This window comes from Arcicella sp. BE140, assembly GCF_031456255.1.
Taxonomy (GTDB): Bacteria; Bacteroidota; Bacteroidia; order Cytophagales; family Spirosomataceae; genus Arcicella; species Arcicella aquatica.
This window is the reverse complement of record NZ_JAVDUE010000011.1, coordinates 57,672-115,342: the sequence shown is the minus strand read 5'-3', so window position 1 is coordinate 115,342 and position 57,671 is coordinate 57,672. Positions and strand designations below refer to the sequence as shown.

46 protein-coding genes and 1 riboswitch (2 of these 47 cut by a window edge) are annotated in these 57,671 nt (G+C 34.9%); of the genes, 29 read left to right on the top strand and 17 right to left on the bottom strand.

Features of this window, described 5'->3' with window-relative positions; all coding sequences use genetic code 11:
• The 7 genes from J2Y60_RS16070 to J2Y60_RS16040 all read left to right on the top strand — a co-directional run.
• On the top strand, positions 1-13 hold the final stretch of the coding sequence (locus tag J2Y60_RS16070; protein WP_309919965.1) for a transketolase C-terminal domain-containing protein. 953 nt of this gene lie to the left of the window's left edge; 13 of the gene's 966 nt are visible here — the last part of the coding sequence; its start codon lies off the left edge, out of view; it ends in the stop codon at positions 11-13.
• 258 nt (positions 14-271) lie between these two features.
• Entirely contained in the window at positions 272-1,897 is a 1,626-nt protein-coding gene (locus tag J2Y60_RS16065; protein WP_309919963.1) for a DUF5060 domain-containing protein, read from the top strand.
• On the top strand, positions 1,894-2,823 hold the full coding sequence (locus J2Y60_RS16060; protein WP_309919961.1) for a D-ribose ABC transporter substrate-binding protein: 930 nt from the start codon (positions 1,894-1,896) through the stop codon (positions 2,821-2,823). The genes J2Y60_RS16065 and J2Y60_RS16060 overlap by 4 nt, the downstream gene beginning before the upstream one ends.
• A gap of 65 nt (positions 2,824-2,888) precedes the next feature.
• Positions 2,889-3,512 carry a DUF2291 domain-containing protein gene (locus J2Y60_RS16055; protein WP_309919959.1) on the top strand — a complete coding sequence of 208 codons (624 nt, stop codon included), beginning with the start codon at positions 2,889-2,891 and terminating at the stop codon, positions 3,510-3,512.
• Between the two features lie 6 nt (positions 3,513-3,518).
• The gene (locus tag J2Y60_RS16050) at positions 3,519-5,018 is read left to right on the top strand and encodes a sugar ABC transporter ATP-binding protein (protein WP_309919957.1); all 1,500 of its coding nucleotides are present in this window, start codon (positions 3,519-3,521) and stop codon (positions 5,016-5,018) included.
• 68 nt (positions 5,019-5,086) lie between these two features.
• Complete coding sequence (locus J2Y60_RS16045) at positions 5,087-6,061, top strand: ABC transporter permease subunit (protein ID WP_309919955.1); 975 nt, start codon at positions 5,087-5,089, stop codon at positions 6,059-6,061.
• A 5-nt stretch (positions 6,062-6,066) separates the two neighbouring features.
• On the top strand, positions 6,067-7,542 hold the full coding sequence (locus J2Y60_RS16040) for a glycerol kinase GlpK (RefSeq protein ID WP_309919954.1): 1,476 nt from the start codon (positions 6,067-6,069) through the stop codon (positions 7,540-7,542).
• A gap of 194 nt (positions 7,543-7,736) precedes the next feature.
• Here J2Y60_RS16040 and J2Y60_RS16035 read toward each other — a convergent pair whose 3' ends face one another.
• Positions 7,737-8,144 carry an HNH endonuclease signature motif containing protein gene (locus J2Y60_RS16035; protein ID WP_309919952.1) on the bottom strand — a complete coding sequence of 136 codons (408 nt, stop codon included), beginning with the start codon at positions 8,142-8,144 and terminating at the stop codon, positions 7,737-7,739.
• Positions 8,141-8,380: a hypothetical protein gene (locus J2Y60_RS16030; RefSeq protein WP_309919950.1), complete on the bottom strand. Its 240-nt coding sequence runs from the start codon at positions 8,378-8,380 to the stop codon at positions 8,141-8,143. The genes J2Y60_RS16035 and J2Y60_RS16030 overlap by 4 nt, the downstream gene beginning before the upstream one ends.
• A gap of 46 nt (positions 8,381-8,426) precedes the next feature.
• On the opposite strand from J2Y60_RS16030, the gene J2Y60_RS16025 reads away from it, so the two are divergent.
• The 6 genes from J2Y60_RS16025 to J2Y60_RS16000 all read left to right on the top strand — a co-directional run bounded on the left by J2Y60_RS16025 (position 8,427) and on the right by J2Y60_RS16000 (position 15,050).
• A complete protein-coding gene (locus tag J2Y60_RS16025) occupies positions 8,427-10,355 on the top strand; it encodes a beta-L-arabinofuranosidase domain-containing protein (protein ID WP_309919948.1) in 1,929 nt (642 codons plus the stop codon).
• 296 nt (positions 10,356-10,651) lie between these two features.
• Positions 10,652-10,882, top strand: coding sequence for a hypothetical protein (locus J2Y60_RS16020; protein ID WP_309919946.1), 231 nt, complete (start codon positions 10,652-10,654; stop codon positions 10,880-10,882).
• Positions 10,883-10,902: 20 nt separating this feature from the next.
• Positions 10,903-11,112, top strand: a complete 210-nt coding sequence (locus J2Y60_RS16015; protein WP_309919944.1) for a hypothetical protein — start codon at positions 10,903-10,905, stop codon at positions 11,110-11,112.
• An 87-nt stretch (positions 11,113-11,199) separates the two neighbouring features.
• Positions 11,200-11,727 (top strand): PA2169 family four-helix-bundle protein, encoded by a 528-nt coding sequence (locus J2Y60_RS16010; protein WP_309919942.1) that lies wholly within the window; start codon positions 11,200-11,202, stop codon positions 11,725-11,727.
• A gap of 104 nt (positions 11,728-11,831) precedes the next feature.
• Positions 11,832-12,548, top strand: a complete 717-nt coding sequence (locus J2Y60_RS16005) for an OmpA family protein (protein ID WP_309919940.1) — start codon at positions 11,832-11,834, stop codon at positions 12,546-12,548.
• A gap of 534 nt (positions 12,549-13,082) precedes the next feature.
• Positions 13,083-15,050 carry a tetratricopeptide repeat-containing sensor histidine kinase gene (locus tag J2Y60_RS16000; RefSeq protein WP_309919938.1) on the top strand — a complete coding sequence of 656 codons (1,968 nt, stop codon included), beginning with the start codon at positions 13,083-13,085 and terminating at the stop codon, positions 15,048-15,050.
• 61 nt (positions 15,051-15,111) lie between these two features.
• Here the strand turns inward: J2Y60_RS16000 and J2Y60_RS15995 are convergent, their stop codons facing one another.
• Both J2Y60_RS15995 and J2Y60_RS15990 read right to left on the bottom strand, forming a co-directional pair.
• The gene (locus J2Y60_RS15995) at positions 15,112-16,287 is read right to left on the bottom strand and encodes a class I SAM-dependent rRNA methyltransferase (RefSeq protein ID WP_309919936.1); all 1,176 of its coding nucleotides are present in this window, start codon (positions 16,285-16,287) and stop codon (positions 15,112-15,114) included.
• Positions 16,288-16,347: 60 nt separating this feature from the next.
• Positions 16,348-17,373: a zinc dependent phospholipase C family protein gene (locus tag J2Y60_RS15990; RefSeq protein ID WP_309919934.1), complete on the bottom strand. Its 1,026-nt coding sequence runs from the start codon at positions 17,371-17,373 to the stop codon at positions 16,348-16,350.
• Positions 17,374-17,516: 143 nt separating this feature from the next.
• Between J2Y60_RS15990 and rpsT the strand changes: the two genes are divergently transcribed.
• Both rpsT and radC read left to right on the top strand, forming a co-directional pair.
• Positions 17,517-17,771, top strand: coding sequence for a 30S ribosomal protein S20 (rpsT, locus tag J2Y60_RS15985; protein ID WP_309919933.1), 255 nt, complete (start codon positions 17,517-17,519; stop codon positions 17,769-17,771).
• Between the two features lie 202 nt (positions 17,772-17,973).
• Positions 17,974-18,675, top strand: a complete 702-nt coding sequence (gene radC, locus J2Y60_RS15980) for a RadC family protein (protein ID WP_309919931.1) — start codon at positions 17,974-17,976, stop codon at positions 18,673-18,675.
• A 6-nt stretch (positions 18,676-18,681) separates the two neighbouring features.
• Here the strand turns inward: radC and J2Y60_RS15975 are convergent, their stop codons facing one another.
• Positions 18,682-20,238, bottom strand: coding sequence for a DUF5723 family protein (locus J2Y60_RS15975; protein WP_309919929.1), 1,557 nt, complete (start codon positions 20,236-20,238; stop codon positions 18,682-18,684).
• Positions 20,239-20,595: 357 nt separating this feature from the next.
• Between J2Y60_RS15975 and pfkA the strand changes: the two genes are divergently transcribed.
• Positions 20,596-21,570, top strand: coding sequence for a 6-phosphofructokinase (gene pfkA / locus J2Y60_RS15970; protein ID WP_309919927.1), 975 nt, complete (start codon positions 20,596-20,598; stop codon positions 21,568-21,570).
• An 82-nt stretch (positions 21,571-21,652) separates the two neighbouring features.
• On the opposite strand, the gene J2Y60_RS15965 is transcribed toward pfkA, so the two are convergent.
• Positions 21,653-26,017 (bottom strand): M12 family metallo-peptidase, encoded by a 4,365-nt coding sequence (locus J2Y60_RS15965; protein ID WP_309919925.1) that lies wholly within the window; start codon positions 26,015-26,017, stop codon positions 21,653-21,655.
• 219 nt (positions 26,018-26,236) lie between these two features.
• Between J2Y60_RS15965 and bla the strand changes: the two genes are divergently transcribed.
• The gene (gene bla / locus J2Y60_RS15960) at positions 26,237-26,992 is read left to right on the top strand and encodes a subclass B1 metallo-beta-lactamase (protein ID WP_309919923.1); all 756 of its coding nucleotides are present in this window, start codon (positions 26,237-26,239) and stop codon (positions 26,990-26,992) included.
• On the opposite strand, the gene J2Y60_RS15955 is transcribed toward bla, so the two are convergent.
• Complete coding sequence (locus tag J2Y60_RS15955) at positions 26,989-27,771, bottom strand: YdcF family protein (protein WP_309919921.1); 783 nt, start codon at positions 27,769-27,771, stop codon at positions 26,989-26,991. The genes bla and J2Y60_RS15955 overlap by 4 nt on opposite strands.
• Positions 27,772-27,981: 210 nt before the next feature.
• Here J2Y60_RS15955 and J2Y60_RS15950 point away from each other — a divergent pair, with 210 nt between their 5' ends.
• The gene (locus J2Y60_RS15950) at positions 27,982-29,433 is read left to right on the top strand and encodes a DUF4369 domain-containing protein (protein ID WP_309919920.1); all 1,452 of its coding nucleotides are present in this window, start codon (positions 27,982-27,984) and stop codon (positions 29,431-29,433) included.
• 260 nt (positions 29,434-29,693) lie between these two features.
• On the opposite strand, the gene J2Y60_RS15945 is transcribed toward J2Y60_RS15950, so the two are convergent.
• The 3 genes from J2Y60_RS15945 to J2Y60_RS15935 all read right to left on the bottom strand — a co-directional run bounded on the left by J2Y60_RS15945 (position 29,694) and on the right by J2Y60_RS15935 (position 32,994).
• Positions 29,694-30,887 carry a hypothetical protein gene (locus tag J2Y60_RS15945; RefSeq protein ID WP_309919918.1) on the bottom strand — a complete coding sequence of 398 codons (1,194 nt, stop codon included), beginning with the start codon at positions 30,885-30,887 and terminating at the stop codon, positions 29,694-29,696.
• 116 nt (positions 30,888-31,003) lie between these two features.
• Complete coding sequence (locus J2Y60_RS15940; protein ID WP_309919916.1) at positions 31,004-31,855, bottom strand: pirin family protein; 852 nt, start codon at positions 31,853-31,855, stop codon at positions 31,004-31,006.
• Between the two features lie 266 nt (positions 31,856-32,121).
• Positions 32,122-32,994, bottom strand: coding sequence for an AraC family transcriptional regulator (locus J2Y60_RS15935; protein ID WP_309919914.1), 873 nt, complete (start codon positions 32,992-32,994; stop codon positions 32,122-32,124).
• 297 nt (positions 32,995-33,291) lie between these two features.
• Positions 33,292-33,389, top strand: a riboswitch (TPP riboswitch).
• Positions 33,390-33,637: 248 nt separating this feature from the next.
• On the opposite strand from J2Y60_RS15935, the gene thiS reads away from it, so the two are divergent.
• The 8 genes from thiS (at position 33,638) to moeB (ending at position 41,231) form a co-directional block, all read left to right on the top strand.
• Positions 33,638-33,841: a sulfur carrier protein ThiS gene (thiS, locus tag J2Y60_RS15930; protein ID WP_309919911.1), complete on the top strand. Its 204-nt coding sequence runs from the start codon at positions 33,638-33,640 to the stop codon at positions 33,839-33,841.
• A 38-nt stretch (positions 33,842-33,879) separates the two neighbouring features.
• Positions 33,880-35,736 carry a phosphomethylpyrimidine synthase ThiC gene (thiC, locus tag J2Y60_RS15925; protein WP_309919909.1) on the top strand — a complete coding sequence of 619 codons (1,857 nt, stop codon included), beginning with the start codon at positions 33,880-33,882 and terminating at the stop codon, positions 35,734-35,736.
• A 230-nt stretch (positions 35,737-35,966) separates the two neighbouring features.
• Positions 35,967-36,557: a thiamine phosphate synthase gene (locus J2Y60_RS15920; RefSeq protein ID WP_309919907.1), complete on the top strand. Its 591-nt coding sequence runs from the start codon at positions 35,967-35,969 to the stop codon at positions 36,555-36,557.
• A complete protein-coding gene (locus J2Y60_RS15915; protein WP_309919905.1) occupies positions 36,558-37,313 on the top strand; it encodes a hydroxymethylpyrimidine/phosphomethylpyrimidine kinase in 756 nt (251 codons plus the stop codon).
• Positions 37,310-37,963 carry a thiamine phosphate synthase gene (locus J2Y60_RS15910; RefSeq protein WP_309919903.1) on the top strand — a complete coding sequence of 218 codons (654 nt, stop codon included), beginning with the start codon at positions 37,310-37,312 and terminating at the stop codon, positions 37,961-37,963. Before J2Y60_RS15915 ends, J2Y60_RS15910 begins: the two co-directional genes overlap by 4 nt.
• Positions 37,944-38,705 carry a thiazole synthase gene (locus J2Y60_RS15905; RefSeq protein WP_309919901.1) on the top strand — a complete coding sequence of 254 codons (762 nt, stop codon included), beginning with the start codon at positions 37,944-37,946 and terminating at the stop codon, positions 38,703-38,705. The genes J2Y60_RS15910 and J2Y60_RS15905 overlap by 20 nt, the downstream gene beginning before the upstream one ends.
• A gap of 163 nt (positions 38,706-38,868) precedes the next feature.
• Positions 38,869-39,990 carry a 2-iminoacetate synthase ThiH gene (gene thiH / locus J2Y60_RS15900; RefSeq protein WP_309919899.1) on the top strand — a complete coding sequence of 374 codons (1,122 nt, stop codon included), beginning with the start codon at positions 38,869-38,871 and terminating at the stop codon, positions 39,988-39,990.
• 188 nt (positions 39,991-40,178) lie between these two features.
• Complete coding sequence (moeB, locus tag J2Y60_RS15895) at positions 40,179-41,231, top strand: molybdopterin-synthase adenylyltransferase MoeB (protein ID WP_309919896.1); 1,053 nt, start codon at positions 40,179-40,181, stop codon at positions 41,229-41,231.
• Positions 41,232-41,523: 292 nt separating this feature from the next.
• Here moeB and J2Y60_RS15890 read toward each other — a convergent pair whose 3' ends face one another.
• From J2Y60_RS15890 to J2Y60_RS15875, 4 genes are all read right to left on the bottom strand, one after another.
• A complete protein-coding gene (locus J2Y60_RS15890) occupies positions 41,524-42,714 on the bottom strand; it encodes an AGE family epimerase/isomerase (protein ID WP_309919893.1) in 1,191 nt (396 codons plus the stop codon).
• 258 nt (positions 42,715-42,972) lie between these two features.
• On the bottom strand, positions 42,973-44,172 hold the full coding sequence (locus J2Y60_RS15885; RefSeq protein WP_309919891.1) for a glycosidase: 1,200 nt from the start codon (positions 44,170-44,172) through the stop codon (positions 42,973-42,975).
• Between the two features lie 32 nt (positions 44,173-44,204).
• The gene (locus tag J2Y60_RS15880; RefSeq protein ID WP_309919889.1) at positions 44,205-46,031 is read right to left on the bottom strand and encodes a sodium:solute symporter family protein; all 1,827 of its coding nucleotides are present in this window, start codon (positions 46,029-46,031) and stop codon (positions 44,205-44,207) included.
• 358 nt (positions 46,032-46,389) lie between these two features.
• Positions 46,390-48,342, bottom strand: a complete 1,953-nt coding sequence (locus J2Y60_RS15875) for a sialate O-acetylesterase (protein ID WP_309919886.1) — start codon at positions 48,340-48,342, stop codon at positions 46,390-46,392.
• Positions 48,343-49,219: 877 nt separating this feature from the next.
• Between J2Y60_RS15875 and J2Y60_RS15870 the strand changes: the two genes are divergently transcribed.
• Positions 49,220-50,011 carry an alpha/beta hydrolase gene (locus J2Y60_RS15870; protein ID WP_309919884.1) on the top strand — a complete coding sequence of 264 codons (792 nt, stop codon included), beginning with the start codon at positions 49,220-49,222 and terminating at the stop codon, positions 50,009-50,011.
• Positions 50,012-50,016: 5 nt separating this feature from the next.
• Positions 50,017-52,473 (top strand): response regulator, encoded by a 2,457-nt coding sequence (locus tag J2Y60_RS15865; RefSeq protein WP_309919881.1) that lies wholly within the window; start codon positions 50,017-50,019, stop codon positions 52,471-52,473.
• Between the two features lie 67 nt (positions 52,474-52,540).
• Here J2Y60_RS15865 and J2Y60_RS15860 read toward each other — a convergent pair whose 3' ends face one another.
• On the bottom strand, positions 52,541-52,924 hold the full coding sequence (locus J2Y60_RS15860; RefSeq protein ID WP_309919878.1) for a VOC family protein: 384 nt from the start codon (positions 52,922-52,924) through the stop codon (positions 52,541-52,543).
• 104 nt (positions 52,925-53,028) lie between these two features.
• Positions 53,029-53,481, bottom strand: coding sequence for a DUF3291 domain-containing protein (locus tag J2Y60_RS15855; protein ID WP_309919875.1), 453 nt, complete (start codon positions 53,479-53,481; stop codon positions 53,029-53,031).
• Between the two features lie 618 nt (positions 53,482-54,099).
• Between J2Y60_RS15855 and J2Y60_RS15850 the strand changes: the two genes are divergently transcribed.
• Positions 54,100-55,761 (top strand): D-arabinono-1,4-lactone oxidase, encoded by a 1,662-nt coding sequence (locus tag J2Y60_RS15850; RefSeq protein ID WP_309919872.1) that lies wholly within the window; start codon positions 54,100-54,102, stop codon positions 55,759-55,761.
• 359 nt (positions 55,762-56,120) lie between these two features.
• Here J2Y60_RS15850 and J2Y60_RS15845 read toward each other — a convergent pair whose 3' ends face one another.
• On the bottom strand, positions 56,121-57,671 hold the 3' end of the coding sequence (locus J2Y60_RS15845) for a M1 family aminopeptidase (RefSeq protein WP_309919869.1). Its footprint extends 2,082 nt past the window's final position; 1,551 of the gene's 3,633 nt are visible here — the last part of the coding sequence; its start codon lies off the right edge, out of view; the stop codon is at positions 56,121-56,123.

The following is a 57,671-nucleotide window of genomic DNA, read 5'->3' as shown; positions in this document are numbered from 1 at the left end:
AGCAAGTAATTAATTTTTTATTCATTAAAAGCATGTTTATATTATCAAACGATTTGCCAATCAAAATTAAAATTAAACTAGCGTAAGCATTTTACGAAATTCCGCTGTTTGAGCGAAGCGAGTCGGTTCGCCGATGCGATTCGGAATTTCTTGACTTTCTTTTGTTACTTTTCTTGCGTCAAGGCAAGAAAAGTAAGACGTAGCGAAAGGAAAGTTCTCTTTTGATACAGACCCAATAAATTTTAAAACATTCGCTTATACTATTCAAACAATGAAAATGCTTATTAAACATCTTTTTGTTTACGGTTTATTGTTCATTATTCATCATACTGTTCATGCTCAATCAACGGTTGAACAATGGGGAAGATTTGAATTAACTTTAAAGCATAAGTCGAATGGAAATGCTTTCACAGATGTAAACCTCAAAGCAACATTTATTACTAAAGATACTGCATATACAGTGGCAGGTTTTTATGATGGTAATGATACTTTTATTGTTCGTTTTATGCCATCTAAAACTGGAGTTTGGAAGTATGTTACCCAAAGTAATATTGCGGCGCTAAATAATAAAAAAGGGCAATTTGAATGCATCAAGGCTACCGGAGATAATCATGGAATAGTACAAGTGGCTGATGTTTATCATTTCAAATATGCTGATGGCAAAAGATATTACCCACTAGGAACAACATCTTACGCTTGGACACATATGTCGAATGAAGTGCAAGAAATGACACTTAGAACCCTGAAAAATACAGGGTTTAATAAAATTAGAATGGGGGTTTTTCCTAAAAATTATGATTTAGTCAAAGAAGAACCAACGCTTTATCCTTATGTAATTAAAGAAATAAAAAAGGATTCTACAGGCAAGGAAATAAAGGTATGGGATTATTCAACGTTTAATCCCGCATTCTTTCAACATTTGGAAAAAAGGATTGATAATCTACGTGACTTAGGCATACAGGCTGATTTAATTATTTTTCACCCATATGATAAAGGTCGGTGGGGATTTGATGAAATGCCTATGGAGGCGAATCTACAATATATTCAATATTTAACTGCCCGCTTGTCATCTTTTCAAAATATATGGTGGTCGTTAGCGAATGAATATGACTATGTGAAAAGTAAAACAGATGCAGATTGGCTTACGCTTACTAAAGCAGTTATAAAAAATGACCCATATCGACATTTATGTACTATTCATGGCAGCACAGCCAAATATTTCGACTATTGGCGACCAGAATTTACCCATGTGTCAGTACAAGACGAAGCTCCTGTGATGAACTGGGGAGCAGCATCTATTGCTAGAAATATATACAACAAGCCCGTTATTTATGATGAAGTAGGTTATGAAGGAAATCTGAAACACCGTTGGGGGCGTTATAGCGGAGAAGAAATGACTCACCTAATTTGGATGGGAGTAATCGGAGGAACCTATGTTACGCATGGCGAATCATATATGTTTAAAGACCTGAGAGATACCATTTTTTGGGCAAAAGGGGGTGAATTGAAAGGTACAAGCTGGAAAAGAGTAGGTTTTCTGAGAAAGATTTTAGAAGAAACAGATGGAGTGCTTGAGCCATCGGATATGAGCAGAGATGCTAAGACCACTACTACTGGAAAAGGCATTTACATTGTTTATCTAGGTAATGAAATAAATAATAAATGGTTGTTTAATCTGCCCCACAAGAATGCCAATTTTGAAAAGCGTCCTGTAAAGGGGAATCGTTATAAAGTAGAAATTATTGATACTTGGGACATGACCATCAAAGTAGTTCCAACAACTTTTGAGCTTTCAGAGGTGAATGATTACCGTTTCTATGACAAAGACATGAAACAGGTAAGAATTCCCTTAAAGCCATATTTAGCATTACGGATTACAGAAATTCCTAAACTATGAAAAATTATATATTTATATTATTGTTGTTTCTACTGGGTTGTCAGGAGAAAAATCCTTCGAATGGTCCTAAGAAAATGGCGATTGTGGTCTCGACACTCAATAATCCTTGGTTTGTCTTTCTGGCTGAAAACGCCGCTGCAAAAGCCAAAGAATTGGGTTATGAAACAAAAATATTTGATTCTCAGAACAATACTGCCCTAGAATCAGACCACTTTGAAAATGCCATTGTATCGGGTTATCAAGCGATTTTGTTTAATCCTACTGATGCCGATGGAAGTGTAGTGAATGTTCAAAAAGCCAAAGATGCTGGTATTCCTGTATTTTGTATGGACAGAGAAGTGAATTCTCCAGATGCGGCTACTTCACAAATTTTATCAGATAGTTTTTCTGGAAGTGTAGCCATTGCTAAATTTTTCGTTCAACAATTGCATAAAAAAGGCAATTATGTAGAACTGCTTGGTTTGGTAGGCGATAACAATACGTGGGCTCGTTCAAAGGGCTTTCATAGCTTAGTTGATAATTACCCCGAACTTAAAATGGTCGCTCAGCAAAGTGCCGATTTCGACCGTAACAAAGCGATGGAAGTGATGGAGTCTATTTTGCAAGCACAACCAAATATTGATGCGGTGTTTTGTGGAAACGATGCGATGGCCATGGGGGCATATCAGGCATTAGCAGGCGCAGGCAAGGCCAATAAAGTAAAAGTGTTTGGTTTTGATGGGGCAGACGATGTCGTTGCGGCCATAAAAGACGGAAAAGTGGCAGCCACAGGAATGCAATTCCCGAAAGTGATGGCACAAATGGCAGCCGTTTACGCAGATGAATATTTAAAGGGGAAAAGAGATTTTCCAGCTAAAATCCCAGTGGCAGTAGAATTAGTGACCAAAGATAATATCAGTCATTATACTGCTTTTGGTAAAAAGTAATTGAATTTTCAGAATAGTGAATATTATCAGCTATTCAGCCTCAGTAATCATTTAACCTTATCACTATGCGAATCGTCAAAATTGTTGTCGCTATCATTGCATTACTTTTTATTGGTTACCATTCTATCGAAATCAAAAAACTAGATGAGGTAAAAAGAGCCTCCGCTGAAAAATTTGATGCCTCAAGTTTTGCCCGTAATTTTTTACAAAAAACGCTTCCTCCAAGTTTTATTAAAGCACCCGATGTTGGTACGTTGTTAGAAGCCCTAAAAACAGCACCTAAAGAAGCATTTCAAAAGATGTCTAATGCGGTAGCCATCGGAAATATCAGGTATTTTTTAGTGAAAGGGCAAGGGCAAATCACAAAGATTCAGGATGATGAAGTACAGGTATTATTAACCAACAATAATCAACCTGTTAGCATAACACTTGCTACTGAATTTATTTATGGAAATGCCATTCGTGATGCAGCGGGCGTATTTGATATTAAGCCTTTTACGAATACTACAGACATCAATAATATTTCATCAGAGATTAATAAAATCATTAGAACCGAGCGAGTACCAGCTTTTAGAAAGCAAATCAAGGTAGGAGACGCTATTCAGTTTATAGGAGCTTTAGAAATAAATCAAGAATATATTAATCTTCAGCATCTTGAGATTTTGCCAATAGAATTTAACAAAATATAGAGTTCAATGACATTATCGGCCAAAAATATCACAAAAAGGTTCTCGGGTGTTACTGCACTTGATGCTGTTTGTATTGATTTGCAAGCAGGGAAAGTAAATGCTATCATCGGTGAAAACGGAGCAGGGAAGTCAACATTAATGAAGATTTTGAGCGGTGTTTATACAGAATACGAAGGCACGATTTATCTGCAAAATAAACCCGTAAAGTTTACCAATACCAAAGAAGCCGAAAATGCAGGCATTGCTATCATTCATCAGGAATTGAATATGATTCCTTACCTGAGTGTGGTAGAGAATATCTTTTTGGGCAGAGAAGTAATTAATGCTTTCGGACTGTTGGACAAAGCTTTTATGCTTAAAAAAACACAAGCCTTATTGCAAAAGCTCTGTCTGAATATCGACCCCAATACGCCTATCAGGAATCTTAAGGTTGGGCAACAACAGCTTATAGAGATAGCCAAAGCATTGTTGGTAGATGCCAAAGTAATTATCATGGACGAGCCCACGTCGGCCATTACGGGAGCAGAGGTTGATGTTTTGTTTAGAATAATAGATTCTTTAAAAGCAGAAGGTAAAGCCATTGCTTATATCTCACACAAACTGGACGAACTCTTTAAAATAGCTGATACTTACACTGTTTTGCGGGATGGGAAAAGTATTGAGTCGGGCGAAATGAGTGCCGTAACCCGCGACAATATCGTTTCAAAAATGGTAGGACGCGAATTGGTCATGATTCCCAAGAAAAAGCAAGATAGCAATAAAACAGAATTATTAAGGGTAAATCATTTAGGAATAAAACATGAGTCGTTTAAGAAAAATGATTTATTGAATGATATTTCTTTTGTATTGCATAAAGGTGAAATCTTGGGCATTTTCGGATTGATGGGAGCAGGTAGAACAGAATTGTTTGAAGCCATTTTTGGCTTAGCTCCCCGCAAAGTATCTGGCGAAGTATTGATGGAAGGCCAGCGACTCCATATTCACTCACCATCCGATGCCGTAAAAGCAGGTTTGGCATTAGTGAGCGAAGATAGAAAGAAAGATGGTATCGTTCCAGAGTTGAGCGTTAAACAAAATATTTGTATTACAACCCTGCCTGATTTATTAAGCAATGGGGTATTAGATAACAAGAAAGAAAATAATCTAGCAGATAAGTACATTCAAGAGCTTAGAATAAAAACATCATCTTCTGACCAGCTTATTAAAAACTTAAGCGGAGGCAATCAGCAAAAGGCTATCCTCGCCAAATGGTTAGCTACTAAACCAAAGGTGTTGTTGTTAGATGAACCCACGCGCGGAATAGACGTAAATGCCAAAGCAGAAATTTATAAGCTTATCAATCAACTAGCAGAATCGGGTTTGGGCATTATCATGATTTCATCTGAATTACCAGAAATTTTTGCGGTAAGCGACCGAGTGATTGTGCTAAGTGATGGAAAGGTAACAGGCGACTATGCCATTAATGATGCATCTGAAGAGATTTTATTAAAAGCAGCCATTGCCTAAGTAATAGTTGTGAATTGTGAGTGATGAATTGCGAATTGTCATTGCTTAATATACAAAAAGCCATAAACATGAATTTGATTATACAAAAAGAAAAATTGTACAAATTGCAATCGCTCATTGCCCTATTTGTACTATGTATTATTATCAGTATTTTATCAGATAAATTCCTGACGGTTGCTAATGGATGGAATGTATTAAGACAAATTTCTGTAAATATTTGTATTTCTGTCGGTATGACTTTGGTAGTACTTACGGCAGGGATAGACTTATCGGTTGGGTCTATTTTAGCATTATGTGGTGCCATTACAGCAGGTTTATTGAAAAATGGCATCGAGATTCCTTCTCAGAATATATTGATAAGTTTTACTTTATTAGGGGCTATTATTGTAGGCTTGTTTTTTGGGGGAGTCTTAGGTTTTTTTAACGGATGGGTTATTACCAAATTCAAAGTCCCTCCATTCGTGGCTACCTTAGCCATGCTTACGATGGCTCGTGGGCTTACCATGCTCTGGACGAAAGGTTTTCCTATCAGTAATTTAGGAGCAAAGTTCGATTATATTGGTACAGGATGGTTTTTAGGCGTACCTGTCCCTGTTTGGATAAGTATTTTTGTGATTATTGTAGCCTTGATTGTTACGACAAAAACACCCCTCGGGCGATATATTTACGCCATTGGAGGAAACGAAAATGCTGCCAGATTATCAGGCATTAAAATATATAAAATTAAGTTGATTGTTTATACCCTTGCTGGAGGTTTGGCTGCATTAGGAGGCTTGATGGTAACAGCCCGCCTAGATTCTGCCCAACCCAATGCAGGAACAGGATATGAATTGGATGCCATTGCGGCAGTAGTAATCGGTGGTACTTCTTTATCTGGGGGACGTGGCTCTATTTTAGGGACAGTCCTTGGGGCAATCATCATTGGGGTGCTCAATAACGGATTAGTATTGCTCAATGTATCGCCTTTCTGGCAACAAGTAGTAAAAGGAATGGTGATATTGTTAGCAGTAATCATCGACCGTGCAAATGCTAAAAACGACTAACCGCTATGCAATATATACTCGCTATTGACCAAGGTACTAGTAGTACCAAAGCATTGATTTTCGATGAAAAGGCTAATGTAGTAGCTAGGGCTTCTGAAGTGCTACAAACCCAATATTTAGCAGATGGTTTTGTAGAACAAGACCCTGAAGGAATTTTTGAGAATGCCATGACTGCCGTTAAAAATTGTTTAGCTCAGTTTGTCGCTAATGGCGGAGACTTAAAAGATATAAAAACATGTGGTATCAGTAATCAAAGAGAAACCTTTGTGTTGTGGGATGAAAATGGCAAACCATTGCATAATGCGGTCGTTTGGCAATGCAAACGTTCTGTACAGGTATGTGATAGATTGAGCCAAGAAGGTTTAGGTAATACCATTAAAGAAAAAACAGGGTTATTAATCGACCCCTATTTTTCGGGAACTAAGCTGATTTGGTTATACGAAAATAATCCTGGAATAAAGCAAGCGATAGACGAAGGCAAAGCCTTTTTCGGAACAGTAGATACATGGTTATTGTATAAACTTACAGACGGGAAAGTTTATGCCACAGACTATACTAATGCTTCTAGAACATTATTTTTTAACCTGCATACCCTCCAATGGGATAAAGAGTTATTGTCAATTTTCAACCTTTCAACAATCAATTTGCCCGTAGTTAAAGCATCTTCTTCAAATTTCGGTACAAGCACTTTTGGTGGAATTTTTGAGGAAGCCATCAACATTTCTGGTATGATTGGTGATAGTCATGCAGCCGCTTTTGGAGAAGGGTGTTTTGAAGCAGGAACCGCTAAAGCTACTTTAGGGACTGGCTGTTCTATTCTGATGAACATCGGAGATAAACCACAGCCTTCGCAAAATGGCATGATTACGACTATCTGCTGGAGTACCGAAGGAAGAATAGACTATGCCCTTGAAGGAGCCATTGTAAGTTGTGGTGCAACCGTAGAATGGGTTAAAAATGAGTTAGGATTGTTTTCTGAAAGTAAACAAACACAAGCAATGGCTACGGCTGTTGAGGATAATGGAGGTGTTTATATCATCCCTGCCTTTAGTGGTTTAGGTGCACCCTATTGGGACATGAAGCGAAAGGCATCCATTCATGGATTAACATTTGGTAGTAACAAGAATCATATCGTTCGGGCGACGTTGGAATCTATTCCTTTTCAGATAAAAGATGTGATATTAGCCATGGAGGAGGATTCTCACATACATTTAAAAGAATTGATGGTAAATGGTGGAATGACTTCTAATGGTTTCGTATTAAGTGCAATAGCTGATTTACTTGGTATTCCCGTAGTCAACAAAGGAATGCCCGATGTATCTGCTTTAGGAGCAGCTTTAATGGCAGGTTTAGGCATCCAAATTTTTGAATCAGTAGCATCTTTAAAAGCATTATTTCAAAAGCCACAGTCAGTCCTCCCTCAGGAACAAAATCAAATTAAAATTCATAAAGCCTTTAAGGCTTGGAAAGATATTATTTAGGAAAATTCCTATTCCTTTCACTTACTCTTCATATATACCTTTATTTTCTTAAATTAAAAATAAGAAAATAGGGTATGTATTTTATTTTTCCTCTCTTTCTTCAAACTGACACACTATTTAATCTTTTTGTGATTAATCGATTAAGTATGAAAGTTACTGCATGAACTTTTATAACAATGCTTGGTAAAGAAGTACTAAATATACAGTTGTAATGCTATCAATTGTTTTCTAAAGATTAATCTTTCTAATTCATTGAACTTGAAAATACGCTCTGTTACTTTACCAATTTCAGTTTTACCAATGATTGCGCCATCAATAATATCAAAATTATCTTTCCAAGAATCTTTTCTTGGATTGAAAAATCTAACTAAAATATCGTGTTTTATAATACTAGCAATGTCACTTCCTTTCGCATGATTGCAATCTGGACAACAATAAGCTAAGTTATTGAGGTAAGAATTACCTCCATGTTTTATACTAATAATATGGTCGATATGAAAAGAGAAAAAAGAAACTTGTTCAGGTTGGAGGCAATATTCACAATGAAAATTTGCACGCAGAGCAACTTGATTTTTAATATGTGTAGAAATGGTTTTTCTCATACTGATAAAAGCTTTAAAGCACGAGCCTTGGCAAGTCCGATAATTCGATTTAACACAAGATAGTGGTCAAGTTCCTCTTTTTCAGCATGGCTTAATCCTGACTCTATTTGTTTATCTAATAAAAAATCAAGACGCTTTTGATTGTTTGGAGTAGGTTGAAAGGCTATCACCTTACTTGGATCCATGCTGGCGATAAAATCGGCAACATCATCATAAATCGTTTGAGATGATTTCATAACAGTAAAGACATTTTTTATCAAATATAATTTATTGATTTCTAAAATGAAGAAACACACACACTTTTTTATCATGCTGCTTTCATTCTTTCAAGGGAGCATTTTTGCACAATCGCACTATCCCGGTCAGCATACTGACAAATTTACCTTACAAGATAAACTAAAACCCGCAGTATATAGCTTTGATTTATCTGATGTACGACTACTGGATGGACGATTCAAAGAAAATATGCTACGTGAACAAAGTTGGCTTTTATCGATAGATGTCAAAAGATTATTACATAGTTTTCGTAATAATGCAGGTATTTATGATGCCAATGAAGGGGGATATTTTGAAGTGAAAAAATATGGAGGTTGGGAATCGTTAGATTGTGATTTACGAGGACATTCTACGGGACATTTGCTTTCTGGGCTTTCATTGATGTATGCGCAGACTGGTGACGAACGCTTTAAAGTTAAAGCAGAAAGCATCGTTGCTGGATTGGCAGTTGTGCAAAAAGTATTAAATCAAGACGGTTATTTAAGTGCTTTTCCACAAGAATTGATTAATAGAAATATCACAGGACAAAAAGTGTGGGCTCCTTGGTACACTTTGCATAAGATAATTGCTGGACTAATCGACCAATATCTATATTGCAATAATCTGCAAGCATTAGAAGTTGCCCAAAAGATGGGAGCTTGGGCATATCAAAAACTTCAACCTGTAACCCAAGCACAACGTGCCTTGATGCTTCGCAATGAGTTTGGAGGAATTAATGAATCTTTTTACAATTTATACGCGATCACTGGGAAAACTGAATACAAATGGCTAGCTACATTTTTCTATCATAACGAAATGCTAGACTCTTTGAAAGAAGGCAAAGATATTTTAGAAAAGAAGCACGCCAATACCTACATACCTAAATTATTGGGAATGACGCGTGAATATGAGTTAGAAGGCCAAGGACAAGGAGATGCTGTTGCTAGTTTCTTTTGGAATACTGTTATCAATCACCATTCATTTGCAACGGGAAGTAATAGTGATAAAGAAAAATTTTTCAAAGCAGACGCACTTTCAGAACACTTGACGGGCTATACTGGCGAAACGTGCAATGTTTATAATATGCTTAAACTGACTCGCCATTTGTTTTCGCACACTGCTGATGTGAAATATGCGGACTATTACGAGAAAGCTCTTTTCAACCATATCCTTGGTCAACAAGACCCACAAACAGGAATGGTAGCCTACTTTTTACCCATGTTAGCTGGAGCACACAAAGTATATAGTACTCCGGAAAATTCCTTTTGGTGTTGCGTAGGCAGTGGATTCGAAAACCATGCAAAGTATGGTGAAGCCATATATTATCATAGTGCAGACGCTCTGTATGTGAATTTATTCATAGCTTCAACCCTTAATTGGAAGGAAAAGGGGTTTAGCATTAAACAAGAAACCGTTTTCCCTGAGTCTGGTAAAACAGTGTTTACGATTGAATCTGCTCCAAATCAGTTACTTACTTTAAATGTTCGTTATCCATCATGGGCAAGGAATGTGAGTGTTACGGTGAATGGCAAGCCTTTGAAAATCAAACAATCTTCGGGAAGCTATCTCTCAATTGCTAGAGTCTGGAAAGCCAATGATCGGGTAGAAATTATATTTCCTATGACCTTGACTACACAAGCTACCAGTGATAACCCTAATAAAGTAGCAATATTATATGGGCCAATCGTATTGGCAGGAGAAATGGGTACGGCGCAAATGGAATCTCCTGCTCCTTATTCTAATCCATCACTGTATAACGATTATTACACTTTCAATTATAAAGTACCTTCGGGCTTAGTACAAGCATTGAGTTTAGATAAAAGTAACCTGAACAACACCATTAAACCTCTCATTGGGAAACCCCTGACCTTCAAAACATTAAATGAAGGTATTACACTTCGCCCTTTGTACGATATTCACCGAGAACGATATGTAGTGTATTGGAATGTGAAGTAGAAAGTACCATTTCACTAGCCACACAATATTAAAACAATTAAGCAACCTGTGGAAGAAATATAAGGATACTAACATAAGCATAGTTGACTAATGAATGCTAAAGCACTAAAAGTAAGTACTATTTTGTACTTGTTTTTAATGTTTTAGCATTTTTTTGTGATGCTTGCTACCTCTTTTACTATTTTTTACACACATTTTGTAGAGTTATTTGCTCAAATGACCTCCTGAATGTTAGTTTTCTGCTACTGGTACAAATGTTTTAACCTCTTTAATGTAACCTATAAAATAATAAGAACATGGAAAAAGCTGATAGAGTAGATAAGGAAATGCGTTCTGATATTAAAGAACAAAAAAAAACGAAAGCAGGTAATATGTTTATCTATACTGTTTTAATTGGGATTGTCTTAATCTTGATTTCTATAGCAGGAGGATATTGGTCCACTTCTGATAACGAAGGCCAGCATAACATGGGTAAAGTGACCTCTAAAGACACATTGATATTAAATAAATCAGACACTGTTAAATAATTTATAAATAAAATAAAGCCATGGGAACTACAAAAATCGAAACTACAAAGAAAAAAGTTAAAAAAGAGGCTGCTGAACACAAAGCCGAAACCTTAGAAAAAAAAGGAGCTGTAGCAAAAGCAGAAGCTAAAGAAACTATCGATGATATTAAACTTGGTGCTTTGAATTTAGCTGAAAAAGTAGCTGATAAGTTTGACGAAGTGAAAGCTAAAGTGAAAAAAGCAATTTAGTGACACGAGATTTTTCAAACTTAAAATTCATAAACCTTCTAAAAAAGAATCAGGAATTTTAATTATAACTGATTCTTACCTTTAATTATGCAAAATCAATATGAAATTCTCTTGAAAGGTCTGAATGAACTAATAGAGATTAACTATAATCGTATCGAAAATTATAGGAAAGCAGAACAAAACATGGATGGAGGGGACTTGAAAAATCTTTTTCACGGAATGTTGAATGAAAGCGAACACTTTGCAGAAGCATTGGCTGAACATGTGGTAAAATTTGGTGGAGAACCTGCTACGTCAAGTACACTGATAGGTAAAGCTCATCAAATTTGGGTAGATTTTAAAGCTTCAATTGTATCTAATAATCGAGAAACTATTTTGAATTCTTGTGAATCTGGCGATAAAGCTACACTTGAGGCCTATGAAACTGTGTTGGCTTCAGATAAAGTACAAGCATCGCCTGATTTGTCGCAATTATTGAAATCACAAATTTCTTCAATCACTGAGTCATTAAAAATTATTCAGTCATTGAAAAAATCGCAGCATCATGCAAAGGCAGAACAGGAGGTATTAGATAACCAACAAGAAGTATTCGATAAACCAATGCCAGTATCATAATTTTTGATTTGTTGACGGAAAATGCCATGACATTGTTATGGCATTTTTGTTAGAAAAGCTAAACAAAAATATTGTACTGTTCATAATACCAAAACAATTAAATTATGAGAACGATAAATATGTATACACGGAGTATTAGCAAAATAGTTTTGTTATTACTTGTTTTAGCACCGAGTTTTTATTCATGTAATTCATTTAAAAAGCTTAATAATGCTCAGCGAGGGGCCATCATTGGTGCTGGTACTGGTGCAGCCATGGGTGCTGCTATCGGACGAAAATCAAATCCAGCTGTTTATGCGATTGTAGGCTCAGCTGTCGGAGGAATTGCAGGTACGTTTGTAGGGAAATACATGGATAAGCAAGCTGAAAAGTTAAAGAAAGATTTAGATGTAGTAGCGGATGTAGAAAGAGTGGGAGAGGGCATCAAAATTACGATGAAGTCGGGAGTATTGTTCGATTTCAATTCGTCCAAAATTAATCCTACTGTAAATGATAATCTAATTAAGTTTGCTGAAACCTTAAAGCAGTATCCTGATACAGAAATTTTAGTAGCTGGTCATACTGATAATGTAGGGACAGAGGCTTATAACATGAAATTGTCTCAGCAAAGAGCAGATGCAGTAGCAGCTGTTCTGAAAGCTAATAACGTATCAAGAAGTCGTCTGACAGTATTAGGTTATGGCGAGAAAGACCCTGTAGCAGATAATACATTGGAGTCGGGCAGAGAGCAAAATAGAAGAGTAGAATTTGCTATTGTTGCTGACGATAAGTTGAAAAAAGATGCAGTTAAGGCTAGCGGTAATGAAGTAAGTAAAAAATAAAAGGTTTAAGCCCTAATCAAGGTATCGTAGGTGCAAGGTAGAATTGCCCGTTAGTCTCATTTCATAGATTAATGGGCAATTCTATTTTTTTACTTGTTAAAGTAGCAGGAGAAGTTTTGTTTTTAGTGTGACTATCAACTCTGTTGTCTAAAAATTATCTTCAATAAAAAAGTTGATTAAACAGGCAGAATTATGAAATATCGCATTGAAAACTTCATGATAAAGTCTTGCGTATTTAAAAAAACGTTATGCTTAATTTTTAATAAACTAGGTATTTAAAAAAATAAATTTGCCCTTCAACCTGACTTTTCTGGATTGATGGGCAAATTTCTTTTTTTGCCTTTATTTTCGTTTTTGGCTCATATTTTGTTTAAATAAAATAGCTTAATTTGGTAAGAAAACAAGCTAAGCATTGAAGAAAAGCTCTAAGAGTTTTAAGCAACAATATACTTGATTTATAAAAACCACTATTAACGACCAAAGAACCATTTTAAGTTATTGATAACTTAAAAAGATATTTGGATTATAATAAATATGAAGAAAAGGGCTTTTTGTGCGCTAGAGATTTACAGCAAATACACAGGTATAAAAACAATAGTTACTATTATTGGATTAATAATTTATGCATCTTCACTTTCACTAGCTCAATCAGATCGGCTGCAACTTTTGAATGATAAACTTAGCGCTGCTAAACATGATACCGATAGAGTAAATACGTATTATGCCCTTTCAAGATATTATTGGAATAAAAATTCAGATAGTTCACTTTTTATGGCACAAAAGTCTTTGGATTTAGCCAAGAAAATCCATTTTGAGAAAGGTGTTGCTTTAGCATATCTTACTAAAGGCGTGTCATTGGTTTCAAAGGGAAGATTGCCCGAAGCACTAGAATGCCATTTCCAATGTCTACGCATTAGTGAAAAGCTAGGATTAACAGGACTTTCAGGAAATGAATATAATAATATAGGTATTGTTTATTCAGATATGGAAGAGTATGACAATGCCTTGTTTTATTATAAAAAAGCATATGATATAGCCCTTAAACAAAATGACCCAACAAAGTATGCTACATTTAGCTTGTTAGTAAATATGGGCGAAATCTTTAAATATAAAGGAAAGCCAGATTCAACCATAGCTTATAATAAAAAAGCTTTGCCCATAGCTCAAGGAGTAAAAGACAGCCTTGGTACTACTATTACGCTCTATAATATTGGAGAAAATTATATTGCGCTCAAAAAATATCAATTAGCAAAAGAATACCTCAATAAAGCGTTGGCATTAGCAATAAAAATTAAGGATGATGAAGATATTGCCTATTGTCATAATGCGTTTGCACTTATTTATTATTATACTGGTAATTATAAATTAAGTTTACATTTTGCCAATATGGCTTTAAAAGAGAATAAGAAACTAGGTATTGAAGAAATATCGACTCAGATATACAATACATTGTACCTGAATCATCAAAAATTAGGAAATTATAAAGAAGCACTAGTTTTTAGAAATTTAGGAATAGCGTTAAAAGATAGTCTAAGTGGTATCGAAAAAACAAGAGCCATTACCAGAGTGCAGTCGAGCTATGAGCTTGAAAAGAAACAACAACAAATAGATTTACTGAATAAAACTGCTCGTATCAAACAAGGAGAATTAAAAAACCTTGAGTTAAAGCGAAATCTGATAGCTGGAGGAGCCTTGCTTTTATTAATGATAGCCGTCCTTTTATTTAAAAATCATCATGAAAAGAAGAAATTTATCAAACAATTGGAGGAACAAAACAAGGATATTATTGATAAAAATGAACATTTAGAAGAATTGATATTGGTAAGGAATCGATTTTTTTCAATTATCAGTCATGATCTCCGTGGGCCTGTTAACTCTGTTAAAGGAATGATAGACTATATGATTGATGATAAAATGGTTGAAGAAGAGGTAGCGTTTTATGTGGGACAAATCTCTCAAAGTCTGCATGCTACATCCAAGCTATTAGATAATCTTTTATACTGGGCTAAAAGCCAAATGGATGGTATGCAAGTAAATCCGCAATTGTTTGACATACAGGAAATAATCCAGCAGAATGTTTTATTAATAGAAACAAGAGCTACAGAAAAGAAAATAAAAATAGTTGCCGAAAGGCGACAAGTACCTCAATTGGTTTTTGCGGATTCAATCATGATAGATATTGTTATTAGAAATATTGTCGAGAATGCAGTAAAATTTTTAAAAGCATCCAATAGTGTTATTATTGATACTGTAGAAAAGGAACAGGTAATTGTTGTATCTATTAAAGATGATGGACAAGGGATTCCATTGGAGGCTCAATCAAAAATATTCAATAAATATACTTCATATTCAAGTTTTGGGACAGCCAAAGAGAAGGGGAGTGGTCTTGGGCTGTTGTTATGCAAAGAACTGATAGAGAGAAATAATGGAACAATATGGTTTGAAAGTGTGCCCGACCAAGGTACTACTTTCTACTTTACACTACCATTAAGTAAAAAGTAAAATTAGCTTTCTTAAGAACGATAATTGATGCCCTTCAGAAAGCTAATATTCGCATAAATCTTTATTCTACATAAAGCACTAAGCCTTTTAGATAACTGCCTTCTGGGTGAAAGAAATTCACAGGGTGGTCAGCAGGCTGTGTAAGGTGATGTAATACTTTGGCTTGTCGCCCAGCTTCTAGCGCAGCAGAAACTACAGTATTATAAAATAGCTCTCTGTCAACTACCTGTGAACACGAAAACGTAAATAAAATTCCTCCCTTTGCTAATCTTTTAAAACCTTCGGTATTCAGTCTCTTATACCCTTGAATAGCATTATGACGCGTAGCTACGTTTTTGGCGTAAGCAGGCGGGTCAAGTACGATTAAATCATAAAACTGGTCGTTAGCTTTCAAGTACTTCATTACATCTTCGGCATAAGCCTGATGATTTAATCCTTGAAAATTGTTTGCTTCGATATTTTGAGTAACCAAGTCGATTGCTTTCTGAGAAACGTCAACAGAATGTACTAATTCAGCCTCAGCTCCTAAAGCATACATCGAAAAGCCACCTGAATAACAGAACGAATTCAATACTTTTTTACCTTTTGAATATTTCGCTAACAAGGCTCTGTTATCTCTTTGATCAAGGAAAAAACCAGTTTTTTGTCCAGTCTCCCAGTTAATCATAAACTTAAAACCATTTTCAAGGACAGGATGTGGTACTGTACACGCACCAAACAAATAACCATTCTGAACCGTTGAGGCAAACTGGTTAGGAAGCGTTTCGTGCGATTTATTATAAATAGCGGTTAATTTATCTCCGTATACTTTTTGTAAGGCTACCGTAATTTTCTCTTTTTCAAGATACATACCGATGCTATGGGCTTGAAAAACGGCAACGCCATTGTAGAAATCAATGATTAGTCCAGGGCAACCATCACCCTCGCCATGGATTAAACGGTAACAATTAGTTGTTTCAAAATCAATTAGTTGACGCACCTGATAAGCCTTTTGGATTTTATCAAACCAGAAGTTTTCATCAGCGTTGGTTTCTTGAAAAGAAAATATTTTTACAGCGATACTTCCTTCATGATAATGTCCAGTAGCCAAATAGTTCTTGTGCGAATCAAACACATCAACGGCTTCCCCATCTGTTGGACTGCCAATAATTTTTGCAATAGCACCCGAAAAAATCCAAGGGTGAAAACGTTTCACAGGGTTTTCCTTACCTGCTTTTAAAATAATTTGTGATTTCATACTACAAAATTACAGATGAAAATCGTTTTAATACTTATTCACCCTTCATTTTCAAAGGAATCAATTTTCATCTCTTGCTTTAAAAAGTTTTTGAAGCCATGTTTTCTGTTCTTTTTCATCGGCTTGTTTTTCTTTAGCGGATGGGACAAACTGTATGTTGCTTAAATCTGGCTGACCAGCATCTATCCATGCAGTGTACCAAAAATCACCAGTCATTTTGATAGACCTCCTCATTTGCCTTTCTACTTGTCCCCTCAACGCTTCATGGTATTTTTTTGAATAGTCCTTCGCATACATCTTGATATTTTGCCCATTATGCTCTTCGATACTATACTTTTTACTTGGATTAGTGGAGGCGTTTAGGTGTTTTTCAAAAGCAAAAACGGAATCTAAACACGCATTTGCATGGCTGACGGCTTCCCAAGTTCGTTTACTGACAGATTTTTCATAAGTAGCTGAGCCTACTAAGAAATCGTAGTTACTAGCAAATAATTCTGGTAATCGAGATTCCCAAAAACCATGAATACCGACTTGATTAGTTTTTTGTCCGTTGTAATTAGACGAAGTATGAAGCGGTACATTGGCATCAGCGATATAATGACCAATTTCAGCAGAGACTTTGAGAATCTTTTGAGCATTTTTTTCTTCAAATGCCTTCGTCAGTTGAAACTTCATAAACTGGATATGCCAAGGAACGATACCATGTTTGAATAAACTATCTTCTGAAAACTTTTCAACAGCGTCATTCCAGTAATGTGGCAATTTGTAAATGGCACTATCACCATAGCTATCCAAATCAATGTAATGTTTTGGGGCTTCATCCTGCACAGCATACCTTCGACGGTCGGGAGCAACCGAGTGTTCTACAATATAATATAAGTTTGTTTTATAGAAAGAAATCATCTCGGGCGGTAAAGTAAAAATGGCTAATTGATTAATGCGTTGATGTGCGAAAAATCCCCATTTTGTGACCTTATGAGCATTCAGGTAAGGTTTTGGGTTAGAATAGCCTGCGCTTTTAAAAGCAAATGAAGCTGAAATGTTGGAAAATAAACATAAAAATAGGAGTAAAAATGTTTTTCTCATGGCGATATACTTTAGGTATAAAAAGCTAATTCAAGCTAATTTGAAAGTTTTTGTAAATATGCACTTGTATTATCTTAAAAAAGATGTACCTTTGCACCTCAATAATAGAAAATCAGAAAACCAATATTATTCGGGAAATAAACATGGCAAATCACAAATCATCTTTAAAAAGAATCAGAGCAAACGAAGCAAAAAGATTACGTAATCGTTATCAGCACAAAACTACACGTACAATGGTGAAGAAATTGCGCTTGACACACGATAAAGTAGTTGCTACTGATCTTTATCAAAAAGTTTCTTCTGCTCTTGACAAATTAGCTAAGAAGAACATTATTCACAAGAACAAAGCTTCTAACTTGAAATCTAAGTTAGCAAAGTTAGTGAATAAAATAGCTTAATATAGCTTTGAAATATTCATAAAAAAATGACCTTTCTGAAAAGATGGGTCTTTTTTTATGCCTAAAATTTTGCAATAAAATATTTTAGTTTTAAATTAATCTTTATAAAATATCGTTTCTACAGAAATACGATAATAGTTAATTTTGCCAAAAAAATAATAAAATACATACACTATATTAACACTATAAAACTTAGCACCTAATGAAGACCTACGAGAACACCCATCTGAATATCAAATCTTGGGCAGAAGAAGATAGACCTCGTGAAAAACTACTTATCAAAGGCAAAGCAGCCTTATCAGACGCAGAATTGCTAGGAATATTAATTGCTACAGGCATTCAGAACATGACAGCCATTGATATTGCCAAAGTAATACTCCAGAGTGTAAACAATGATTTGAATCAACTAGCGAGGCTCTCTGTGAAAGATTTAGCTAAGTTTAAAGGAATTGGTGAAGCCAAAGCCATTACGATAGTCAGTGCCTTAGAATTAGGGAGGAGAAAGAAAAACACAGAGAAAACAGAACGCCCAAGAATTAGGTGTTCGGCAGATGCTTATGAAGTATTAAAACCCTACCTGACAGATTTACAGCATGAAGAATTTTGGGTTATCTTGCTCAACCGTGCCAATGATGTAATGAAATGTGAAAGAGTAAGTAGCGGTGGTGTTTCTGGTACAATTGCTGACCCTAAAATGATATTTAAAGTAGCTTTAGAACACTTAGCGAGCGGTATTATTCTATCGCACAATCACCCTTCGGGTAATTTAAGCCCTAGTCAGGTAGATAAAGACCTTACACAAAAATTAAGAGCAGGAGGACAGCATCTAGACATACCTGTATTAGACCACCTGATTTTTACCGATAAAAAATACTTTAGCTTTGCCGACGAAGGAATGTTATGAAAGAGCCTATTTTTTCCAGAACATCATTGTTTCTATTAAACTTTTACGAGTACCTTTTTCGTAAAAACAGGCATTAGGAACAGTAGGAGGTTTTCTGAAGATAGGAATACTAGCACCAAAGTATAAATCTAGCCCCCGAGGCGTGCCGATATTTAATATACTTCCAAGGTTGTCAGTACCCAGAAAAACAGGCCCTAGGCGAGCAGACAAGCCAAATGAAAAGGTGCTATAATTATCTAATAGTGCAAAAGGCATAGCCACTTCTGCCCATTTAGTTTCCCATCTAGGGGTTACTGCTAACAACGAAGGAGATTTTATACCAATAGAATTGTCACTTCTTAAAGCATGTGTCCAAACGCTATTGATGTAAATATTGTTTTTGTAATGATAGTCAAAATTTACGCTGAAAGCTGTTGGTAAACTAGTGTGAAACAATGACTGAGCTTGATCTTCACTAAGGTTTAAAGAAGCATTGATACGGTCGAGGCCGTCATTAAGGCCTTGTACTTTTTTATAGTCTTTTGAATTAAAAACTTTATTCGTAGTATTTATATCCCAATTTTTTACATAATTAGGATTTGAATACTTTAGCCCACCAATATCCAATAATGAAACGCCCACTCGAAATTGATATTTGTTTTTACTTGGGTCTAATTTCAAAACACCCTTTTCACGATAGGAAAATTTACGTAAATCTGGACGAAACTCATACACAATACCAATATCTAAGCCCCAGCCACTACCAGCAGATTGATTGCCTAAAATCCATCCGGGACTAAATTTTGCGTTTTCAAAAGCTTCATTTTTTGTATATCCATATTGAGCCACAAGACTATTAATTCTTAATAAACGCTCAGTACGGTTGGCTGGGTCGGATACAACATCATAATTAGCTCTGTCTATCATCAAGTGGGCAGAATATAAACCCACTAATCGCTTAACCGTAAGACCAACTTTGACAAAGTCTTCATCTTCGCTCATTAATACTTGCCCAAAGCTAAGCCCAAATTCAACAAAGCTATTTGCGTTGAAAGTAGTGCCATTTAGGTTCACCAGTTGGTTTTGAATACCTTCATTTTTAATATTTGTACGAATTAGTTCAGAAAATTGGCTTTCCATACCAGTAAAATTGATGCCAGTTCGTACGCGCGTTAAAACAGCAACAGATTGTCTGCTATTCAGATTGATTAAAGCAGATGGCCCTCTGAAATCATCAATGGTGTGTAGGTGTTTAAGTCCACTACTTTGATTAGCCGCTAAATATTCGTCTTTAAAAAGAATGTTGTTGTTAACGGGGTTTCTGTATTGAGTAGGAACAGTATTGCTGAAGAGTTGTAAGACAGAATAAGGCGCTTCCCAATTGGTGAAGTTATTCGTTAAAAATATATCATTGCTTGCTAAGTTAATATATACTTTATACCTTGAGTCTACTACATTAGCAGGATTAGTATAAACTGAATTAGTACCAGCATAATTACTTCCAGAAATACCTAACCATTGTTGTGCTGCGACTCCAAAAGAGAAAAATAAACATATTAAAAAATAAAGAATTAATCTAAGCATTGTTAGTGGTTTTGTATACTTTGCTATTACTACAAAAACGGTAGCGGTAATAAATTAATGGATAAATAATTTTACAAATATACCGCTAATACAAATTACTTATTAGCTATATAGATTTTAGTGCAAAAATATTATGATTTGGAGCTAAAAGGTAAACAGTTCAATTTAATATTGAAATATTTACATAATTTACTATTTATGTTTTATTAAACTGTAATTTTTTGAAAAAATATTAGAAACATCACTTTTAAACAATAAATTTGTGAGGTTTTGCTTATGGAAATAATGATATTTGTTATTTCTGTAAACTAAATAACTACTATTAACCAACTTTACTAAAATACAATCTTTACCAGCATGAAAAGAATTGCAGTATTTACTTCAGGAGGTGATGCACCGGGTATGAACGCTTCGATTAGAGCAGTCGTTAGAGGAGGGCTACATCATGGAGTCGAAATTTTTGGAATAATTCGTGGATATAACGGAATGATTAAGGGAGACATTATTCCGCTTAATTCTCAATCTGTAAGTAATATTATTCAGCGTGGTGGAACGATTTTGAAATCTGCGAGAAGTAAAGAGTTTATGACTCCAGAAGGTAGAAAAAAAGGCTACGAACAGTTGAAATCACATGGCATTGAAGGTTTAGTAGCTATTGGAGGAAACGGAACTTTTACGGGTGCTGAAATTTTCTTTAATGAATTCCAAATTCCAACAGTTGGTGTACCAGGAACCATAGATAACGACCTTTTCGGAACAGATTTTACAGTAGGTTATGATACAGCGGTAAATACAGCCTTAGATGCAATTGATAAAATCAGAGATACGGCAGATTCGCATGATAGAGTATTCTTTATTGAAGTAATGGGACGTGACTCTGGCTATATTGCTATTCAGTCGGGTATTTCGGGTGGTGCAGAATCAATCTTAATTCCTGAAGAAAGACAAACTGTTGAAGATGTAGTTGAAACATTGAAAGCAGGCTTTAATAAGAAAAAAACATCATCAATCGTCATAGTAGCAGAAGGAGACGAAGAAGGTAATGCCGCAGTTATTGCAGACCGAATCAAGAAAACAATTGATATTCCTGTTGATATTCGTGTAACAAACCTTGGTCATATCCAAAGAGGAGGAAGCCCAAGTGCTGCTGACAGAATCTTGGCTAGTCGTTTAGGATTGGGTGCTTTAGAAGGGCTTTTAGCAGGTCATAAAAACGAAATGGCAGGTATCGTAAACGACCAATTAGTCTATACAGCTTTCCATGATACTATCACGATGAAGAAAGTTATCAATACAGATTTATTAAGACTTGCTGGGATTTTGAGTAAGTAGTCTTCTTAGTTACCAATTAATATTTCAAGACAAATAAAAAGGGCTGAATTTTCAGCCCTTTTTATTTATATAAATGTTTGATTTATTTTTTACTAATCTTCATAGACTGTTTATTGTTATCGTTTTGCAGGATCAAGATGTACTGACCTGATGAGTGTTCTGAGATGTCAATACTGTCATGTTGTTTTCCAATACCTTTAACTAATTTCCTAAGTAATATTTTACCTTGAATATCAATTACAAGGAGTTCAATAGGTTGTAAATTCGTTGAAGTAAACTCAACGCTAAAGTTGCCATCAGTTGGATTAGGGAATACCTTCAATGAGAATGGATTAGAAATAGCCGATGGTTCATTCCCTGTGACCAAATTCACAACTACTGAATCTGAGAGAGAAGAACATCCATTGGCTGTAACCATTACACTATAAATCCCAGCTGTAGAGGCAGTGAAACTATTATAAATTGCTCCTGTAATTGATATTTTATCTTTATTCCATTGATAAGAGTAAGTAGGGTCGTTTAATACCGATAGAGTTACCTGAGCATTAGCTAATATATCAGTAGAACCGCTTTTGCTAATAGTGGCTTTAGGTAACTTTATTTCTGTGATTGAATGTATTGCAGAAGTATCAATACACCCTTTAGCATCTTTGGTAATCACCGAATAAGAACCTGCTTTTGAAACAGCAATAGTATTAGTTTTATCAGCTATGGCTATACCATCTTTTTCCCATTCGTAAGTATATGGAGCTTGCCCACCTTTAACAACGGTACTTAGTATTTTAGAACTACCTTCGCACAAGCTTTTATCGCCTGAGACGTCTATTATTGGTAAAGAATTTTCAGTGATGATATAAGGTAATAATGTAGTGGTACATCCTTTATCATTTTTTAATACTACCGAATATTGACCAGCTTTATTGACGGATAATGTTTTAGAATTACTGCCAATCATATTTATTCCTTTAAACCACTGAAAACTGGTAGCGTCGGTATTATTGACAGAAATTGAAGTAGATTGTCCAGCACAAAAATTATTATTACCGATAATTTCACCAATAGGTAATGGATTTTCATCAACAGTAAATATTTCAGAAGTATTTGTACATCCTATATTATTTTTCAGGACAATCGTATATTTTCCTCTTTTACTAGCAATTATAGTTTTATTATTTGAACCTATAATATTTTCTCCTTCTAACCATTGATAGCTCAAAGTATTGTTTGTAGTGGCAGTAAGAGAGGTACTACCTCCAGCACAGAAATAATTCGTACCAGAAATACTTCCTGTAGGTAAAGCCAAAATCGTTATTTCAACAGAATCTTTTGATGTAAGCTTCGGAGCACTTGAACCGATTTTCAACCAATACTTTCCACTTAGAATACTTGAACTTGCTACAAAAGATGAAAAGCTTTTCTGATTAACTAGCGTAAAACTATAAGTTGTTTTTGTAGCAGAAGTTAGTATAGCCGATAATACATTATTTTCATTGAAAGAACCTTCTATCGTTGAAAGTACTTTAATGCTATCTCCTAAACAGATTTCATTTTTGGCTACTCTATTGGTTAAAAGATTGGGAATCACAATAAGGTTAAATGATGCTTCTGTACTGGCACATCCATCATCATAACAACTTGCATAATAAGTAGTACTACTTTTGGGCGAAACCTTAATCTGTGTATTTCCATTAATCAGTTTATTGTCAACTTGTTCTTCTGCATTTTTCCAATTCCAAACAACATTACTACATCCTTTTGCCTCTAAACTCAAAGTTTCTCCATATAATATACTTTTTGCTTTACTTTCTATCAATGGTTTTGAGATTTCTTTACAAGGATCAAATCGGACTAATCCATTCGTATTATTAAGCCATACTTTACCTAAATTATCAATAATCATTTCATTAGCGTAAATATTGGGTATTGCTATTAACTCTTGCCAAGCATTATTTTTAAGTCTAATTAACTTGTTATTCTCCCCTGTGAAATATTGATAAGTGTGGGCGTAGAGTGTGTTTTGTGAGTCAAAATTAAAAATATCAATATAGTCTTCCCAAGGATTATTTAAGGTATAGGTAGTCCAATTAATGCCGTCATACTTACTAATACCATCTTTATTCAATGCCCATAAATGCCCATTTTTATCTATTTTTAATTTACTAATATTCTGAGTAAAGGTTTCATTAGGGAAAAACTTTGTTGTTTGTGTTTTAAAATTATACTCTTTTAATTCATTCTTTTGTGTAGCGTTATTGTAATAATAAAGCCAAATGGATGAACTGTTTGCCTCCATTTTATCAAAACTATATTTATCGTCAAAAGTGAAAAAAACTTCTGCTTTCCCATTCACAATTCTTCCTATTTTTTTTCCATCACTTATAAAGTTATTATTGGCATTATAATATCTGATAATATTAATAGCATTATCAAGTGTAAATTCTTTTGAAGAAAGTAATTCCATTGATTTTGAATCAAATACCCTATCTGCAAATACTATTTGACCACCTGTTCCATATTTAGCTATTCTCATAATTACATGTACATTTCCCAATGAATCCACATCCATTGCATCTATGAAATTACCAATTACTCCATTTGTTTTTTGGTGTGTAAATACTTCAGCTTTTAAACTATCTGCTTTGATTTTTACTAATCCAGCTTCGGAATATTTAAAAACATTATTGCTTGATGGAAGAATATTGGAAAATACTGAACCCATATTGGGAAGATTGTCATAAGTGTAAATTTTTAACTGGTTTAAAGCAGTGTCATTACTTGTTGTGAATGTTCTTATTGAGCTTTTAAAAACCCCATCTGGTAATTCATTCAAATTATCAATATTCGGATAAAGGGTTTCTAATTTAATGTAATATTGGGTGTTGGGCTGCAGGTTTTCTAGTGATACAGTTTTTTGAAAAGAATTATATTCTCCTTGCTTAAAAGATTTTTCAACGATTGGATTACTTAAGTCTTGGTTTTTAGAGACCCTTAACTTAGTATCATATACCAAACCATTAGTAGAAAAAGTAAATGGAAAAGATAAAGGCATATTATTAATACTACCAAATGGGAAACCTATATTATATTCACCTGCTACGAAAATTACCTTTCTGGGTTCAGACCAACTACTTGCTGAACTATCATTGATAGCTCTTACACGCCATGCAAATATTCTATTTCCTAAATATTCTTCGCTTGGTTTTAATGAATACCCATTTTTGGTAGCAGCGAAAATGATGGTTTTGTTAGAATACCAATCAATTTCAGGATAAGTTGAAAGACTTAATTCATATTTTTTTGCTCCTTCCACTGGTTCAAACAAAAAGGTAATCTCCTGATTTGGTGAAATACTTTGTGCATTGTTTTTAGGTGAGAGGAGTATGGGAGTAGTTAGGATATTATTAGGAATATAGACTGTAATCACGTTCGACCAAGCCGAATTACTCAGTCTATTTTTTGCTTTTACTCTGATATAATAAGTATTGTTCTTTTTGAAATTATTATAATATATTTCAGGAAGAGAAGTAGTATCTGTGGCAAGAATTTTAGTGAAATCCGCCGACTGTGAAATTTCATATTGATAGCTTTCGGCAAAAACTACTGGATTGAACACTAAGTAAGGCTTTCCATCTTGAATACTTGTGAGTTTCGGCGGAGTATTGCTAATGTCTGTAATTTTAGGGAATCTGCTTTTGGCGTGTTCATACATTAAAGCTTGACAAAGTGGGTGAAAAGTAAAAACATCTCTACAATAACTCATAATTGTGCCTCTGCTACGTTCCATTGCCAATGGTTTGTTGCAACCCCCTTCATCTGCTGAACAATAATCAATCATGCCACCTGGCCAAGAACAATCATGTGTATGTGGTGAACCAAAAGTATGTCCAATTTCATGTGCAATCGTTACTGGTGTACTTAAAGGAGCTAAACAATAGCCAAAGTAAGAAGCTATCCCTCCTGCACCAGATACAGACTTGGTAAATAAATAAACAACTTTATCAAAGCTTGCTTCTTTGAATGGACTATTGACTTTGCTTGTTTCCAAGGTGGACAGCAAGCTATAAATATTGGTAACACCTCTATATGGGTCTGTTTTAGAATCTTTTCTGATATTAATTAAAGTAACGACCAATTGTGTTTGAATCTCTGCTTCATAAACTTTAGAAACTTTTTCAATGACTTTTATTACTTCATGCTTGACATAGTTACTGTCTTTGCCAAAAGTTTCATAAGTATCAGAATCTATTTCAACCGCAATTCTACAAACATAAAACTCCTCCGCAGATTTTCGGGCTTGTCTTTGTTGTAGCCATAAAGGAGACCTTTGCATTGCTTTGATAATACTATCAGGTAAAACACTGTCATTCACACCGCAAGAAATGTTAGGGTTTTGTGCAAAACTTATTTGGTGTAGTACCAGTAATAATAAAAGGAAACTTTTTTTCATGGGAATTTTTTATATTTTGTAGGATTTGGTACTTTTCTATAAAATTAATCTTTGATAAAATGAATAACAATTTTATCAAAGGATGATTTGTAGTAATTTAAAAACCTAATTGTTCCGACTGCTCCAAACACATTTCCAACATCATAAGGATTAGCTAAATAAAATTTGTGAATGAACTAAGCTTGCTATAAATTTGATTAGATAATAAAAAATGCAAAAATGAAACCTTGTCTCAAAACCTTAGTAATCATTCTAATTTCTATCATAAACTTTAAAGGCATTGCTCAAAAACGAGACGTATTTAAACCCAAAGAAGTTTACAAATCCAAGGATTTAATTATCACTCAAATTGCTAAGAATTCTTTTGAGCATACCTCATTTAAACAAACCAATGATTTTGGCTATGTTCCTTGTAATGGGCTGATTGTCAGAAATAGTCATGAAGTAGTGGTTTTCGATACTCCAACCAATGACAAAAATGCAGAAGAGTTAATCAAATGGATTAAAGGAACGCTTCATTGTAAAATAAATGCCATTATTCCAACCCATTTCCATGATGATTGTCTGGGTGGTTTAAAGGCATTTGATGATAATGATATTCCTTCGTATGCCTATTTCAAAACTATTGAATTGGCCAAAGAAAATAACTATGTTGTTCCCAAAAATAGTTTCAAGGATTCTCTTATTTTAAAAGTTGTCAAGGAGCATATTGTTACAAAGTTTTTCGGAGAAGGACATACAAAAGATAATGTAGTAGGTTATTATCCGAGCGAAAATATTTTGTTTGGAGGATGTTTAATTAAAGAATTAGAGGCGGGCAAAGGTTATTTAGGTGATGCAACTATTGCAGACTGGTCAAGTACCGTTGAAAAAGTTAAAAAGGCATATCCAAATGTAAAAATCGTTGTTCCCGGACACGGAGAATATGGGAACAAAAAATTACTTGATTATACCATTAAATTATTCAAACCTTAGCAATACCCCAAAACCTTATAAACACAATATCCCAATATCTCATGGATTAAATGATAGCCTTCATAATAAGCACCTTCGCTGGGTACAATCAGGCTACTAAAAGTGAAAATTCTTGCTTTTGACTTGAAGGCTGTGCTAAAAGGTGTAACTGTCAATCCTGCTTTTTCAAAACAGCCTAACGAGCGCCTCATGTGAAAAGCTGAGGTAAATAATAGATATTTGTTGCCTAGTTCAGGCTTTTTACGCAATATTTCAGCCGTATAGGTGGCATTTTCTCGGGTATTTCTAGCTTTGGTTTCTAAGATAAGGTCTGATTTTTTTACGCCAAGTTCTTCTAATAATTGTGCAGTTTTTAGGTTTTCATCCGAAAAATCGCTTCTGATGATGGTTAAATCAGTATTACCTCCCGTTATAAGTATTTTCTTGATTTTGCCTTGTTTATATAAACAGAGAGGTTGGATAAATCTATCAGCCGTTTTATCGACAAAAATCTGCTGACTCGTGCCTGCTTTATTGCTAATCATTCCGCCCGTTAGAATAATACCTACATCATAAGGCTCAACAATCGTTTCAGGAGAAGTTGCAGGAATTTCCCAAAGGATAAAACCTTCGTTTACGATAAAGTCGTTACCAAATACAAAAATCATTACTAACGTACTAATTAATAATTGCTTTTTACGTTGAGGATTTTTGGTGAATATTGCCCAAACTAATACAATGATGGTGAGAGAAAGAGGCATTAGTACGTAAAAAAGTACTTTAGAAAGAAAGTAAAACATATTGAAAGAAAGGTATGTCTGTTTAAGAATAAAAATCGTTAATAAACTTTAGTAAACTAAGGTGAAATGTGGGTAATAATGAAATTAGCTCAGAATCGTTTACAAAACTACTAAATACTTTTTCTTAATGCTTTACTAGCGTAACTTTGAGAAAAAATAACATTCTTCAGGCTCTTACAATTTAAAAACATAGCAACAACAGTTAAACTAATGAAAAGAATATTTCAAATTTTACTCCTACTAAGTATTACTGGTTTTTCTAATCAGCTTTTAGCCCAGACAAGTGAAGGTTTTTCTATCAAAGGAAAAATAAAAGGTATTAAAGATACCACTGTTTTTTTAGCACATTATTTTGGTTATAATCAACAAGTAATAAAAGATACTGCCAAGGTTGATTCAGAAGGTAATTTCCTTTTTAAAGGAGACAAAAAATTACCCGAAGGACTATATTTGGTTTCGTTACCCAAGGGTAAGTATTTCGATATCATCATTGGTAACCAAGAGTTTGCATTTGAAACGGATACAGTTAACCTAATCCGTAAAATGAAAATAACAGGGTCTAAAGAAAATGAAGTCTTCTTTAAGTTTCAACAGGAAATGTCTGACCGCTTTGATGAGATGAAAGCCTTGGAAGCTGAAAGTAAAAAAGGAAAATCGGCAACTGTTGATGCTAAAATAAAGAAAGTACAAGCCAGTACCACTCAATTTCAAAAAGATTGGTTAAAAGCTAATGAAAATCTATTTGCTGGAAAATTGATTAAATCATCACAAGAGCCAGAAATTCCAACCTATCCGAAGCCTCTTCAAACTAAGGCAGATACCGCTGCGATGTATCAGTATCAATTTCAATATTATAAAGCTCATTTTTGGGATAATGTTGATTTGAAAGATGATAGAATGATGCGTACACCATTTTTACAAAAGAAATTGGAACGTTATTTTGACGATTTGACTGTTCAAGTATCCGATTCTATTGCTAAAGAGGCTGATTTTGTATTGGCAAGAGCTACTTCTAGAGATGTAAGAAGATATACAATTTATAAAATCTCTAGTCAGTATGAAAACCCAAAAATCTTAGGGACAGATGGTGCATTTGTACACATGGCAGAGAAATATTATATCGGCGAACCATCATTATGGGACACTTCTACTGTAAGAAGAATGAAAGAAAGAGTGGCAATATTGAAACCCCTTTTGATAGGCAAAAAATTGCCAGATATGTACCTTACTGACACTTTGGGAAGAGAAATTGATATTCCACGTATACCTGCTGATTATACTGTTTTGTTTATTTATGACCCTGAATGTAGCCATTGTCGCGAGTCTGCTCCGAAATTGAAAAAAGCCTATCAAACTTTAAAAACTAAAAATGTAAAAGTAGTAGCGGCTTCAATCGACAGAACGCCTTTAAAATGGAAAGGATTTATCAAAGAATTTAAGCTAGAAGAATTAATTAATGGGATAGATATTCATAAAAATGCCCTAACAGGGAAAGAAGAGTATTATACCGACTTTAAAAATAGCTTTGATGTATATGCTACGCCAGTAATTTATGTATTGGATAAAGACAAAAAGATTATTGCCAAACGTTTACCAGTAGAACAAGTAGAAGATTTTATTGATTTTACCAGAAAACAAAAGGCTTCTAAAAATATCAGATAAACAAACATGAGTCATCCCGAATTTTGAAATCATAAAAAAGCGGTCGAAAAACTAATTTCGACCGCTTTTTTATGATTGATGAACACCGAATTCCTACTGTTTGAGCGGAGCGAGTTTAGGAATTCTTGATTTTTTTGTTACTTTTTGCATCAAGGCAAAAAGTAAGGACGAGAATAAATTACAAAAACTCAAAAATCATCTAAAACTCACTATTTTTAGAGAAAATTTGGGATGACTCATGTTTTTGTTTAGCATTTAATTTACACAAAAACTTCATGATGTCGTTCTTTCTCCCAATCTTTTAAATAATCAATCAATTCGCTAAGTTCTAAACTCGCTCCAGTACCAAGATAAGCTTCATAATTGCCTACTGCTAATGCAAGAATTTGTTCTGGTAATAAATCAAGCATTAATCCTAAGCAAGCTCCTGCATTAAAATTGTCTCTGCCACCAGTCGAGATACGCTTTTGGAAAGAACTTTTACCTTTCACTTCGTAAACATGATTTTTATAAATCATCAATGCTTCTTCGTGTGCATGAACAAAAATCTGTTGAATATGATAAGTACTAATAATGTTTTTTAAAATGTCAGGTAATTCAGCGTCTGGATTATCTTGCTTCAAACCATAAATATATTTCGCCTCGCTTTCGTTCATGGCTAAGCTTACTTTGCCATAATGGGCATAACATCCCACTACATCTAGAATTTCAAGGATTTCTTCTTTTGTTCGTTTGCTAATATCAGAAAGGTCAAAGAAGAAATTTTTATGACGCATACCGAATGCATCTTCTTCTTCTTGAATTTTATTTCTAGAAAAGTATTTTGGTGATTGTCTAGTGGCCTCTGGTGACAAATTCACAACGATGTCTTCTAAGAACCCTTTCCAAATATCAGTACAATATTTGACATTTGCCCAGTTGACAAAAGCTAATAACGAACTTTCGTAAATCCCCCTGCTTAGGTTCTCCACACCTGCTACTGCTGCAACATACGACCAAGTGAGTTGTTCAAAAGTACTTTCTTCTGAAAAAATTATTTTACCATCATTAAATTCCAAGATAGTAGTTTTGGCAGGAGAAGCGATAGAGACTAATTCACAATTAGGATGCATTTCTTCAAATACACCGTTAATATCTGGATAGCCCATTGTAGCAATACAAATATTCTTGACACCTAATGCTCCTAATGAATTGGCAAGAATAGGAGCATTACCATTCATCATCATTTCTAATTGCCTAAGATTTACTTTGGTGTTTTTTCCTGAAAGAGCAGCCAATTGTGTTGCTAAATCACTAATTGTCTCAAAATAATGGTTTTGACTGCCTTCATTATTATTCACAATTTTTTGAATAGAATCAATATAAGCATCGAAGCCGACAATGGCTTTCAATGGTTTTCCAGTAGATTGATGTTTTTCTAGGGCTTTGATTAAGCTTGGTAACGTTCTTTTCAAGGTAAAATATTGGGGCGTTTAGGAAGTTTAAAAAAGATTTTAACAAAAGGTATTAAAGTAAAATTATATAATTTTAAGAAATAATTGTTTAATAAAGGCGTATTTATTCTGTTTTGCTATTGCCAAGTACCAAACTTTCCTTGTTGATAATCTGTATAGGCTTGATAAATTTCCTCTTCGGTATTCATGACAAATGGACCTTGAGCAACCATTGGTTCATTAAAAGGAACAGCATGACCAAGTAATAATACTGAATCGGTGTCGGCCACAATTTGAACACCTGTTTCATCATTCATAATTTCTACCAATTGCCTAGCTTTGATAGCCTGTCCATTTACTGTGAGCGCACCTTTTATCAAGTAAAAGAATATGTTTCTTTCTATGGCAATGTTGATGGTTAATTCAGCAGATGCTTTGAAAGTAATAGTACTTAAAAAAACGCCTGTTTTAGATTCAAAAGCACCCTCGTTTTCCCCCCATTTCCCCGAAATTAATTTTATGGCTACTTTATCATCATCCAAACTTATCGTCGGAATTTCGTCTTCTTGCAAGCCCAAATAGAAGGGACTAGTCATTTTTAATTTAGCGGGTAAGTTTAACCATAGTTGTAAGATTTCTAAATCACCACCTTGTTTCTTGAATGCGTCTGATGATACTTCTGCATGAATTAATCCACTACCAGCCGTCATCCATTGTACGCCTCCGCTATTGATGATACTTTCATGACCACTTGAATCTTTGTGCATAATATCGCCAGCGAGGATAAATGTTACTGTCTCCATCCCTCTGTGTGGATGTGGACCAAACGGTAAACCTCTGTTATTGACAGGATACTGTTGAAATCCATGATGATTCAAGAAAATAAATGGATCTACTTGGGCTAAGGTGCTAGTAGGCAAAGGCGAATAAGTGATTAAATCGGCAATAGGGCGATATGCTGCTTGATGAATTTTTTTAATGCTTCTCATGGAAAATCTTTTTTGGTTTTTGAAGAATGAATTCTTGAAAAATAGTTTCGTTTTTCAATTAACGTGATATTAATTGAAAGAGTTATCTCTTTCTAATAAAATATATACGATTGAAGGAATATTGTATCTGAAAAGAGAATTTAAGAGAAAAAAATAAAGAGAGGAGGGTGTAATAATAAGGAAATCCTTATCAAAATAATTTATAGTACTTTTAAAACCTCAATTCCCATATTGGTACTTTTATACATGGGAAACTGAGGTTTTCTTTATACGAATGTTCTAGTCCCAGAATAATTTTCTCTAAACTCTTTAGGGGTACATCCATGTTTTTTCTTGAAGATTCTATTAAAATATGAAAGATTATTATAGCCACATTTAAAGGAAATTTCTGCAATGGATTGTCGCGTATCGATAAGCAAGCGTGACGCGTGTCCTAAACGAATATCATTTAAGCTATCAATAAAGGTTTTACCAGTTCTTTTTTTGATGAATCTGCTAAAGCTCACTACAGTCATATTGACAATCTTAGCAATGTCTTCCAATGAAATTTCTTTATCATAATTATTTCTCATGTAAACAAAGGCTTTTTCAATTCTACGGCTATCATATGTAGCATTTTCATTAGCAAAAGTCAATGTCGTTAAAGTTTTCATATTTCTGGAAACTGACAAATCGTGTAGGATAGACATCAATTCCATGACAGAGCAAAAACCATTGGTTTGTGTAAGCCCTATCAGACGAGGTTTAATTGCTTGGATGGTTTCCTGAGAAAAAGAAATGCCTCTTGCCGAACGTTCCAACATAGAACGTATAAAGCTCATTTGATTCCTTTTTAAGAATTTTTCATCAAATAAATCTCGGTGAAATTGAATGGTAATTTCATTGATATTTTCAGCAATAGATTCATGCGAAAACCAGCCATGAGGTACATTAGAACCCACCAAAACTAATTCATAAGTTGAAATTATTTCGATATTATCGCCAACTACTCTTTTTGCACCATCTGCATTTTCGATAAAGTTTAGCTCAAATTCTTCATGGTAATGTAAAGGGAAGTCAAACTTACTTTTTGTTCTGGCAAAAACCATGAAACAGTCATTAGAAGTAAGCGGGGTGATTTCACGATAAATTTTAGACATTTGGATAATATGGGTTGAAAAAATCAATAGCTTTTGCAATTAAAGTATTATAAGCATAGATGATGGTTATCCTGTAAATTTGCAATTTTTTGCGGAAAATGCAACAGTTTTTGATGAAATCTATAATAATTAAGGGTTTTCCCTTTGTTTTTAGGAAGCTATGAGGATAGCCCTAAACCTAGAAAGTGAAATTTGTATTATAAAAATTCTCTTCTTTAAATAAGTCAGGATTTACATAGGTTTGAAAAAAAAACAAAATAAAATTTTACAAATTCAATTTTTATACTTTACATTTGTCTCAAACTTTAGGGGTGCCTTAAATATAACGGGCTGAGATTATACCCTCAAAACCTGAACGGCGTAATTGCTGCGTAGGAAAAAGTAAGGCAGAATTTTCTTTTCAGATTCGGTGTACAGATTTAAGCATCGTTTTCAAAATTTCACTGCTTTTCTTGGTTAGCTTAAAAAACGATAGATTGATTTTTTCATTCTGATTTGTTAATGGGTTATAATTTTTTGTGGTTGATTAGGTGTACAACTAACACTATAAAAGGTTTACTCCCCAAGCTCACTCATACACGCTTTAATTTCTCCTTGGTTTTCGCTAAAGTCCATTTGTTTTTATTTTAAATAAATACATGGAATGACTGTCATTATTAACGACCAAATCTTTGAATTTCCTGAAAACCCTCTTTTAATCGAGGTGCTCAATCAGCAAGGCATTATCGAATTGCGAGGTCTGGCCATTGCCATTAACGAAGAAGTAATTCCTCGTGATAAATGGGCGAGCATCAAGCTTAAAAGTAATGACCAATTGATGCTGATTCGGGCTACTCAAGGCGGTTGAAAATCTGGCGTTCAATATTTCAAAAGCTTATGAAAAACATGAAGAAAACAGAAAAAACTCCTCATGCTGAAACAATCAGCAGAGCCCCCTTTCCAGCTTCCAAAAAAGTTTATGTACAAGGGGAAATTCATGATATTAAAGTAGCAATGCGAGAAATTAGCTTGTCAGATACGATTGTAAATGGCAAAGTAATCTCAGTCAATGCACCCGTAACAGTATATGATACCAGTGGGCCATTTACAGACCCAGACATTGATATTGATGTAAGAAAAGGCTTGCCAAGACTAAGACAATCATGGATTTTAGAGCGTGGAGATGTTGAAGAACTTCCTTCAATTACTTCAAATTATGGACTAGAACGTTTAGCCAATCCTGCCCTTGATGCGCTAAGATTTGAATACCTTAAAAAACCTTTGAGAGCAAAAGCTGGACAGAACGTATCGCAATTGCATTATGCTAAAAAAGGCATTATTACGCCAGAAATGGAATACATTGCCATTCGTGAGAACCAGAAAATACAAGAACTTAGCACGATAGGGCATCAGCACGAAGGACATAGTTTTGGGGCAAATACCCCAAAAGGACTGATTACTCCTGAGTTTGTACGTTCGGAAGTAGCCATGGGTAGAGCGGTGATTCCTAATAATATCAATCACCCAGAAAGCGAGCCGATGATTCTTGGGCGTAATTTCTTAGTGAAAATCAATGCTAATATTGGCAATTCGGCTGTTTCATCAAACATTGAAGAAGAGGTAGAAAAAACCGTTTGGGCTTGTCGCTGGGGTGCTGATACCATCATGGATTTATCTACAGGTAAAAACATTCATGAAACCCGTGAGTGGATTATTAGAAACTCGCCTGTCCCAATTGGTACTGTACCCATTTACCAAGCCCTTGAAAAGGTAGGAGGAAAGGCAGAAGATTTGACTTGGGAAATTTTCAAAGATACCCTTATAGAACAAGCAGAACAGGGTGTTGATTATTTTACGATTCATGCTGGGGTATTGTTGAGGTATGTACCCATGACGGCAAAAAGAGTGACAGGTATCGTATCACGCGGAGGTAGCATTATGGCAAAATGGTGCTTGGCACATCATAAAGAAAACTTTCTTTATACCCATTTTGAAGAGATTTGTGAAATCATGAAGGCTTATGATGTGGCGTTTTCTTTAGGTGACGGTCTTCGTCCGGGAAGCATTGCTGATGCTAACGATGCCGCACAATTTGCAGAATTGGAGACGCTAGGAGAGCTAACTAAAATTGCTTGGAAACACGATGTCCAAACGATTATTGAAGGTCCCGGTCACGTGCCGATGCACTTGATTAAAGAAAATATGGATAAGCAATTGAAAGAATGTCATGAAGCTCCTTTCTACACGCTTGGACCATTAACAACAGATATTGCACCCGCTTACGACCATATTACTTCAGGAATCGGTGCTGCGATGATTGGCTGGTTTGGTTGTGCTATGTTGTGTTATGTAACACCTAAAGAGCATTTAGGACTGCCTAACAAAGAAGATGTAAAAGTAGGCGTAATTACGTACAAGATTGCTGCTCATGCTGCCGACCTTGCCAAAGGGCATTATGGAGCACAAATAAGGGATAATGCTTTGAGCAAAGCTCGTTTTGAATTCCGTTGGGAAGACCAATTCAACCTATCCCTTGACCCAGACACCGCTCGTGAATATCATGATGAAACGTTACCAGCAGAAGGAGCTAAAATTGCCCATTTCTGTTCGATGTGTGGTCCTAACTTCTGTTCGATGAAAATCACCCAAGAAGTACGCGACTATGCTGATAACATGGGGGTTGAAGAACAGGAGGCTTTGGCAAAAGGTATGCAAGAAAGATCAAAAATCTTTGTTGAACAAGGTTCGGAGGTATATATATAATTAATTGTGAATGAGTGATTTAGTGAATGAGTGAATTGTGATTTTAGGCAATTTGATGAGTGATTTTAATTGATTGGAATTGAAGGCATTATGAATTGGTGATTTTTCAAAGATAAAAAGATTAAATTGAGATGGAATAATTATTTAGTTTCGTAAAATTAAATATTTCTGCTGAATCAAACTTGAAAATCACTAATTCACCATTCACTAAATCACTAACTAAAGTCGACATGCAAAAAGTAATTCTTTCCAACCCTACTGATTTTGACGGTGAAATATCCATCATCGAACAATTGTTGATGGATGAATCATTGATTTTTCACCTCAGAAAACCAGGAAAGTCGCTGAAAGAGTATGAAGATTTTCTAAGACAGATTCAACCGAAATTCTATCGCAAGATTGTATTGCATTCACATTATGAGTTGATTAATAAATATAATGTGAAAGGAGTGCATTTTACAGAGACATTCAGACAAAGCATAGATGATGTAACCTTGTTCAGCTCAGTAAAAATGTTGCGCAAACATAGACTATCTGTCAGTTGTTCATTGCATACTTTGAATGCTATCGAAAATTTGAGCTTCAAGGCTGATTACGTTTTTTTAAGTCCGATTCTCAAAAGTATTTCTAAGACTGATTATGTAGGTGTTTTTACGATGGATGAATTACAGTTTTATTTTCATGTTAGGAAAAGTAACACCCCTGTGTATGCATTGGGGGGTATCAGAGAAGAAAACAGAGCGTTTTTAGAAAAGATTGGTTTTCAAGGATATGTGTTGATGGGGTCGGTGTGGGAGAAGTATTTTCAAGCAGAAAATTAAATGAATGATAGACCTTTTGTATTGAGCATTGCAGGATTTGACCCAAGTGCTGGGGCAGGAATTTTGGCAGATATTAAAACATTAGAACAACATCAAGTTTATGGATTAGGCGTTTGTTCTGCTATTACTTTTCAAAACGATAATTATTTTGAAAGCGTTAGTTGGCTCGACAATCAGACTATTATCCATCAGGCAAAATTGCTTTTTGATAAATATCCTATCGCCTTTGTTAAGATTGGCTTAGTACAAAGTTTGAAAGATTTAGATGAAATCATCAACACTTTGTTGTCGTGGAATTCAACAATAAAAATTGTTTGGGACCCAATCTTAAAAGCCAGTGCAGGGTTTGATTTTCATGAAGATATCAATCAAATACTATTAGAAAAAATTCTTAAAAAGATTTATCTCATTACTCCCAACTTGCCCGAGCTTCAGTTATTGGTAGTAGGAGGGTCTTCAGTTGAGCAAAAAGCCTTTGGGCTGAGCAAGTTTTGTAATGTTTATTTAAAAGGAGGGCATTCAGACAATGAAATATGTATGGATATCCTATTTACAGGAATCAATACAGTTTCTTTTACCGCTGAAAGAATTCCTAATGGTGAAAAGCACGGTTCCGGCTGTGTGCTTTCTTCGGCAATTACTGCTAATCTTTCAAAAGGTTTAAGCCTTGAAGAAACCTGCGAAAATGCTAAACATTATATGAATCAATTTTTAAAGAGTAATCCAAGTTTATTGGGTTATCATTTTCAATCATGACGATTTCTAAATTACACTATATCACCCAAGATTTACCTCATATTTCGCATTGGGAACAAGCTCATTTAGCTTGTGAGAGCGGTGCCGATTGGGTGCAACTCAGGGTAAAAAATCAAGATTTTGAGGCTTGGAAACAAACTGCTTTACAAACTCAGGAGGTATGTAAAGCTTTTGGTGCTACGTTGATTATTAATGACAATGTCCAAATAGCAAAAGAAATACAAGCTGATGGTGTGCATTTGGGAAAAACAGATGCTTCGCCGATAGTAGCAAGAGAAATTTTAGGAGATAGCTTTATCATTGGAGGAACAGCCAATACTTTGGAAGACCTAGCTTTTTTGCATCAGGCTAAAGTAAACTATATTGGCTTAGGCCCCTTCAGATTTACTAAAACCAAAAAGAACCTGAGTCCGATTTTGGGTTTAGAAAAATACCAAAGTCTTTTGGCATCGTGCAAAGCCTCTGGCCATCATTTGCCCATCGTAGGTATTGGTGGTGTACAACTGGCAGATGTTGAAGATATACTTTTGGCAGGCTTGCATGGCATTGCGGTTTCTTCGGTGATTAATTTGGCTGATAATCCATCAGCAGTAGCAAACAATTTTATAAAGGCTTTAACTGAACAGCTATATGTTAACAATCGCGAATAAAGAATTTTCATCCCGACTTTTTACAGGTACTGGGAAATTCTCCTCACTAGGTTTAATGGAAGAAAGTCTATTAGAATCAGGGTCAGAATTGGTGACGGTTGCTTTGAAAAGGGTACATTTAGCCAAGCAATCAGATGATATTTTGAGTTATTTGCATAACCCACAGTTTAATTTATTACCTAATACTTCTGGTGTTCGGAATGCTAAAGAGGCTGTTTTTGTAGCACAATTAGCCAGAGAAGCTTTGGAAACAAATTGGCTAAAATTAGAAATACATCCCGACCCCAAATACCTTTTGCCTGATGCAATTGAAACCTTGAAAGCCGCGGAAGAACTGGTAAAAATGGGGTTTGTAGTATTGCCTTATATTCATGCAGACCCTGTGTTATGCAAGCGTTTGGAGGAAGTAGGGGTAGCGGCAGTGATGCCTTTAGGCTCGCCGATTGGTACCAATAAAGGATTGAAAACGATTGATTTTTTGGAGATTATTATTGAGCAAAGTAACGTGCCTGTGGTGGTAGATGCTGGAATTGGCTCACCGTCCGACGCTGCAAAAGCAATGGAGATTGGAGCTGATGCAGTATTGGTGAATACAGCAATAGCGGTTTCTGAAAACCCTGTAATGATGGCAAGGGCTTTTAGAATGGCAGTTGAAGCAGGTAGAATGGCATATGAAGCTAGGCTCGCCCCAAAAACAAATAATGCTGTGGCCAGTAGCCCTTTGACTGGGTTTCTTAAATAATTAGTGAATGAGTGAATTGTGAATTAGTGAGTTGTGAGTTAGTGAGTAGTTTTTTTCTTCAGCATCTAGAAAAGTATTTTTGAAGAACTAGAATTAACAATATAACTTTTCTTTAATCACTAATTCACAATTCACTAACTCACAATTCATTCACTAACTAGATATGCATTCCTTTCAACATCTTTTTCAGCAATATCAGTGGGCAGAAGTTCAGCAGAGTATTCTTGCTAAAACGGCTGATGATGTGCGTCGTGCTTTGAATACTTCCCGCAGAACTTTAGAAGATTTCAAGGCTTTGATTTCTCCTGCTGCCATGCCTTTTTTAGAATCAATGGCTAGGGCTAGTCAGCAATTGACCCAAAAACGCTTTGGAAAAACCATCCAAATGTATGTCCCGTTGTATCTTTCCAATGAATGTCAGAATATTTGTACCTATTGTGGTTTTAGTTTTGATAATAAAATCAAACGTAAAACATTGACAGACAAAGAGATTATGGCGGAAGTGGAAGTGCTAAAAGCCATGAATTATGAGCATGTGTTGTTGGTGACAGGCGAGGCAAATCAAACGGTAGGGGTGAGCTATTTGAAAAATGTTATCAAATTAATTCGCCCATATTTCTCGCATATTTCGATGGAAGTACAACCTTTGGATGAAACAGATTATACCGAACTGATTGCCGAAGGCCTCAATACCGTCTTAGTTTATCAAGAAACCTATCATCAAGAAGACTATAAAATTCATCATCCTAAAGGAAAAAAATCTAATTTTGAATACAGAATACAAACGCCCGACCGTTTGGGCAAAGCTGGTATTCATAAAATGGGATTAGGAGTATTGATTGGTTTAGAAGACTGGCGTACAGATTCTTTCTTTACGGCATTACACCTTGATTACCTTGAAAAGCAATATTGGCAAACTAAATATTCTATTTCCTTTCCAAGATTAAGACCTTTTTCAGGTGGACTTGAACCAAAAGTTGTCATGTCGGATGCTGAGTTGGTACAATTGATTTGTGCTTACAGGATTTTTAAAGAAGAGGTAGAACTTTCAATTTCGACAAGAGAGAACGAAATTTTTAGAAATAACATTATTAAATTGGGTATTACTGCCATGAGTGCTGGGTCAAAGACAAATCCTGGGGGATACGTTGTTGAACCAGAATCGTTAGAGCAATTTGAAATTAGTGATGAGAGAAGTCCAGCAGTAATTGCTAAAATGATTGAACAACAAGGCTATGAGCCTGTTTGGAAAGATTGGGATGTGGGTTTACATTTAGTGAGTTAAGTAGTTGTTAGTTAGTGAGTTGCGAGTTAGTAATTGAGTAGTTTTTTTGAAAAAAGTGTATTTAGAGTAACTCAGTTTAGATAAATTGCTTTCCCAATTACTAATTCACTAAATAACAATTCACTAACTCACAACTCACTAATTCACAACTATTTAACTCACTAATTCATCACTTTTTAAATAAAAACATGGATTTTCAGCGTTATAATCGTCAGATAATTTTACCAGAAATAGGGTTAGCAGGACAGCAACAACTGAATGATGCCAAAGTATTGGTTATTGGTGCTGGAGGCTTGGGTTGTCCGATTTTACAATATTTAGTAGCAGCAGGGGTAGGCAATATTGGAATTGTTGACGCTGACGTGGTGTCAATCTCTAATCTTCAAAGGCAAATATTATATACTACTGCCGACATTGACAAAAAGAAAGTAGAAGTAGCCAAAGAACGTTTACTGGCGATTAACCCCAATGTTAATATCCAAACTTTTCCTGTTAACCTCAGTGCAGACAACGCACTTGCGCTTTTTGCGAAGTATGATATTATCGTAGATGGTTCTGATAATTTTGCTACACGCTATTTAGTAAATGATGCTTCAGTGATACTGAATAAACCATTTGTTTCTGGCTCAATCTTTAAGTTTGAAGGACAAGTTTCAGTTTTTAATTTTCAAGAGGGCCCAACTTATCGCTGTTTGTATGCTGAACCACCAACTGCTGGAAGCGTACCTAATTGTGCTGAAATAGGCGTAATAGGAACATTGGCAGGCATTATCGGAACGATGCAAGCAGCCGAAGTAATTAAAATGATTACAGGGGCAGGGGAGGTATTATCAGGTAAATTATTAATGTTTGATATGCTTACAATGCGTTCTCAAATCATTAAATTCAAGGCTATTCCTGAGAATAAGCAAATCAGCAAATTGGTCGATTATCAAATTTTATGTGGTGATTTTCCCGTTGAAAACACTCATGTAATTGATATTCAAACATTAGAACAATGGATTGAAGAACAGCGAGATTTTCAATTGATTGATGTAAGAAACCCACATGAGTTTGAAAGAGATAATATTGGTGGAATTAATATTCCATTGGATGATTTATTAGAAAGCATTGATGAAATAAACTTAGAAAAAACAATTGTTTTCTGTTGTCAGACAGGTCTAAGAAGTGCCAAAGCCATAGAATTATTGAAATCTGTCAGTATAGAAGGAACATTTTTGAACTTAGGCGGAGGAATCTGATGTAATGAGCATAATTGTAATATATTATCATAATTTTTTTTGACAATATGTTTGAATAAACAAATAAATACGCTAAATTTCAACAATGAAATGCGTTATTCTGCGAATAAATAAAGCAATGGTGTATGAATCGTTGTTTAGTTTATAGGAAAAACAAAAAAGTCGAAACTAAAATAGTATCGACTTTAAACATTAACCATTTTTATTTTTTTAATATTATAATATTTCCGAAGAAATTATCTAGTTCTTTATTTTATATAAGATTCAAAAATTTTGTAAAGATACTCATTTTTTAATTACTTATTTTTTCAAGTCTATCATAAACTTCTAAGCAAGCTCGAACATTATGATAGGGACATTTCCAAAAGCCTACTTTGTCTTGATGAGGCATTGGTTTATTTTGTTCACCTGTTACACCCCAATACCATTCGCCTGATGGCGTAATTAAATACGCTTTTATAAACTCCCAGCTTTTGATAGATTGTTGAAGATATTTCGGATTTTTAGATAATTGAAAGGCATTCAAATAACCAACCATCGCTTCTGCCTGTACCCACCAGTGTTTATCAGTATCATGATGCTCTTCTTCAGACTCATAAGCTAAGCCTCCATCTCCTTGCAATCCTTTTCCCACAGCATCAGTAATTTTAAGGGAAATTTTGTGTACTTCATTCAATAAATTTTCGTCACCAAGTACTTCGGTCGCTTCATACAAAAGCCATGAAGCTTCAATATCGTGTCCATAAGAAATGATGTGAGATTTCACCGTCCAATCATCATCATGAAATAAATATTGGTGTCCCGTCTTCTTATCAACAATATACTGGATAAATATTTCAATCAGTGCTTTTAACTTGTTTTTAAGCAAATTATTGTTCCAAACCTTTAATAAATTTGCATAAGCCTCCAAAATATGCAAATGAGTATTCATCGACTTTTTTTCATTAGCATCTTTTTGACTCAATTTTAAATCTTCAATAGGTTGCCAGTCTTGTGCCAAGGCCTCTAAATATCCTCCATATACTTTATCAAAACTGTTGGTTTCTATGATGTTAAATAGGTCTATCGCCCAGTCAAGTACTTCTTGCTGTTGAGTGACGTTATAGTATTCAGTCAGCCCATAAATTACAAAAGCCTGTCCATAAATTTGTTTACGTGTATTCAATGGATTTCCTTTAAAATCTACTGACCAATATACGCCACCAAAGGTTTTATCGCTAAAATAATTTCTCAAATACTCATAAGCCCTTGTTGCAGTAGATAAATACGCTGGTCGAGGATTATGGCGATATGCTGCTGAGAAAGTCCATAAAATGCGAGCATTCAATACAGAACCCTTTTCGGCATTAGGTACTACTTCATCATTTTCGTTAATTTGTCCATAAAAACCACCAAATTCATCATCAATAGTATTGTTAAGCCAGTAATCTAAAATATTTTCTATTTCCTGATTTACTTCCTTTTGGTATGTTTCATTGCTCATTTGCATGGAATTTCATGTGAATAAAAAATGTCATGAAGAACGAATCCTTCATGACTACTTACTATTGAAGCTGTTTATACTTTCCCTTTCGGATTAAACTAAGTCTTTTAGAATAGCTTGTTTCAAAATTTACTCAACGTAGCGATGCTATGCTTCCCAAATTTTGAAAAAATCAATTCTAAAATACAATACTTTCACCTAAGAAACCGAAAGTTTAAACAGCTTCAGTATTATAAATTTTGAGAGTGAATAAAAGTCTTAGAGTGTTTCAGCAAACTGCTGTGATTGTGCATACGATTTATTCTTTTTAATAATTTCATAAATGTTCTCTACAGACTTAGCCGAACGGAAACCATCCGATGGAGAATTAACGACATAGTCCAAGAGCTTATCTAGCGTTGAAGTAGCCACGTGTATACGCGTATCTGAAGAAGCATAATAAATAAATACCTGTCCATCATCATCTAAAATCCAACCGTTAGCAAAGATAACATTTGATACATCTCCGACTCTTTCTATGCCTTCGGGAGCAATAAAATATCCAGCAGGTTTATAAATTACTTTCGTAAGTTCGTTCAAATCTGTCATGAATACGTATAATACATAGCGTAATCCAGCCGCAGTATTACGAACACCATGAGCCAAATGTAACCATCCCAAAGACGTTTTAATAGGTGCAGGTCCTTGTCCATTTTTCACTTCGTAAACCGTATGATAAAGTTTCTCATCAACGATATATTCTTTTTCGATAATAGCATCTTGCATGGTATCTGCATAGCCAAAGCCAATACCTCCGCCAGTTCCTGCTTCAATAAATCCATCTTGTGGACGAGTATAGAAAGCATATTTACCATTGACAAATTCAGGGTGCAAGACCACATTTCTTTGTTGTGGAGATGGCGTTTTTAAATCAGGAAGACGTTCCCAATTGATTAAATCTTTCGTACGTGCCATACCTGCTTGAGCAACTGCCGAAGATTCATCCCCGATTTTAGCATCTGGGTCTTTGCGTTCTGTACAAAAAAGACCATAAATCCATCCATCTTCATGTGCCACCAAACGCATGTCATACACATTGCCATCAGGGACATTGGTTTCAGGCATATTGATAGGAAACTCCCAAAAACGGAAATTATCAATACCATTTGGACTTTCGGCGATGGCAAAGAACGATTTCCTATCGATTCCTTCTACCCTGACAGCCAATATATATTTATCATTCCACTTAATAGCACCCGCATTAAAGGTAGCATTAATACCGAAACGTTCCATTAAATAAGGATTCGTAGCGGGATTTAGGTCATAACGCCAAGTTATAGGTGCGTGCTGTGCCGTAAGTACTGGATTTTCGTAGCGCTCATAAATTCCGTTTCCTAAATCCACTGGTTGGTTAGGCTTGGTCACTAACGATTCATAATGATTATTTAAAGCTTGTAATCTTTTTTCAAATGTATTCATGCTATTTATAAATGTATGATTGAAATACTTTTTTAATCATTAGGGAGTTTCTTATACCAAGTTTTCCAAAGTATAAAAGCGCATAATCCTAAAATAATGGCAGCGATTCCTACATGCATGGGCATTAATAATACCACATACACCGGTAAGGCAGTAATCGCCGTTTGTGCAATTGTACCAACTAATACATTAAACATATCTGATTTGAATTCACGATTAGCTTCAAACGTTGGGTCTTCTGCTTTTACTAACTCATCAATGGGTTTCCAGAACCCCCACGGACGGATATTTTTATAAAAACTTTTGAGTACTTCTGTATCAGTAGCGGGTGTTAATAATGAACCAGCTACCGACCCAATAATTGATAATAATAAAATAATTGGAAAATAGTAAAGCGGTAAAGCATCTGTAAAAATGGTCGGGAGAATCATTGACGAAGCAATGCCTGCAAACATTCCCCAGAAAAAACCATAACTATTAAAACGCCACCAATGCCATTTCAACACATTGGCTGCGATATAGCCCCCATAAAGGGCTGAGACAATCCATTGAAGAATACTATTGACATCTTTGGCAAAGAAACCTAGCATGATGCTTATAAAAACTACGACCAAGCCTGTGATATAATTCATCCTAGCAACTTGCTTATTACTAGCATTGGGATTGATAGATTTTAGATAAATATCATTCACCATATAGGCTTGTGCAGCATTGAAAGTCCCTGCGAATGTCCCCATAAATGCCCCCATTAGCCCTACCAATATTAGTCCTAATAAGCCCGACGGAATAAAGGTATTCAAAGCGGCAGGTAAAATTCTTTCAAAGTCGCTTCCAGTTGCGGTTGAAATATTGATGTCTTTGAAGAACAATAAACCTAACACAGTAATGCCGATAATTAATAAATAACGTGTTGGCAACAATACCACGTTTACAATCATACTCATTAGAGCAGCTTCACGGGGCGATTTTGTTGAAAGCACTTTCTGCATATCATAGTTTGGTGCTGGGCCAGCCAAACTTGACAAGATTCCTTTCGCTGTCATTAAGGCAAAAAAGTATCCGAATGGAGAAAACCCATCGCTAGTAATCTTAGTATTTACTTCATTGATAATTCCCGACCAATCTAAATTCAATTCTTTTCCAAAAAATATATCATTCCACCCTTTTGGTACAATCAGTAAATGATTGGATAAGGCTTGCATAGCAATAATAGCTACGGCAAAAGATACAAACACCATGATGACATAGTGAATCAAGTCTGCCCAAACAATGCTTTTCATACCTCCCAATAAAGAGTAAAATACCGTAAATAAGGTAAAAATAATACCATAAAGATGTGCTACGTATTCAGGCGCTACTTCGAAAGGAACGTAGCCTTTTACAATATCCCAAGGAATAAAAATTTCAATAAATTTTCCTAAACCAATGAACCCATAAGCCATAAAACCCAAACAGGACAAAAGGGCAAATGCAATGATGATTTTATGAGAAAGTTGAGCATCTTTATTCGTCCCAAAGCGAGTGAGCATCCATTCTGCACCTGTTGACACATTAGAACGACGCAACCAAATAGACATATAAACCATCATGAAAATCTGGTTGAAAACAGGCCAGAGCCAAGGCAACCAAATACTTTTTACACCATAAATAAACATGATAGCCACCATCCAAGCCGTACCCGAAATATCAAACATTCCAGAAGCATTCGAAACGCCTAACATCCAATATGGCATTGATTTACCCCCTAATAAATAATCATTTTTACTACGTTGTGCCTGTTTTTTTAATACAATTCCTATCACTGAAACTAATATTAAATAGGCGATAATAACGATAATATCTAATAATTGAATTTTCATTTAAGGTTGTTTTAACAAATTTTTCAATAAAGATGGTTATTTATGAAGGTTAGTTTTTTCGAAAAATATGCTTTGCTTAGGGTCACATAGCATAAAAAATGCTTTTGTAATTTATAATACAAAATTGACAGTTTTTGTGGTGAAACTGTTAATACTTTTTTATCAATTGCTTATATTAAATCTACTTTTATACGATTTTTGATAGTGTTTTGCAGAAAAATATAAATTAAGTATTACTAAATATTGTATTATCGTTAATTGAGGAACTTGTCTTTTGTGAACAGAAAGGCGTATTATTTTATCATTAAAAAAGGAATCCCTTTTAAGTGGAGGGCTTACTTAAAAGGGATTATCGTATTTATTCAAATTTCGTATTGATTGTCATTCCTGGCCAAGTATCTGTCCTAAATGAATTGGCAGGTAAGCCTTCTGAGTTAAACAAGTTGGCATCCATTGGCGAATCTGCCCAAGCATATCTTACTGAAATAGGCTTTAAGCCTTTTGGATGATAAACAATCACCTTGTTATCTACAAGTTCAGCTTTGGCATAATAAAACACCTTATCTTCCCCTGCGATTTCAAAGCCTTTTAAGTATCCAAATTTATCTTGAATGACTAAGCCTTTTGCAATATTTTTGAAAGAAACAATCGCTTTACCATCTTCATAACTAACCGATTCAAACATCGGAGAACTGTATTCAATATTTTGCCCGAAATCTTTTTTCAAGGCATTTATTGCCAAACGATGTCCTACATCCTGTTTGTTTGTTGGGTGAATATCATTCGGATTCCCAATATCTGTAATGACAGCCATTCCAGTTTTAGGTAATGATAAGGTCATTGTTTGGGCTTCTCTTAATTCTGCCCAATTACTACCTTGATTACTGTTTTGATAAGGACCATAATTGGCTAACTGAACGAAATAGAAAGAAAAATTATCATTCCATTTTTTACGCCAATCTTCTATCATGAGTGGAAAGGTTTGGCGGTATTGATAAGCTCTGCCAGTATTTGCTTCACCCTGATACCATAAAGAGCCACGCATGGCAAAAGGGACAAGTGGGGCTATCATACCGTTGTAAATAGTAGTACCAACATTGTTGCTAGAATGAACATATTCATGTTTTCCAGCAAAAGATGGCATCAATCTCCAGCCTGTTGCAATGCTAATTTTTTGATTGTCGACTTCTACATACAAATCAGTAGCAGAACCTATTAGTCCTAGTCCCATCCAAGGAAGGCTTTGCATATTCCCGAATTTTATCATTAATTGGTTTGTTCCAGTTTGCCAAGTATTTGCAGGTACGGTAATCTTGCGAACACCTTTAATGACACCCTGTGAAACTAATTTACCATTAATGTAAATCTCATTATAACTATCGTTTTCTGCTAAGGCCAACGTTGTTTCGGTTGAAACAGCCTCTTTAGGCACTTCGATAGTGCGAGCCATGTAACCATCTCCACGATATGCCCAAATGCCTTTCCAGTCCCATTGTCCCATTGGGCTATCCGCATAAAGCCATTTAGAAATATCATAATTCGCTGTCAAGTATTTCTTTTCGTCTTCAACGGTTGGGTTGATATTACTGCCTAATAATTGCTTTTGTACTTTCTGGTCATGAGCATAGTCGGCATCTTTCCAATTGCTCGGTAAGTGCTCTGCATAACTTTTTAGTTCGTTATTAGTCAACATTCCTTCTTTACTAATCCAACCTTCCACCTGCGAACCTCCCCAAGAAGAATGTAATAAACCAATTGGGATATTTAATTTTTGATATAACTCACGAGCAAAGAAAAACCCAACTGCTGTAAAATTACCAACATTTTCTGGCGAGGCTACTTTCCATTCGCCTGACTTTAAATCTGCTTGTGGGTCAATCGTAACCTCATGTTCTACATAGAAATGTCTGATTTTTGGATAGTCAGCATTTTTCTTTTCTTCATTAAAATTATTAGCTTGAGAAACTCTCCATTCCATGTTCGATTGCCCAGAACAGAGCCATACTTCACCAATTAAAATATCATTAACATTAATACTGCCAGATTTTGCAGTTACTGTCATTTTAAAAGGCCCCCCAGCTTCAAGCGGAGTAAATTTTACCATCCATTTTCCTGTAGCATCAGCCTTTGTGTTTTGAGATTGCCCAGCCAAAGTAACATTTACTTTTTCGTTGGCATTAGCCCAACCCCATACAGGAATAGGTTTTTGTCGTTGTAATACTACATGGTCAGAGAAAAGTCGTGCTAGCTTTACTTGACCAAAACAAGTAACAGAAATAAACGATAAACAGATTAAAAGTGTTTTTTTCATAAAGAGAGTGAATGTTTTTTTGATTTACCGAAATTAAGAGAAAGTAATCGGAAAGTTGTCCTATTTAATCAGGAAAAAAAGCAAAGAGATGTGCTTTCAATGCATTGTGAGTTCTTTTATCCAACTAGCTAACTGTATTATTTAAGAAAGGCTTGGTATATAAATGAGTAGATGACATTATCTCAATTCTTTTCTATGATGGATAAAATAATCCAAATGAATTTCAACCTCATTCATTAATAAACAAGTCTATGAAAATAATACTATTGTGTAGTTTGATGTTTGTTGCTTGGCTATTGCTCAAGACACCTTTGTAACCAACATGGATGGGCAAATGACAAAGGTTTGCAACCATTGTCTCGAATCAGTCTGGTGAAAACATGATATGACAGCTTATAAATGGGAAGAATACATTGTTTTGAAAAGTAAATAAGATAAAGTATTCCAAAGCATTATCTCTAAAACCGTATAAATAGAAGATGATATTCTATTTATAATTTTGTATTTTACCAAGATAATTTTATAAATTGCATAGTGGTTTCTTTATTGAAAATAAGTTATTACACTATTTTAGAATAAAAAGCTTAAATGATGAAAGACGTTATCTTCTTTATTAATATAGCATTGAATACAATGAGACGGTTTTTTTGAGTTTTCATCATCAAATTAAAGTTGTCATTATAAATCGATATAAAAAATAAAATATATTTAGAATATCATAACTTATTTTGTATAATTGTATTTAACTAATAATTAATAACATATAAATATATTTTTTTATTTGATTAATAAAGCATAAATCAAATAATTCCCCCCATATTAATCTTTGCTACTATCACTTTTATCTGACCTAATCTATTAAGTATTTTTATCAATTATGAACCTAACAAAAAAAAATAATATAAAAGTAATTGGCAACTTGGACGGTCCAACGATGTTATTCGCACACGGATTTGGCACAGACCAACATGCTTGGTCTAAAGTTTCAGAGGCATTTATCTCCAAATACAGAATTATTCTTTTCGATAATGTTGGTGCTGGTCAAGCCGACCCCGAAGCTTTCAGCCCTAATAAATATGATACCTTGCAGGCTTATGTCAATGACCTTATTGCAATTTGTGAGGAATATGAGGTAAAAGATGCCATCATGATAGGGCATTCAGTGAGTGGAATGATTAGCTTGCTTACTGCCGTTCAAAGACCAGCATTTTTCTCAAAATTAGCATTGGTAGGTGCTTCCCCAAGATATTTGAATGATATTGGTTATTTAGGAGGCTTTGAGCAACAAGATTTAGATGCATTGTATGATACAATGGCGAATAATTATTTTGCTTGGGTAAGTGGTTTCTCAGCTGCAGCGATGGGCAATCCAGAAAACCCTCAATTAGCAGAAGGTTTTGCTGCTACCTTACGGGCAATTAGACCCGATATTGCACAATCAGTAGCCCGCGTAATATTCCAATCAGATTATCGTAAAGAATTAACAAAGTTGAATAAACCTACTTTATTAATACAGGCTAAAGAAGATATTGCTGTACCCATTGATGTGGCATATTATCTGAACAATAATATCGCTAATAGTAAACTGACCGTCGTAAATGCTTACGGTCACTTCCCACATATAAGCGCCCCAAATGAAGTTATTAACGCATTAGAGCAATTTATTTAATTATTTTGGACAAGCAAATTGACTGGATTTATGAGGCTGTTAACTTTTTAACAGGACTTTATCCTATAAAAAAAGAGAAAAACATTCAAGTTATTTATGCACAAGCTACTCACCTGATTAAAAAGCATGCACATGCAGAGGCCGCTGCTTTTGTTAAGATGGATGATAATCTTACGGTTCGTGCAGAGTTTAATACTTCTAGGCATTTTTTAAATAGTTTTATCAATGCTGAATTAGTATTAAAGCTTGTAAATGAAAATGAAATTGTTTTTGATATAGATAATTCTTTTTCAAAAGAAGAAGGAGAGGATATAATATTTATTCCTTTGAATGAATCAGGATTCAGAGGAGGCGTTATCTTATTGGTTAAAGATGACCGAAAGCATGATGATTTGTTTTTAGCATTTTTAAACCATGCCTCTGTGGGTCTCAAAGACACCATCTCAATTATTCAGAATTATTTTTTAATCGAAGAACTTACTACTCGTTTTAATGCTATTCTCGAAACGATTCCGCAGGGAGTAGTATTTGTAGACGATGTAGGAAAGGGGGGGTGGGTAAATAGCCAAGCTGCCGAGATACTGAATATCCCGAAGGATGACAATAAGCCATTGATCATTGCCGATGCGATGCAAAAATTAAGGGATAAGGCTGTCAACAAAGATGAAATCATCAGAGAGGGAATCAGACTGTTTAGCTTGCCAGGACAAAAAATAAATTACTGGAAATGGATTTTTGGTGACCCTGTAACTTATGTTCTAAGTGTTTCGTGTGTACCTACTATTTCTCAAAATATCAAAGGTCGTTTATGGGTTTTTGCGGATGTTACCTTCCAACATTTGGCTAACGAACAACTGTTAGAACTGAATACTGAATTAGCAGAAAAAAGGATAATTGCTGAGGAGCAAAACAAAGCAAAGTCTGACTTTTTAGCTAATATGAGTCATGAGATACGTACACCAATGAATGGCGTAATCGGTATGGCAAGTTTATTAGTAAATACCGAGTTAAGTGAAGAGCAGATGGATTACGTAGAGACTATACGTATCAGTGGCGAGGCACTTATTGCTATCATTAATGATATTTTGGATTTCTCTAAGATTGAATCTGGTAAAATAGAACTAGAGAGCAAACCATTCTATATTAATAATGTCATTGAAGAAACCTATGATTTACTGTCTGTCAATGCTAATGACAAAGGTCTTGATTTGCTTTATTACATTGAACCTGACGTACCCTTAGAAATCAAGGGAGATATTACCCGACTCAGACAAATAATGATTAACCTAGTAAACAATGGTATAAAGTTTACTGCTAAAGGCGAAATCCAAGTGAGTGTTAAAAATGGGGGCATTGATGAGCAAGGTTTTTATAATTTAGAATTTTCAGTAAGAGATACAGGAATTGGTATTCCTCAGGATAAATATTATAAATTATTTGAGAGTTTTTCTCAAGTAGATTCTTCAACTACCCGTAAGTATGGCGGTACAGGTCTTGGTTTAGCAATCAGTCAGCGATTGGTATCACTCATGGGAGGGAGCATACGCGTAGAAAGCGAAGTAGGCAAAGGTTCGTCGTTTATCTTTAACATCAAAGTAGAAGCCAACAGAGACGTTAAAAAGTATAAAGCCAATGCAAACGTAGAAATGGTTTCATTGAAAGGTAAGCGTATCTTAATATTGGATGATAATAAAACCAACCTGAAAATTCTTAAAACACAATGTAATATTTGGGGGATGGATGCTACAACTTTCGAACATTACGAAGATGCATTAGCATCTATAGAAACAGATAGGTATGATTTAGTAATTATTGATATGCTAATGCCCGGAAAGGACGGTATCGAAGTGACTAGGATAATCAAAGAATTACGGAAAGATTTGCCTGTTATTTTATTTAGCTCTTCAGGAAACCACAACATGCTATCATTGGATGATAACACAAAACTGTTTGAGTCTATCTTAAATAAACCTACCCGTCATAGCCATATTTTAAAAGCGATTAATAGTGTTTTGAATAACACCGTAAAATCAACTGTTAAAACTACCGTTACTACAGATACCCTAAATTCTGCCCTACCTATCAACATCCTTATTGCTGAGGATGATGCTATTAATCAAAAGTTATTAACAAGGGTTTTAGAGAAACTTGGATACGCTGCTGATGTAGTAGAAAATGGCATAGAGGTACTCAAAGCAATAGAGAAAAAGAAGTATCATCTAATATTTATGGATGTCATGATGCCTGAAATGGATGGTTTTGAAACGACTAGAAATATCGTAAAGCTATATCCTAAACATGCCAGACCTCTTATTATTACGGCCACGGCTAATGCTTTATCAGATGATCGTGACAAAGCGATACTAGCTGGGATGGATGATTATATCAGTAAGCCATTTAAAATGCAAGACGTACAAGACAAAATAGAAAAGTGGAAAGAAATTTTGCTTGAAAAAATATGATGATGAATTTTTAGAAATCCAAATTTTTAGAGATTACCCTGTAATAATATTCCTCTTAATAGGATATTTAACGATTTCTTTTTTGCTTTAATTGGAAAATATTTCCTTCAGGGTCTTCGCCATCACAAAACAGGTAGTCGTAGTTATCAAACGTTTTGATTTCTTTTAAAGAGACATTTTTGCGGATTAAATCTTCTCTGATTGCGTAAATATCTTCGCCTACTTCAAATACAATTTTTGTGTTACTGTCAAACTTGAATGATTCTTGGTTTGCCTCTAAATACACTTCAGGGATTTTATGAAGGCCAATTTTACATGCTCCCGCTTGCAGAAGAAGCCATTCTTTATCGAACTCTTCAACAATTGCTAACCCTAAAATGTCGACATAAAAGGTCTTGAGTTTATCGACATTTTGAACAAAAATAATTATCGTGTCTAAAGTCAGTTTCATACATTTACAAATTTTAATATTAGCCAATTTATCAATATTTTGAAAACATGGGATAGTCTTAGTCCTTAATTTATAAAATAAAAAAGTGTATTTGGGGTTTCGCACTACGCTGGTTTTGCAAACTTTTTTCTAAAATCAAAAACTTTTTCAGAAGCACCATTTTTTTGAAGATAGTCTAGGTTATCAACTGCTTCTTCAAGAGATGGGAATTGTCCGCTAGGTATCCACCACATGGCTGTATAAGCTTTTCCATAAGTCTGAAACCATTCCTTACGACGCTTCAAAAACTCAGAATGAAAAGTTTTATACATAAAATTTTCTAAGGTCTCTATACTTTCCCAAACAGATATATTGATAATTACTTGTTCATCATTATATGGATTAATACTGGTAGCATTATTTGAATCGTCTTTTAGTCTCCAAATAAAACCTTCACTACTTTCTGCTATAGCATTTACAGTGTCCAGATTATCATAGAACTCTTTCATAATTGGGTCGTTGATATTTACGCCCTTCATTCTAGCAATATTGATTTCGGCAATTTGATATTTACTCATAAATGAATTAAAATGATTTTGGAATGGATTAAATTGTAAAATTCATAGACGGTTCGATTTGTTCGACAAGGGCAAATCGCATGACAGATAAAAACGTTCTCAATCTTTTTGGGATTAAAATTCTTTTTATCAAAACTTCCACTTGCCTTTCAGAAAAAGTAGAAGAGCAACAGTAATCAACCAAAATATACGCAAATAAATGATTGGAAAAATATGTATTAAAGTATTTTATGAATATCGTATAGTCTTTTGAGCTCCTTTAAGATTAACAGATATACAAATGTTGTGAATTAATTCACTTGATATGTAGATGATGCCTTTTGTTTAAAAATACAGAAACGATAAGCTATTACCAAGAACTTTACTTTACTGAAATCAAAAAAAGCTAAGTAAAACTAAATATTTATGTTGAAGTGAAAAATATTTGGTTAAATGATGAATTATAATTACGTTTGTGTATTGTATATGCCTTTTGCCTAATCCTTCTTTATCGTCAACTCAATATTTTTTAGCATTGAAATGTTATTATACCCATAATATTTCAATTGAAATTACTATCAGCTATTTACTGAAAATTACTAAATCAACCTTTTGTATCATATTTAACTATCACACTCAATGCCATTAAATACAATTATTCCAATCGGTTCAGATGGGTTTTATCACCCTGCATCTGAAAGTGAAGTAATTTCACTGGTAAAATATGCCTATGATAACAATTTACAAATCCGTTGTCGAGGGGCGTCTCACTCTATCGCTAGGGCCATCTATACAGACCCAGGGCCAGGGGAATTACCTGTACCTGACAAAGTTTCTGAAGAAAATCCGCCCAAAGGACCCAATCTGAATCTTATTTTTGATAATTTGATGAGTCTGACTTGGATTGATAACGAAAAAGGAATTATTGAGGTAGATGCAGGTATTCACCTTGGTTATGACCCCATGGACCCCACAGGAGCATCAACGTTAGCCAATAGTTTATTGTATCAAACTTTTCTAAAAGGCTGGACATTAAGCGATTTAGGCGGTATTACTCATCAAACAGTATCAGGATTTCTATCAACTGGCTCAGCAGGTGGAACAACGATGTACACTATCGAAGAAAACCTGTTAGCATTCAGGGTAATAGATGGACAAGGGAATGCTGAATGGGTAGAAAAAGACAGTGATTTATTTAACGCCTTAGGTGTTTCCTTGGGTTTATTAGGTGTTATTGTAAAAGTGAGAATGCAATTAGTACCCTTCTTTAATATTTATGGACAACAAATAACCACTAAAACAACCTACGAAGAATGTCCAATAGATTTGTTTGGTGATGGTAATTCCACAAAGCCTAATTATCAACAATATCTTGAAAAAACACCTTATTCTAGAATGCTATGGTGGCCCCAAAAAGGCGTAGATAGAGTAGTAATGTGGCAGGCTATTCGGGGAATAAACCCTCCTGTATTTTACCCAGCTCCTTATGAAGAATTTGCTGATACCAATCTGTTAACCCAAATTGAACAGTTGGGGGCGTCAGTAATGTTTACAACATTAGGAAACAATGGTTTCTTGAAAACTTGGAAAAAACTGCAACCAAGCTTCAAGGCATTCTATAACAGTATTAAGTCTGGTATATTAGCAGTGTTATTAACAGTCATTCTATACATTCTCTTGTTTCCAATTACTTTGTTTTTTAGCATTTTTAAAGGTGTTTTGTGGCTCTTATTCCCAACAATCATCAATTTGCTTCAACCACTGACTAAGGATGGTAAGGCTATGTTATTCATGGATTATATGTGGCGAAGTTTACCGATGGATAACGAGGCTGGTGATATCCTGATGGGAACAGAATTTACAGAATTGTGGATCCCGATTGAGAAAACAAAAGAGGTAATGAACCTACTGAAAGGTTTTTTTGAGCAAGATGGCAGAAAAGCCACTGGAACGTATAGTACTGAAATATACGCAGGTAAAGCTAGTAATTTTTGGTTGAGCCCTTCTTATAATAGAGATGTTATTAGGGTAGATGTTTTTTGGTATGCCTCAAATGAAGGAAATCCATCTGTAAAAGGAGGGTTTTATGAACAATACTGGGAACTTTTCGAGAAAAATAATATTCCATTTAGGCTACACTGGGGAAAATTTGCACCTAGCTATGATTATAAACATTGGGCAGAATATCTAAGAAGTCAGACACCAAAATGGGATGATTTCTTAATGCTACGCCAACAACGTGACCCTAAAAATATCTTTTTTACTGATTATTTTAAATTACGTTTTTTAGGAGAAAAGTAGTTAATACAAGTAAGGTTTGTGAAAGAGGGCTTTAAGAATGTAAGTCTTACACTTAATTCTTAAAGCCCTCTCTTTTTTTAAGCGTCTAGTCCTTTCAGTCTTCAAATCCAGAAAAACTGTTTTAACAAAAGGATATTCCGCCCTTGTTGGTGAATTAACACTAACCTTTACTTTTGTTTACTATTTAAGTTATTCGATTTGTTCTGCAAGGGCAAATCGAATGACAAATAAAAACGTTCTCAATCTTTTAGGATTAAAATCCTTTTTATCAAAACTTCCACTTGCCTTTCAGAACAAGTGGAAGAGCATTAAGAAAAATACCTCTATCTTTTAGTCTTGTGTCCTAAAGTCTCCAATTACTACAAATTTTCCTCTAAAACAGCCGTTTTAACATTATCGTCTGAATGCCTATCTATCAGCTTATTAATAGGGTCAATTCCTGCTTTTTTAGGCTTTTCTTTTACAATGATTTTAAAGGTGTTGTCTTTCTTAGATACTTTATATTTTTGGATATAAAGCAATTTGTCTTTACCATCTTTGTCTTCTCCATACACACCTACGTCAATCCAATCGTTCAGGGTAATAGGTTTTTCGTTACCAGAACTATCTGCCCTGAATTTTTCTGAAATGGCTTTGATGCTTACTTCATAAGTTTTGTTTGGTAATACTTTGTAGGTCACTTTATCGGTTTTGTTCTCATACAACGTAATGGTTTCAAACATATCATGAATGATGTATTTTAATGAATCTGGCGTTTCGGCTTTGAAATACTTTAACAAATCCTGACTAGTAGGATAGCGTTTGTATTTCCCATCAGAACTTGGATATTTCCAATCTGCCAAGAAATCATGCAATGCTTTATTTACTTTATCTTCACCGATATAATCTTGTAAAGCAAACATCACTACTGACCCCTTGTTATAATGAATATACCCCTGACTTTCTACCAAGGCTAAGGGTTGCTCTTTTTTACTTTCTCTTGCACGTCCGCTCAGGTATTTATCCAATTCATATTTCAAGAACTTTTGCATTAATTCAGGTTTGATAGCGTGTTTCATCACCATTAAAGCTGAGTATTGAGCTTGTGTTTCTGAAAGCATCGCATTTCCCTTTACCTTCGCTTCGGCTACCTGATGTCCCCACCATTGGTGTCCTAATTCATGGGCAGTTACATAAAAAGGCATATCCAAGTCTTTTTCTGGGTCATTGATTTTCTGGATAAAACCAATTCCTTCTGAAAATGGAACGGTATTGGCAAACGACTGGGCAAAAGTAGCATAGCGTGGAAATTCCATGATTCTCATTTGGCGATATTGATAAGGGGCAAAGTTTTTATCAAAATAGTCGAATGAAGCTTTCATAGAAGACATCATCTTGTCAAGGTTATATTCATGCCCTTTGTTATAATAAATCTCTAAATCTACTCCCTTCCATTTATCATGCTTAATCTGATAGTCAGCAGAGATTATCGAATAGAAATTAACCATCGGAACATCCATTTTATAATGGAAATATTTGCGGTCTTGTTTCTCCCAAGTTTTTTGTAAATAGCCTGGGGCGATAGCAGTTTGGTCTTTACTCGTGCCTATTACCATTTCAAAACGGATATAGTCTGAATCATCACCAAACAAACTTTGTGAAAGTCCGATTGGATTATTCTGTTCCATCATGCGTTCTTTTTCAGGCAATTTGTATTTTTTACGAGTATCGTCATCACCTATTTCAAAGCCATCACTATAGCCTAAAGAAGGCAAATATCCATTATTGAAAAAAGTACCGTTATAGACAATATCAGTATTAGAGCCTTTGGCAACAAACCCTTTCGTTTCATAGATAGTTTTAAAGCTCATCTTAACAGAATCGCCAGAAGCCAACGGTTTATTTAATTGATAAATAGTGAATCCAAAATC

Bases quoted from the DNA above. Each gene is read 5' to 3' on its own strand.
- J2Y60_RS16065 (WP_309919963.1), top strand. From the start codon at position 272: ATGAAAATGCTTATTAAACATCTTTTTGTTTACGGTTTATTGTTCATT.
- J2Y60_RS16060 (WP_309919961.1), top strand. From the start codon at position 1,894: ATGAAAAATTATATATTTATATTATTGTTGTTTCTACTGGGTTGTCAG.
- J2Y60_RS16055 (WP_309919959.1), top strand. From the start codon at position 2,889: ATGCGAATCGTCAAAATTGTTGTCGCTATCATTGCATTACTTTTTATT.
- J2Y60_RS16050 (WP_309919957.1), top strand. From the start codon at position 3,519: ATGACATTATCGGCCAAAAATATCACAAAAAGGTTCTCGGGTGTTACT.
- J2Y60_RS16045 (WP_309919955.1), top strand. From the start codon at position 5,087: ATGAATTTGATTATACAAAAAGAAAAATTGTACAAATTGCAATCGCTC.
- J2Y60_RS16040 (WP_309919954.1), top strand. From the start codon at position 6,067: ATGCAATATATACTCGCTATTGACCAAGGTACTAGTAGTACCAAAGCA.
- J2Y60_RS16035 (WP_309919952.1), bottom strand. From the start codon at position 8,144: ATGAGAAAAACCATTTCTACACATATTAAAAATCAAGTTGCTCTGCGT.
- J2Y60_RS16030 (WP_309919950.1), bottom strand. From the start codon at position 8,380: ATGAAATCATCTCAAACGATTTATGATGATGTTGCCGATTTTATCGCC.
- J2Y60_RS16025 (WP_309919948.1), top strand. From the start codon at position 8,427: ATGAAGAAACACACACACTTTTTTATCATGCTGCTTTCATTCTTTCAA.
- J2Y60_RS16020 (WP_309919946.1), top strand. From the start codon at position 10,652: ATGGAAAAAGCTGATAGAGTAGATAAGGAAATGCGTTCTGATATTAAA.
- J2Y60_RS16015 (WP_309919944.1), top strand. From the start codon at position 10,903: ATGGGAACTACAAAAATCGAAACTACAAAGAAAAAAGTTAAAAAAGAG.
- J2Y60_RS16010 (WP_309919942.1), top strand. From the start codon at position 11,200: ATGCAAAATCAATATGAAATTCTCTTGAAAGGTCTGAATGAACTAATA.
- J2Y60_RS16005 (WP_309919940.1), top strand. From the start codon at position 11,832: ATGAGAACGATAAATATGTATACACGGAGTATTAGCAAAATAGTTTTG.
- J2Y60_RS16000 (WP_309919938.1), top strand. From the start codon at position 13,083: ATGAAGAAAAGGGCTTTTTGTGCGCTAGAGATTTACAGCAAATACACA.
- J2Y60_RS15995 (WP_309919936.1), bottom strand. From the start codon at position 16,287: ATGAAATCACAAATTATTTTAAAAGCAGGTAAGGAAAACCCTGTGAAA.
- J2Y60_RS15990 (WP_309919934.1), bottom strand. From the start codon at position 17,373: ATGAGAAAAACATTTTTACTCCTATTTTTATGTTTATTTTCCAACATT.
- rpsT (WP_309919933.1), top strand. From the start codon at position 17,517: ATGGCAAATCACAAATCATCTTTAAAAAGAATCAGAGCAAACGAAGCA.
- radC (WP_309919931.1), top strand. From the start codon at position 17,974: ATGAAGACCTACGAGAACACCCATCTGAATATCAAATCTTGGGCAGAA.
- J2Y60_RS15975 (WP_309919929.1), bottom strand. From the start codon at position 20,238: ATGCTTAGATTAATTCTTTATTTTTTAATATGTTTATTTTTCTCTTTT.
- pfkA (WP_309919927.1), top strand. From the start codon at position 20,596: ATGAAAAGAATTGCAGTATTTACTTCAGGAGGTGATGCACCGGGTATG.
- J2Y60_RS15965 (WP_309919925.1), bottom strand. From the start codon at position 26,017: ATGAAAAAAAGTTTCCTTTTATTATTACTGGTACTACACCAAATAAGT.
- bla (WP_309919923.1), top strand. From the start codon at position 26,237: ATGAAACCTTGTCTCAAAACCTTAGTAATCATTCTAATTTCTATCATA.
- J2Y60_RS15955 (WP_309919921.1), bottom strand. From the start codon at position 27,771: ATGTTTTACTTTCTTTCTAAAGTACTTTTTTACGTACTAATGCCTCTT.
- J2Y60_RS15950 (WP_309919920.1), top strand. From the start codon at position 27,982: ATGAAAAGAATATTTCAAATTTTACTCCTACTAAGTATTACTGGTTTT.
- J2Y60_RS15940 (WP_309919916.1), bottom strand. From the start codon at position 31,855: ATGAGAAGCATTAAAAAAATTCATCAAGCAGCATATCGCCCTATTGCC.
- J2Y60_RS15935 (WP_309919914.1), bottom strand. From the start codon at position 32,994: ATGTCTAAAATTTATCGTGAAATCACCCCGCTTACTTCTAATGACTGT.
- thiS (WP_309919911.1), top strand. From the start codon at position 33,638: ATGACTGTCATTATTAACGACCAAATCTTTGAATTTCCTGAAAACCCT.
- thiC (WP_309919909.1), top strand. From the start codon at position 33,880: ATGAAGAAAACAGAAAAAACTCCTCATGCTGAAACAATCAGCAGAGCC.
- J2Y60_RS15920 (WP_309919907.1), top strand. From the start codon at position 35,967: ATGCAAAAAGTAATTCTTTCCAACCCTACTGATTTTGACGGTGAAATA.
- J2Y60_RS15915 (WP_309919905.1), top strand. From the start codon at position 36,558: ATGAATGATAGACCTTTTGTATTGAGCATTGCAGGATTTGACCCAAGT.
- J2Y60_RS15910 (WP_309919903.1), top strand. From the start codon at position 37,310: ATGACGATTTCTAAATTACACTATATCACCCAAGATTTACCTCATATT.
- J2Y60_RS15905 (WP_309919901.1), top strand. From the start codon at position 37,944: ATGTTAACAATCGCGAATAAAGAATTTTCATCCCGACTTTTTACAGGT.
- thiH (WP_309919899.1), top strand. From the start codon at position 38,869: ATGCATTCCTTTCAACATCTTTTTCAGCAATATCAGTGGGCAGAAGTT.
- moeB (WP_309919896.1), top strand. From the start codon at position 40,179: ATGGATTTTCAGCGTTATAATCGTCAGATAATTTTACCAGAAATAGGG.
- J2Y60_RS15890 (WP_309919893.1), bottom strand. From the start codon at position 42,714: ATGAGCAATGAAACATACCAAAAGGAAGTAAATCAGGAAATAGAAAAT.
- J2Y60_RS15885 (WP_309919891.1), bottom strand. From the start codon at position 44,172: ATGAATACATTTGAAAAAAGATTACAAGCTTTAAATAATCATTATGAA.
- J2Y60_RS15880 (WP_309919889.1), bottom strand. From the start codon at position 46,031: ATGAAAATTCAATTATTAGATATTATCGTTATTATCGCCTATTTAATA.
- J2Y60_RS15875 (WP_309919886.1), bottom strand. From the start codon at position 48,342: ATGAAAAAAACACTTTTAATCTGTTTATCGTTTATTTCTGTTACTTGT.
- J2Y60_RS15870 (WP_309919884.1), top strand. From the start codon at position 49,220: ATGAACCTAACAAAAAAAAATAATATAAAAGTAATTGGCAACTTGGAC.
- J2Y60_RS15860 (WP_309919878.1), bottom strand. From the start codon at position 52,924: ATGAAACTGACTTTAGACACGATAATTATTTTTGTTCAAAATGTCGAT.
- J2Y60_RS15855 (WP_309919875.1), bottom strand. From the start codon at position 53,481: ATGAGTAAATATCAAATTGCCGAAATCAATATTGCTAGAATGAAGGGC.
- J2Y60_RS15850 (WP_309919872.1), top strand. From the start codon at position 54,100: ATGCCATTAAATACAATTATTCCAATCGGTTCAGATGGGTTTTATCAC.